Origin of the sequence: Salinarimonas sp. (genome assembly GCF_040111675.1) — a bacterium.
Classification (GTDB): Bacteria; Pseudomonadota; Alphaproteobacteria; order Rhizobiales; family Beijerinckiaceae; genus Salinarimonas.
This window is the reverse complement of record NZ_CP157794.1, coordinates 952588-1010258: the sequence shown is the minus strand read 5'-3', so window position 1 is coordinate 1010258 and position 57671 is coordinate 952588. Positions and strand designations below refer to the sequence as shown.

Sequence of the window (57671 nt, the reverse complement as noted above, 5' to 3'; positions counted from 1 at the left end):
CGTCCGGCTCGATGCCGATCATGCCGATCAGCCGGGTGGGCTGGGCCTTCGGCGCGAGCGCGAGGCGCAGGCTCTCGCCCCGCATGGCGCTGGCGCGGCTCTCGAGCACGAAGGCGTCGGCGAGATCGCGCGGATACGGGTGCGGGATGCGGCCGGTCGTCTCGGCGACCTCGGGGTCGCCGGCTAGAGCAGATCGCTTCCTGATGGAATCGCGCGGGGGATTCCCTTCGAGGCCAGTTCGTGATTCACGGTAGAGGCTGGCGGAGGAGGCCAGCCGCCATGACGAAGCCCCTCTCGATGGATCTGAGGCAGCGCGTCCTCGCTGCGGTCGATGCCGGCATGAGCCGCCGGGCCGCGGCGGACCGCTTCGGGATCGCGCCGTCCGCGGCGGTGAAGTGGTTCAACCTTCGGCGCGAGACGGGCTCGGTCGCGCCGCGGGCGCAAGGCGGCGACACGCGGTCCGGGCGGATCGAGGCGCTCGGCCCGGTCATCCTCGCGATGGTGGAGGAGGCGCCGGATCTCACCCTCGTCGAGATCGCCGAGCGGCTCGAGCGCGAGCACGGCGAGCGCTTCGCGCCCTCGACGGTGCACCGCTTCTTCGGCCGCCACGGCCTGACGTTCAAAAAAAGTCCGGCCACGCCAGCGAGCAGGACCGCGCCGACGTCGCCGCGGCCCGCGAGGCCTGGTTCGAGGAGCAGCCCGAGCTCGACCCGCAGCGGCTGATCTTCATCGACGAGACCTGGCTCAACACCAAGATGGCGCGGTTGCGGGGCCGCGCCCCCGAAGGCGAGCGCCTGCGCGCCGGCATCCCTCACGGCCATTGGCGCACCACGACCTTCGTGGCCGGGCTCAGGATCGGCGGGATCGACGCGCCGATGCTGATCGACGGCGCGATCAACGCGGCGAGCTTCCTCGCCTACGTCCAGCAGGTCCTGGTTCCGACGCTGAGCCCCGGCGACGTGGTGATCATGGACAACCTCGCCAGCCACAAGACCCCCGCCGTGCGCGAGGCCATCGAGGCGGCCGGAGCCGAGCTGCGCTTCCTGCCGCCCTACAGCCCGGACTTCAACCCCATCGAGAACGCCTTCGCCAAGCTGAAGGCCCTGCTCAGGAAGGTCGCCGCCCGGACGCGCGACGCCCTCTGGAGCGCCGTCGCCGACGCCATCGAAGCCTTCCCGCCAGAGGAATGCGCGAACTTCTTCACCGCAGCAGGATATGAACCCGAGTGGTGAGAATCTGCTCTAGGGTGGCGATGGCTGCGGCGTCGGCGTGGCGCGGCCAGCGCAGCCACAGCCGCCGGGTCTCCAGCCGGAAGACGTCGTCGCGGGTCAGGTCGGGGAACATGTCTTGGCTCCGGGTCCTGGCGGCGGCCCCTCGGGGCGCGCCGTGGGAAAACGACGAAGGGGAGGTGGCGCCCCACCTCCCCTCGTCGGTCTCCCCGAGAGCCGATCCGGACGGACCGGGTGTCTCTCTCGAAGCGCTCGCCTGGGTCTGGTGGGACCGGCGGGAGCTTCGGGATCAACGCTCGCTCTCGCCGCTTACTCGGCCGCCTCTTGGGCGGGAATCACGGATACGAAGGATTTGCCGGCTCGCTTGCCGAACGTCACGCGCCCGTCCACGAGGGCGAAGAGCGTATGGTCCTTGCCGCAGCCGACGTTGCGGCCCGGATTCACGCGCGTGCCGCGCTGGCGCACGATGATGTTGCCGGCGACGACAGCCTCGTTGCCGAACTTCTTCACGCCGAGGCGCCTGCCTTCGGAGTCGCGGCCGTTGCGCGACGAACCGCCAGCCTTCTTGTGAGCCATGGGTCTCTCCCGGTCTCGTCTGTCTGTCCTGCGGCCGTGTCAGGGCCGCGAAAATTCCGTTGCGTCGAGGCCTGCGCCGATCAATCGGCGGCGGGCTTCGGGGCGTCCTGGGCCTGCGGGTTCGCCGGCAGCTCCTTGATCGGCTCCTCGGCCTTCGCCTCGGCCTTGGCGGTCTCGACCTTCTTCTTCGTCGAGGCCTTCGCCTTGGCGCCGCCTGCGCCGGCGATCTCGACGATGCGCACCGTCATCAGGTCCTGACGGTGGCCGCGCTTGCGCTTCGAGTTCTGGCGGCGGCGCTTCTTGAAGGCGATGACCTTCGGGCCGCGGGTGAGCTCGACCACCTCGGCGGTCACGCTCGCGCCGTCCACCGTGGGGGCGCCGACCTTCACGTCTTCGCCCTCGCCCACCATCAGCACGTCGAAGCTGACGGTCTGGCCCGGCTCGGCGGCGAGCCTCTCGATCGTAATCACGTCCTGCGCGGCAACGCGGTACTGCTTGCCGCCGGTCTTGATCACTGCGAACATCGTTCTCGTCCTCGTGTTCGATCCGGCTCTCCGCCCGGCCCTCGCTCAGGAGGAACCGACGGGGCCGGCTTCTTGGCAGTTTCCGGCTTGCCCGCAGGGTCACGGAGGACACGCTGCGGGAAGCGAGCGACGTAATCGCAAACGCCCCGCATGTCAACGCGAGAGGCGGCTCGTCCGCCGGCTTCGTTCGCTTTTTCCCCTTGCCGCCCCCCGCCGCGCATGCTATCGCACCGCCCGCCGCTCGAGAGGGCCGTCGCGAAACGGCCCGACCTCGGTTCGGAGAGGTGGCAGAGTGGTTGAATGCACCGCACTCGAAATGCGGCATACGGGCAACCGTATCGGGGGTTCGAATCCCCCCCTCTCCGCCACCCCGCGCGCCTAAGCTCTTGAGAGCTTTTAACATTCGCGCTCGACAGGATCGCTGGCCCCAGCCGCGGCCCCAGCGGAACTTTCCCGGCGAGCCAAAGCCCGGCGTTGGGACGTTGCGGCGGAGGGTTCCCGACCGGGCTCCGCTGGGTGGAGCCCGGCGGCTCCTTGGACCTATAGCTAACGTCACGGTGCGCTGCCTCGCTCGAATGAGCCGGATCATCTGCTGACGGAGGCAAAGCTGTGGAGATCAATGCACATTGGCCGCCGGCCTCCCGCGCGAACCTCGAAGCTTTGAGACGGTCTCGTGCGAAAGTAGAAAATCAAGGATCGAGAACCGAGATGGAATCTGGTTCGACCGTCAGTCGGTACGTTGTGATCTCCGTCCAGGGCGATTCAGTTTCAGCGTGATTGAGCCTTTCGAGCACGCGCACTTCTGCACTGCTTTGGTTATTCTCCGCTCTCACCGACGAAATGACGAGGTGTACCGCATCGCCAAGGCTCGGGCTTTCTACGACGCGCAAGACTTCCGACGCGCCGTGCGCGTCAACGCGGCCCCATCTGAATGCCTGCATGGATAGCATGGCAAGCATGCGCGTGCGAGAGGGCGACCTCAGACCGGTCAAGTAGCGCCGCAGCTGTAAGCCGATCAGTGACAGGGGCGTAGCGTCACGCGCATGAAAGCCGACGAGATCGCGGACGTTGACTGCCAGCTCGCCTTTTCTTGTGAGACGATCGAAAACGGCGCCCGCCGATGCTACGCAGGTCACGACGACGCGGTCGAGTTCGCGTAGGTTGACTTCACGCGGGTCCTGCCCGAGCGAGGCTCCGGTGCTCACCATTGCGGCGTCTGCGAACCCCAGCGCGATGCGCGCACGTGCGCCGAGTATCGAATGCTCTGAACCCATTGAGCTGAAGCCACTGTCGCCGATCTGCCAACCTTGCCGCTCCAGGAGCGTCATCACCGAACCGCGGTGCTGCGGAACGTCGTCTTCCGAGCGCCGGGTCGCATCGACCAGCAGTGCGGCGGTTGCGCGCGTTTCCTCCATGACCTGGTTGACGAGGTCGCCCGAAAGAAAGCGGGCCTTCTGAAACAGTACGTTTGTGAGCCAGTCGGCATCGCCCGACAAGTTCATCGAGCCACGGATGAGTAGCGATTTCCATGGGGCTAGGCCAAATGCCCATGCCCGATCGTACAGCGCGGCCCAAGCGTCTGAGACAGGGTCCGGCGAGAGCCCGCGCAAGCGGAGCAGCAGCGCATTTTGGGGAAGCCAGGTGATATCGGCCGCTTGCCGGTCGAGCTCGGCGGCGATCGCCAGCCGCACGCCTGCCGCCACCCCGCGCTCGGCCTGCGAGCCGCCGCCACGTATTCCCGCGCCAGGAATGTGCGTTGCCCTCCAGTGTTGGCCATCCTCTGGAAGCGAAAGTCGCTTGGCCGCATCAACACCAATTCCATGCATTTCGCGGACAGTCCAGTCGCCGGTGGACTTGCGCATTTGCTCGGGCTCGGCCGAGTCAAACGCTACGAAGAGGGGCGTGCGTGACTCCTCGACGACTCGGGTAAACTCAATTCCGCCGTGGGTGAAGACCTGGATGTCGGGCGGTGAAGGCCACGGGCCAAGCGATCCGCGGTGCAGCATGCGAGGAGACGCAATCAGCAAGGCGGCTTTGCGTTCTTGGACTTTCACGCGCTCACGTCGGTGTCGAAGCTGCACCTTCCAGCCTCTGGCCGGCACTGGGTAGAGAGGTGCGAGGGTGCTCAACGCCGCGGTGACCGCGCTTTCGAGAATTTGGCGTTGGCTCCCGCCGGCCGTGGCGGCGGCGCCCGAGATCTCCACGACCGCCTCCGACACGCGCGCGACCACCGTCCCCGCAAGACTCCTGGCCAGACGCTCCGGGCGGCGCGCAAGCTCACGGCGCAGCTCTGTGGTGAGCACGCTGAGATCCCGCCAATGGTTCGCCGTCTCTGGCGATACATTGCGCATCTCCGCGTGCGCGCGCACGGCGAACTGGCAGCGTCGATCCGAGAGATTGAGGAAGTCAGCCAGTTCCATCGCCAGCAGCGGCCGCTTGGCGAGTGCTGGGTCGTCTAGGCGATGGGCCAGCACCTCCATATCGTCGCCCGTTGCGATCGCGATGTCTCCGATCCCGAACGCGAAGGCGTGGACGGCTTGCTCACCGATGGTCCTCCTGATCGGTGGCGCTGCCAGGAGTGGCGCGTCGGGTGCGCCATAATGCTCGAATTCCGCGATCTTCCCGCTTTGATCGAGGTGTTGCACGAATGGTGCGTTAGAGTGCTCGCTTGCGAACAGCGGCACGAGGAACCCGAGCGACATGCCGCTTGGGTCGACCAGGCCGACAAGCGTGTATGTGCCGGTCCCACTCATGCCATAACTCCTTCCGAGACAAGGAACCTGGCGACGTGATCATATAGAGATCCTACGTAAGCGCTCGGTTGCTGCCGTCCGTAAGTGTTGTAGGTAATGCGCCGGACCTCTGGCATCAGATCGAGTACGCTCGCTACTTCTTCATCGGAGAGCAAAACGGGCGGCGCGACCACCGCCTTGAGCGCCCTGGCGAGCGGGACGGCGCGCGTAATCTGGATCTCGATTGTGGAGCGGCGGTCGTCGTCGTCCGCGAGCGCGGTATCCCGCGCGAGCCGCGCAAAGGCGCGAGCCGCCCGATGACGTAGCGGTATCGATGTCTCTTCCGCTGTAGGCGTCTGATGATAGTAGTTTCGGTTGGTTTCGAAAAACGCTCGGACGAGGCGCATCGGAACCTCACGGCCCGGCCCGAGTTCGAAATCCGGGCGCAAAAGATCTGCTCCGATGTGAGCAGAGTATCGGCTGTAGCCGCCGCTGTCGAAGGGCAGAATACGGATAGCGTCGTTGAGCAGCGAGGGATCGAGGATGAGGCACATCGGAAGGTGCTCATCGATGCCGCTCGGGAGAAGGCCGGGCAAAGGCTTGAAGGCGGGTCGGCCGTAGAAAAGGTAGAGAAGATCTTCGCCGACGTACTCGGTGCATGGGCGTGTTCGCAGCTCACCCGCAACGAGGATGGCGGCCCCCGTAGCGACCGAGGTCGAGTGCATCAGGTGCATCGTCCCTTCCGCTGGAGAAAATCCGTTAAGGTAGTTCGAAAAGCTCATATCACGTAGCTTGATAGCGCGAAGTGGCGTCGGCCGGCAACATAACTGTCTCCTGTAATCGGTCAGCTTCGTGGCTTCACGCTGGTCCGCGGGCGCTCACCCCACCCATGCCGCCGACAACGCTTCGGCCTGCCGCAGAACCGTCTGAACCGCCGCGTCCTGCAGGTCCGGCGGGTAGCCGTGCTTGCGCAAAATGCGCTTGACGAGCACCCGCATCTTGGCCCGGGCGCTGTCGCGGTGGGCCCAGTCGACGCTCACGCCGTTCTTGAGGCCCTCGAGAAGCTCGTGGGCGATCACCTTCAGGTGGTCGTTGCCCATCACGTCCACTGCGCTCTCGTTCTCGGCGAGCGCGTCGTAGAAGGCGATCTCCTCGGCCGAGAAGCCCTCGGCCTCGCCGCGGCGCTTGGCGTCGCTGATGTCCTTCGCGAGGTCGATCAGCGCCTGCAGCACCTCCACCGTGCTCAGCGCGTTGGTGTGGTAGCGCGCGATCGCCGCATCCAGCCTCTCGGAGAAGCGCTTCGTCTCGACGACGTTCGTGCGCGTGCGCGAGCGGATCTCGTCGTCGATCAGTCGGCGCAGTGCCTCGAGTGCGAGGTTCTTCTTCTCCATCGCCTGCACTTCGGCGAGGAATTCGTCGGAGAGGATGGAGATGTCCGGCGTCTTCAGGCCGGCGGCCTTCAAGATGTCGACGATCTCGGTCGAGGCCACCGCCCGGTCGATGATCTGGCGCACCGCGAGTTCGCGCTGCGCGGCCGAGCGACCGCCGCCGTCGCTCGACTTGGCGAGCGCCGCGCGCACCGTCTGAAAGAATCCCACCGCGTCACGGATCTCGCGGGCGGCGTCGCTCGCGGCGGCGAGCGCATAGGCCTTGGTCAGGGCGAGCACCGCGTCCTGAAAACGGCGATGCGCCGCCTTCTTCGCCTCGTCGGTCGTCTCCTTCTCCGCCGCCTCGTGCTGGCGCGCGAGGATGAAGTCGATCGCCGCAGCGACCGTCGCGAGGCGTTCCTGCGGCGTGCCGCACAGGCCGGTCTCGTAGTCGAAGCCGTGGAACATCGCCGCCACGATCTCGAACTTCTCGAGCATGACGGCGACCGCCTCGGCCTCGTCGATGCCCGCCTGGCGGCGATCGGTGTCGGAATACTGGCCGAGCGCCGCCTTCAGGTTCTGTGCGACGCCGATGTAATCGACCACGAGCCCGGCGGGCTTGTTGCGGAAGACGCGGTTCACGCGGGCGATCGCCTGCATCAGCCCGTGCCCGCGCATCGGCTTGTCGATGTACATCGTGTGCATGGAGGGCGCGTCGAAGCCGGTGAGCCACATGTCGCGCACGATCACGAGCTTGAGCGGGTCCTCGGGGTCCTTCGCGCGCTTGGCGAGGAGGTCGCGCCGGGCCTTGCCGCCGATATGCGGCCGGTAGGCCTCGGGGTCGGAGGCCGCGCCGGTCATGACGATCTTGATCGCGCCCGCCGCGTCGTCGTCGTCGTGCCACTCCGGGCGCAGCCGCACGATCTCGTCGTAGAGCGTGACGCAGATGCGCCGGCTCATGCACACCACCATGCCCTTGCCGTCCATGGCGGCGAGGCGATCCTCGAAATGCCGGACCAGGTCCTCGGCGACCATGGAGAGGCGCTTCCGCGAGCCGACCAGCGCCTCGACGGTCGACCATTTCTGCTTGAGCTTCTCCGCCGCGCTCAGCGCCTCGTCCTCGGTCAGCTCGGCGATCTCCTCGTCGATCCGCGGGCGCTCCTCCGCGGGCAGCTCGATGCGCGCGAGCCGGCTTTCGTAGTAGATCGGCACCGTCGCCCCGTCCTCGACGGCGCGGCTGATGTCGTAGATGTCGATGTAGTCGCCGAAGACCGCCGGCGTGTTGACGTCGTCGGTTTCGATCGGCGTGCCTGTGAAGCCGATGAAGGAGGCGTTCGGAAGCGCGTCGCGCAGGTGCTTGGCGAGGCCGTAGGCGATCTCGCCGGTCTCGCGGGAGACGCGGGCCTTGAAGCCGTACTGGGTGCGATGCGCCTCGTCGGCGATGACGACGACATTGCGGCGGTCGGTCAACTCCGGGAGGACGTCCTCGTCCTCGCCGGGTCGGAACTTCTGCATCGTCGTGAAGATCACGCCGCCGGCGTCGCGGGAGAGAAGCTCGCGCAGCCGCCGGCGGCTGTCGGCCTGGACCGGCGTCTGGCGGATCAGGTCGCGGCACATGGCGAAGGTGCCGAACAGCTGGTCGTCCAGGTCGTGGCGGTCGGTGACGACGACGAGAGTCGGGTTCGCGAGCGCCGGCGAGTCGATCAGCCGGCCGGCGTAGAAGGCCATGAGCAGGCTCTTGCCCGAGCCCTGCGTGTGCCAGATCACGCCGACGCGCTTGTCGCCCCGCGGATGCTCCTTCGCATCCGGCAGGCCGTAGGCGGCGGGGTCCTCGCGCAGGCCGGGGCCGTATTCGCGAGGGCCGCCAGCGGGCGGCGCGGGCATCGCCCGCAGGGTCGCCGCGACGGCGCGCTTCACGGCGTGGACCTGATGGTAGCCCGCGATGATCTTGACGAGCCCCGCCCCGGTATCGCCGAAGACGGTGAAGAAGCGGATCAGCTCGAGCAGACGCGCCTTCTCGAACACGCCCTCCAGCAGCACGTCGAGCTCCGGCGCGCCTTTCGGCGCGATCGACGCGCCGTCGGTGGTGCGCCAGGGCATGAAGCGTTCCTCGTCCGCGGTCAGCGAGCCGAGGCGCGCCTGGAGGCCGTCGGAGGTGACGAGGACGGCGTTGGCGCGGAAGAGGGAGGGGATCTCGGCCTTGTAGGTCTGGATCTGGTTGTACGCTCCGCTCAGCGTCGCCGCCTCGGAGCCGGGGTTCTTCAATTCGACCACGCCGAGCGGCAGGCCGTTGACGAAGACGACGACGTCCGGCCGGCGCGACCGCGTGCCCTCGACCACGGTCATTTGCGACAGCGCGAGCCAGTCGTTCCCGCCCGGGTCGTCGAAGTCGATCAGCCTGGCGAAATCGCCCCGGATCGTGCCGTCCACGTCGTAGTACTCGACCCGCACGCCCTCCACCATGGCGCGGTGGAGCCGCCGGTTCTCCTCGACGAGCGCGGGAGAGACCTGCGCGAGAACGGCTTTCAGCGCGTCCGCCCGCGCCTCCTCGGGCATGTGCGGGTTGAGCCGCGCGATCGCCTCGTCCAGCCGGCCGGCGAGGATTACGTCCGAATAGGCCTCGCGCGCGGGCGCCTTCCCGTCCGGCCCGATCTCCGAGTCCCGGGCGCAGTGATAGCCCAAGGCCGCGAAGCGCTCGAGGCAGAGCCGCTCGATGTCGGCCTCGGAGAGGAAGGGCATCAGGCGGGCTCCTTCATGCACCCGGTAAGGTATTGAATTCTCTCCAGCTTTCGCTGAGCATTAGTTCGACTTCCTGCCAAATTCCCTTGACAGGAGACACCCGACGCCTTATATCGCTTGACAGTCTCACCTGCCAATGCAGGAGGAGCATCCGAAGCCCTGCGGCAGCGATGTCGTGGGGCTTCAGCCTTTCTGCGACGCTTTGAAGGCATGACGTTCCCTTTCAAAGTTTGTTCGCTGATGCGGCTTGATCGGCGCGTAGGCGGTTTTCAGAACGAAGTAGTCCCGACGCTTCGCGAGCACGACGGCGAAGTCGTCGTTTTCGGCCCAGATCACGACGCGCAAATCGCCCTTCCGCTCGTTTTCCCACCAGTGGATGCCGGGCTCCCCTCGATCTGCGCCCTCGATCGCCCACGCGATCCAACGGATCCGCTCGCATCGGCGAAAGTCCGGAATGCGTTCGGCTTCGTTCTTGTTGCGCGGGTCGGGCGCCTGGGAAATCACGTGCCAGAAGCTGGCATGCATGCCGAGTTCTTCCGGGCGACGCGGTGCCGTCACGGCGAGCCCGCAGAAAGAAACGCGGCGGCGAACGAGCGTTTCGAGGAAGGCGTCGAAAACGCGGTCTCGATACGCCTCCCAATCCCCCTCGAAAAAGATTAGCGGCGGCGGCGTAGTCATGGTCACCTCTGCGGCCGCCACACGAAAACGTTCACCTTCCGCGCCGAGGGTGGCGTGGAGGAGATCAGCGAAAGTCGGCTGGATCTCTTGATGCGGTCGATCACCTGCAGCTTGGCTTCACTCTCTCGAAGCCCACGGTGAACATGCGAAATCGCTCCGATCATGAGGTCGGCGAGCTGCATCACTGGAACGTCCTGGGAGTGTACGCTCTCGACACTCAGAATGCGCGCTCGATCAAAGTCGTAATGTGTGTGGGTGAGGACCTCGTGCAGACGGCGCAGCTTGGTTGCTCCGCGCGTATCCTTTATGTCGATGAAAACCCTGAAGCGATGCTCATCGTCAATCAATCGCGTCAGCAGTTGCCACCACATCTTGTAGTAAAATTCGTCATGGCTCTGGCCGAAGCGTTGATGGTCGAGTTTTTCCTTGTCGGGTACGACGACGGCACGAAAGCCGAGATCGGTGCGGTCGAAAAAAAGGTCCACGAGGCTCAGATAGAAACCGACCTTCGCAGGTGAGACCTGCGTCCACTTTATCTCGCGCTCGGCGGGTATACCATGCTCGGCGCGCAGGCGCTTGATCTCGCGGCCGACGGCACGCCGCGTCGCCGCGGGACAGGTGATCGCGCCGAGCACCATGGAGCGCTGATGATCTCGCTCGAGGTGGCAACTTTCGTCGCAATAGATGTGCGTCACGTCATCGTCGTTCATGCCAATCTCAGCGGTAGCATCGCCACGGGCCTCGGTCAGCCGTCGTGGCGATTCGAGACCGATAGGATGAGCCAAAGGAATGCATAGGAGAAGCGCCTCACAGCACTGCCTCGACGTCGCGGACGCGAATCTCGCCGGACATCAGCTTGGGGAGGAGGAGGTCGCGGGTTTCGGCGAGGGTGCGGGATGCCACAGAGTTCTGGGCAACCAACGCGAAGATCGGATCGACGAGCTCGGAGAAGCCGCTCCAAATCGCGGCATCGTCGGGAATCGACAACGGAAACTGCGCAATCGCCTGCGCATCCGCGCGCTGACGTCCAGAGGTCCCGGTCATGCTACGGATAGCGTGTTCACGAAACCTTTCATAGCGCGCCAAGAGATATGAGAACGGTCGCGGCACGGGAGGTAGTGCGCGCATCACTATGAACTCGGTCGAGCCCCACCCTACCTCGTTGGCCTGGAGATCCGTCACGAAGGCCGTCTTGCCGTTTTCGAGGCACGGGGTGATCCGGGCGAGCAGAGCGTCCCCGTTCCGGAACTTGCTACCGGAGGCGAACGGCCGCCGAACCGGGACTTGAGCGATGGCGCTCCCCGTCGGCAGCGCAGCCATGTCGAGATACGGGGTCTCCAAGCCCTTGGGTAGCGCCTCTCGTGGATTGAACACTATCAAATCACTGGCGTGACCGCCTCGCCACCCCTCCGGCTTCCCCTCCTCGTCCAGCCGCTCCGGGAACAGCGCCCAGGTGTCCGCATCGAGATAGGGCGCGCGGCCCTCCATCTTGGCGCGGGTCGGGCCGAAATCGACGAACCAGTCCCGAAACAGCGCCCGCGCCATCGCCTCGAGCGTCTCGTTGGTGCGGCGGTTGAGGTCGATCTTGTCGTCGAGCGCGGTCCTATATCGCGCCACCAGCCTCTGTTGCGAAATCGGCGGCAAGGAAATGCTTAGCCGCCCCTGGTCACGAAGGCTCAGGTAGGGTGCCATGTCTGTAGAGTAAGCGAGACCGGGGAGCTGTTCTGAAAAGCCGACCGAAAGCGCCCAGGCCTGGAGATATCCCTGATCTAGCCGGTTGTGATCTCGTGACCGCCAGTAAGACAGGTGGGGTGAGTAAATCGCGCCCACCTGCGGCTCACGTATAATGCCGATGCGCCCTGTAGAATTTCCCTTTGTCGTGATCACTACGTCGCCGAGCTGGGCGACCTTCGGTCCAAAGAATGCAAAGTCTGTGCGCTGGAAGCGCTCGGGCATGTTCCGGACAAACCCGCTATCCTGAAGGTAGGCGGCGCGGAGGAAGACCGGGCCATTTCCTCCCAGTTCCTCGTTCTTGGCGCGGTAGCCGTCACCGATCTCGAGTACGCCGTCTCGGATCAGCTCTGCAAAGGTGAACACCTCGGTCACGACACGACGCTCCGCACTAGGCGTCGGATCTCGGCCGCCAGCCGCTCCCCCTCCTCGAACTCCCCCTCCAGCTTCGCCTTCAGCGCCGCGAACCGTTCCTCGAACGGCGTTTCGTCCTCCTCCGCCGCCTCGGCCCCGACATACCGCCCCGGCGTCAGCACGTGCGCCTGCGCGCGCACCTCCTCCAGGCTCGCCGCCTTGCAGAAGCCGGGCAGGTCCGCATAGTCCCGCCCCTCGCGCCAGCGGTGATAGGTCTCCGCGATCTTCGCCACGTCCTCATCGGAGAAGGCCTTGCGGGTGCGGTCGACCATGTGGCCGAGCTTGCGGGCGTCGATGAAGAGGATCTCGCCGGCGCGGTTGCGGAAGCGGCCGTTGGTCTTGTTCCGGGCGAGGAACCAGAGGCAGGCGGGGATCTGGGTCGAGTAGAACAGCTGGCCCGGCAGCGCCACCATGCAGTCGACGACGTCGCGCTCCACCATCGCCTTGCGGATCTCGCCCTCGCCCGATTGCGTCGAGGACATCGAGCCGTTGGCGAGCACCACGCCGGCGGTGCCGGCGGGCTTGAGGTGGAAGAGGATGTGCTGCAGCCAGGCGAAGTTGGCGTTGCCGACGGGCGGCGCGCCGAAGAGCCAGCGCGCGTCCTCGCGCAGCCGCTCGCCGCCCCAGTCCGAGACGTTGAAGGGCGGGTTCGCCAGGATGAAGTCGAACTTCATGTCATGGAGCTCGTTCTTGTGGAACGAGCCCTCGGCGTTCCAGCGGATATCGGCGTCGATGCCGCGCACCGCGAGGTTCATCTTGGCGAGCCGCCAGGTGGTGTAGTTCGATTCCTGGCCGTAGATCGCGATGTCGTCCAGGCGCCCGCCATGGGCGGCGACGAACTTTTCCGACTGCACGAACATGCCGCCGGAGCCGCAGCAGGGGTCGTAGACGCGGCCCTTGTAGGGCTCGAGCATCTCGACCATCACCCGCACCACCGAGCGCGGCGTGTAGAATTCGCCGCCGCGCTTGCCCTCCGAGCCGGCGAACTGGCCGAGGAAATATTCGTAGACCCGCCCGAGGAGGTCGTGGGCCTCGTCCTCGCCGTGGCCGAAGGTCATGTTGGAGATGAGGTCGATCAGCTCGCCGAGCATGACGGCCGAGAGCGCCGGGCGGGCGTAGTCCTTCGGCAGCACGCCCTTGAGGCTCGGGTTCTGCTTCTCGATGGCGAGCATCGCCTCGTCGATGAGCCGGCCGATCTGCGGCTGCTTGGCGTTGGCCTTCAGGTGCGACCAGCGGGCGCTCTCGGGCACCCAGAAGACGTTCTCGGCGCGGTACTCGTCGGGGTCCTCCGCGCCGTCGGGATACTCCGCGAAGAGGGTCTCGCGCAGGCGCTCGAACGCGTCCGAGATGTGCTTGAGGAAGATCAGCCCGAGCGCGACGTGCTTGTAGTCCGACGGCTCCATGTTGCCGCGCAGCTTGTCGGCGGCCTTGAACAGCTCGGCCTCCACGCCGAGCTCGCCGCCGTTGCCGTTGGGCTTCGTAGCCGCTTCCGCCTTGACGCGAAGCTTGCCGCCCGTTTCGACCGCGGGCTCGGGCTCGGGCTCGTCGACGACCGGGCCGGGCGCCGCGCCCTCCAGCGCGACGGAGCCGCCCCGCCCACGCCCGTTGCGCACCGCGCCTTCGTCCAGAAGGGCCTGCTTCACTGTGGAATAGGTGTCGTCATCCCAGCCGAGCGCCTCTCGCAGCCTGCCGTTCCCGGCCGAGCCGCCCATCGCCTCGAGCGCATTCACGAACGCCTTGCGCCGAGCGTCGTCGCTCATGATCGAAAGCCCCCCATCTACCGTTCTTGCTTGGCTGGTGAGTCGCCCAGCGGGATTGTTCATAGCTCAACCGCAACCGCAATCCCCGGTCAAGCCCGGACGTGTGGCGCAGCGGGAGGGCCTTCGGCTGGCGCTGAATCGCCCCAATCGCGCGCTCGGTCTCAGGGCCTTCAACAGCCTCCAAACCGCCTACGCTTGACGAAGCGCGGCGAGATCGTGGGCGCTGGCTGCGGGGTGGAGGCATCTTCCGGCTCTGGCCCTTGTTCGTAGAAGCGCGCATAGCCGGCCGTTGCTGGCCCAGGCCGAAATCTCCTGGTCGGGATCGGAACGAAATGGAACTTGGTGGCACCCACAGCTTCACTCTCGGTCGCCACCCGATCCCCATTGCCGGTGCCCGCGTGACGTCGTTTCTCGAGAACCCGATCCTCAACTCCCCTCAGGAGGAGCCCGCCCGGCACCACGCCCTCGACGAGAGCGGCCAGTCGAGCCCCCCCCCCCGCAGCCGGGCCGGCGCCCCTCGAAGTTCCTCACCCCGGTCCCGCCCTCGCGCGAGCAGACGACCCGCGGCAAGCAGGCGGAGGTCTCGCTCGGCGAGGCGGAGGGGGTCTCCGAGGAGGGGCAGAGCTCCTTGTCGACGGTCGCCGAGGCTGTTGCCGGCCCCTGCATGTCAGGGCACCGGAGGGCGCGACTTCGGCACCGGCGGGGAGGCAACGGGATTGCCACCGGACGGTTCGCGGCGACGACACCCGTCCCTCAGCCGAACAGCAGGTTCGGCAGGAACAGCACCAGACCCGGCAGGAACACGAGCGCGAGCGCGACGGCTGCGACGGCCGCGAGGAGGCCGATCGACTCGCGCGTGTAGGCGCCGATCGAGCACTTCAAGATCGTGCAGACCGCGTACATCGCCGCCCCGACGGGTGGCGTGAAGTTGCCGATGGTCGCCGCGACGATGAAGACGATGCCGAAATGCACCGGGTCGCCTCCGAGCGCACGGATCGTCGGCAACAGGATCGGCGTGAGTATGATGATCAGCACCGTCGCGTCCACGAAGAAGCCGATGGCGATGACGCACAGGACGATGAGGATCATCGCCGTCTCGAGATTCGCGGCGAGGCTCGCGACGGCGGACGAAACGGCGGCGGGGATCTGCTCGAGCACGATGCCGTAGGAGAAGATCGCCGAGAGCGCGATCAGCAGCATGACCGCGCCGACGTCGGACAGGCTCGTCTCCAGCGCGTCGACGAAGCCGCGCACGCGCAACTCGCGATAGATCGCAACGCCCACGACGATGGCGTAGAGCACGGCGAAGGCGCCGATCTCGGAGGGCGTGAACACGCCCATCCTCAGGCCGAGCAGCAGGAAGACCGGGAAGAGCAGCGCCCAGATCCCCGCCCTGAGCGCGATCCCCGCCTCCCGCAGCGTCGGGCGCGTCGCGCGCTGGGGCGGATAGCCGCGCGCCGTCGCGGTCGCCCAGACGGCGAGGCTGAGCGCGACCCAGAGCAGGATCGCCGGCACGATCCCCGCCGCGAACAGCCGTCCGATCGAGACGTTGCCGATCGTGCCGTAGAGGATCATGCCGATGCCCGGCGGCACGATCGGGGTGAGGATCGCGCTGAAGGAGAGCACGCCCGCCGCGAAGCCCCGGCTCATGCCGCGGCTCGTCATCTCGGGGCCGAGCATGCGCGCCTGCATCGCCGCGTCCGCGATCGCCGATCCGGAGACGCCGCCCATCAGGGCCGACAGCGTCACCGAGATCTGCGCGAGACCGCCGCGCATGCGCCCCGTCAGCACGGAGGCGAGGTCCACGAGCCGGCTCGTCAGCCCCGAGCGATTGAGAAAATTGCCGGCCAGGATGAAGAGCGGCACGGCGAGCAGCGCGAAGTTCTGCGTCTGCGATACCGTCACCTGGACGGGAATGGTGAAGGGCAGCTCGGGGTGCTGGACGAAGAACAAGGCGCCCGAGATGCCGATCGCGAAGGCGACGGGCATGCCCATGACGAGCAGGACGAGAAAGGCGATGACGACGAGGAGCATCGCCTCAAGCCTCCCGGGCCGGCGCGGCCGCGTGCGGCCCCGCGCGCAGGTGGCGCCGGAGCTTCACGAGCGTCGTCGCCAGAAGCAGCACCCCCCCGACGACGAGGCTCATCGTCACCCAGGAATAGCTCACCCAGGGGATGCCCTGGAACGAGCGCGCCCGGCTCAGCCAGGAGAGCCAGGCGCCGGCATAGACGACGTAGGCGAGGAAGACGCCGATGATCGCGTAGTTGACCGTCGTGAGCAGGTGACGCCCGCGCGGCGGAAGACGCTGCCCGAGGAGATCGACCGACATCAGCTTGTCGTTGCGCCAGGCGATGTCCGCGCACAGGAACGCCGCCCAGGCGAAGAAGCAGGTGGCGAGGTCGATCGTCCAGTTCAGGGGGTTGCGCATCATCCGCGCCACCCCGCCCGTGAAGATCAGCCCAACCATGCCCATCAGGAGGAGGCCGGCGACGATCGCCTCGGCCTTCGCGAGTGCCGGCACTATCCGTTTCATGACGCCTCCGCCGGCCTCCTCCGCACCCGAGCGGGCTTCGTCACCCGCCGATCTCGGCCTGGAGCGCGGCCTTCTCCTCCGAGAGCCCCAGCGCTTCGTACGCCGCATCGCCCGCCGCGCGGAAGGCCTCCATGTCGACGTCCTCGACGATCGTCATGCCCGCCTCGACGAGGCTCTGCTTGGCGGCCTCGGCGGCGTCGGCGATCTCGGCGGAAGTCGCCTGGCCAGCGGCGCGACACTCCTCCTTGAGCGCCGCCTGGTACTCGGCGGGGAGCCCGTCGAACCATTGCGAGGAAACGATCTGGAAGTTGACGAGGAGGATGTGCTGCGTCTCGTTGGCGACCTCTAGAACCTCGTTCAGGTTGCCCGCCGTGATGTTCGGGTAGGTCAGCTCGGCGCCGTCGATGGCGCGCTGCTGGAGGCCGGGGTAGACGTCGCCGAAGGCCATGGCGGTCGGCTCGGCGCCGAGCGCGCGGATCGATTCCTGCCAGATCGGCGCGGGTGGCGTGCGGATGCGCAGGCCCTCGAGGTCGGCGGGCGTGCGGATCTCCTCGCTGGTGAAGAAGTTGCGGAAACCCTGCACCCAGTCGAAGCAGACGACCTCGATGCCGTGCTGGTCGGAGAGCTCCTCGAGCCAGCCCTGCATGGTCGGCGCGTCGGCCAGCGAGAAGGCCTCCTCGGCGGAGGAGACGAAGTAGGGGCCGTTCACGACGGCGATGCCGGGCACGTAGTTGCCGAGGCGCGCCGCGTCGGTGTTCTGGCCAATGTTCGCGCCCTGCCGGATCTGCTCGATGATGTCCTCCTCGACGCCGAGCTGCGCGGAGTGGAAGACCTGGATCTCGAGCCCGCCGTCGGTTCGCTCGGCGACGCGCTCGGCCCAGGCGGTGAAGCCGCGGTGAAAGGGCTCGTTGGGCCCGAGCACGTGGTTGAAGCGCAGCGTGTGCTCCTGCGCCTGCGCCGCGCCGGCGCCGAGCGAGAGCGCGATCGCGGCGCCGCAGGCGGCGGCGAGCGGCCGGATGGTCGTCTTCGTGATCATGGTCGTTCCTCCCTCTGGTGCGAGACGGCTCATGCGTTGGAGCCGGTGTCGCCCCCCTCCGGCGCGAGCGCAGAGAGGGGCACGTCGTAGGCCGCCGCCAGCCGGCGGAAGGCCTCGAGCGAATGCGGGTCGACGGGGATGCCGGTGCGGGCGCGCAGCTCGGCCTGCGCCCATTCCCGGTCGCCGGGCGCGAGCACGCGGGCGCCCTCGGCGGGCAGCGATCCGCGCAAGCCGGCGAGGTAGCGGCGCATGCCCGCCTCGAACTCGGCGCGACCGACGAAGGCGTCCGGGTCGAGCGCGAGCACGAAGGCGCCGAGCCCCCGCGGCGTCGCGAAGTCCGGGCCCGTCATCGGCAGGAGTTCCGCGCTCGTCGCCATGCCGGTGAGGAGCGCGGAGAGGATCTCGACGAGCCCGGCGAGCCCCGCGCCCTTGTAGCCGAAGGCGCCGCCCAGCGGCGCGAGCATGGCGGCGAGGTTCGGGTCGTGCGTGTCGGCCCCCTCCTCGGTGGAGGCGACACCGTCGGGCAGCGGCTTCTCCAGGCTGCGGTGGAGCACGATACGGTTGAAGGGGATGGCGCTCGTCGCCATGTCGAGGAGCCAGGGCCGCCCCTCGCCGCAGGGCGCGGCCGCGGCGATCGGGTTCGTGCCGTGGAAGCGCTCGGCGCCGCCGTGCAGGCGCACGAAGCTGTCGGAATTGCACACGGCGATGCCCACGAGCCCCTCCTCCGCCGCCGCGAGCGCGTAGGCGCCGGCGGCGCCGAAATGCGAGGAGTTGCGGATGCCCACCGCCCCGATCCCGAAGCGCCTCGCGGCGGCGCAGGCGCGCGCCATCGCCGCGTAGGTCGCGCGCGCGCCATGGGCGTGGTCCGCGTCGAGCATCGACACCGGCCGGTCGGAGCGATCGAAGGCGAGCTGCGGCGCGCCGTTCACCCGACCGCCGGCGAGCGCGCGGACGTAGTGGTCGAGCAGGCGCACGCCGTGGCTGTCGACGCCGTGGCGGGAGGCGTGCAGCATCGCGCGCGTCGCCGCGTCGGCGCTCTCGAGATCGGCGCCCGCGCCGGCGAGGACCGCACGGCAGAAGGAGGCGAGCTCAGCCTCGGGGATGCGCGCCGCGTACGCGGCCTCGGGGGCGTCGCCGGCGTCGCTCACAGGGTCTGCCCTCCGTCGACGACCATCACCGTACCGCTGACGAAGGCCGCCTCGTCGCTCGCGAGGTACACCGCGGCCGCGGCCATTTCCTCGACGGTGCCGAGCCGGCCCATAGGCTGGCGGGCGACGAACCGGCGGCGCGCCTCTTCCGGGTCTCCGTTTGCTGCGATCCGCGCCTCGAGGGAAGGGGAGCTCGTGGTGCCCGGACAGATCGCGTTGCAGCGCACGCCCTGGCCGATATGGTCGCGGGCCACCGCCTTGGTGAGCCCGATCATCGCGGCCTTGCTCGCTCCGTACGCGGCGCGCTCCGCGACTCCGGTCACGGTGGAGGCGACAGAGGCGACGTTGACGATCGCCCCGCCGCCTTGCGCGATCATGGCGGGCAGCGTCGCCCTCACGACGAGGAAGGCGGACGTCGCGTTCTGCTCCAGGCTCGCGCGCCAGTCGGCGAGGGAGCAGTCGAGCACTGTGCCTTGATGCACCCAGCCGGCCGCGTTGACCACGATGTCGAAGGCCGGCCGGCCGCCGAGGACGTCCTCGACGGCAAGCGCGTCCGTGACGTCGAGCTGGACGGGCCTGATGGCGGCGTGCACCTGCGCGAGATCCTGCATCTTGGCGAGAGTGCGGCTCGCAGCGAGCACATCCGCCCCCTCCCCCGCAAAGGCCAGCGCGACGGCGCGCCCGATTCCCTGTCCCGCGCCCGTGACCAGCGCGCGCTTGCCCGAGAGCCGCCCGCTCATGCTCTCTCCTCCCCCGACGCCGCGGCCTTGGCCGGCGTCCCTTGTAACGTCTACTGTGTGCATTGTACGTTTTATGGAGCGCGGCGCAAGAGCGAAGGTCGGACGAGGCGCAGCGCAAGCGCGGGAGAACAGCATGGACATGTTTTCGTTGGAGAACCGCCTGGCCGTGATCATCGGCGGGACCGGCGGCATCGGCGGAGAGATCGCCGGCGCCTATCGGCAGGCGGGGGCGCGGGTCGTCATCGCCGGGCGGCGCGCCACCCCCGATACCGCAGGCCCGGCCGTGACCGCCGCCTACGCCCTGGACGCCCGGCGGCCGGAGGAGCTGCAAGATCTCGCCGGGCGGGTGCGCGCCGAGCACGGGCCGGTCGACGTGCTGGTGAACTGCCAGGGCACGACCGAGATCAAGCCGGCGCTCGACGTCACGGAGGAGGAGTACGATCGCGTTTTGGACACCAACCTGAAATCCGTCTTCTTCGCATGTGCGGCATTCGCGCCCGGGATGATCGAGGCCGAGGGCGGGGCGATGATCAACATCGCCTCGCTCGCCGCGCATACGGGCTGGGCGCGCGCGGCGGCCTACAGCGCCAGCAAGTGGGGCGTGGTCGGCCTCACCCAGACGTTCGCGGCGGAATGGGGCGCGTCCGGCGTGCGGGTGAACGCGATCGCGCCCGGCTTCTTTCTCACTGACCTGAACCGCGAACGGATGCCGCAGGAGCGAAAGGAGGAAGCGGCGCGCCGTTGCGCGATGGGCCGCATGGGTCGATTGCAGGAGCTGGTCGGGGCCGCTATCTTCCTGGCGAGCGACGCCGCCGCCTTCGTGAACGGGGCGACACTGCGCGTGGATGGCGGATATCTGGCGTCGGGGATCTGAGCCTGCCGATGCGTCCTGCGCGCGGCAGGGGGGTGGGTGTCGTGCCGGTCTCGAACCCGACTGAGGAGACGACCGCCGTCGGCCCGGTGCCGCGGCTCAACGAGCGGGTCTACGCTATCCTGGCGGAAGAGATCGCACGGGGGCGCCTGCCGGCGGGCGAGCGCCTCACCGAGACCGGGGTCGCCAGCCGCTTCGGAGTCAGTCGCCCGCCAGCGCGGCATGCGCTGGCGCGGCTTGTCGAGGCCGGGCTCGTGCGCAAGGCCGAAGGACGTGGCTACCGTGTCGCGGCGGTCGTCGGCGCGGACGGACGGCACGATGCGACGGGCGAGGCGGCGGTGGAGCAGCGCCTGCGCGCTGTGGCCAGCTGGGAGCGGATCTACGACGAGGTCGAGACCGAGATCGTGTCGCGGACGCTCGTCGCCGGCTGGCGTGTCGTCGAGAGCGAGCTCGCCCGACACTACGGCGTCAGCCGCACGGTCGCGCGCGACGTGGTCGGACGTCTTCAGCAGGCGGGCATCGTGAGGAAGGGCGACGGCGCGCGTTGGATCGCGCCCGCCCTGACCTCAACCTATGTGGGTGAGCTCTACGAGGTACGCTGGATCCTGGAGCCGGAGGCGCTGGAGAAGGCGGCGGCGCAGGCGCCCGCCGCGCTGGTCGCACGAATGGAGGCGAACCTCATGGCCGGCCTCGCCGCGCCCGAGCGCCTCGTCGGCGCCGATCTCGACGCGCTGGAGGACGAGATGCACGTGCAGCTCCTCGCGCACTGCGGAAACGAGGCGCTTCTGCAGGCCATCCGGCTGCACCAATCCCTGCTGATCGCCCACCGCTTCCTGTACCGACGCACCCTGGCCATGTTCGAGGTGGAACCGTTTCTTCCGGAGCATTTGGAGGTCGTCAGACGGCTGCGCGCCGGACACGCCCACCAGGCGCGGGAGAGGCTGCGCGCACATCTGATGGTCTCGCGAGAGCGCGCCATGGCCCGCATCGAGCGTATCCGCCACGCATTCGACCCCGTCGACCTGCCGTACCTGGAGCGCCTTCCCCCGGCAGCAGCGACGGCAGGTTCCTGAGGCGTCCGTCACCCCGAAAGGGTCCCGCCGTGACGCCGAGCGAGAACCAGACGCGGGGATCGTCACTGCCGTTGGGGCTCGAACACGACGCGACAGGGGGAATTCCGCGGCCGAGCCCGAGGCATTTTGTCCCGACCTCGCAAATCCAGCACTCTCTGCGGCGCGGGGCCGGGACGACGGTACCGGGCGGGCGCGGAGGCGTCGGATGCCGCTCTCGCGGCGCCCGCGCGGACGTCGGCGAAGATCATCGCCGCGAGGCGAGGCCCGCAGACCGGGGCCTTGATCGCGCTCGAGAATCGACTCGACAAATCTAGGAAAGTGGTTATTTTATCCCGCATGAACGTAACGGACGCCGCTTCCGCGCTCTCGGCCCTCGGACACGAGGCGCGTCTCGAGATCTTCCGGCTCCTCGTCCGCGCGGAGCCGGACGGCCTGAACATCGGCGAGATCGGCCGCCTGCTCGGCGCGCCGCCCTCGACGCTCGCGCACCATCTCGGCGCCCTGGTCCGCGCCGGTCTGGTGTCCCAGGAGAAGGTGGGGCGCGAGGTGATCAACCATGCGCGGACCGAGGCGATGCGCCGGGTCTTCGCCTACGTGGAAGAGGAATGCTGCCGCGGCGTGTCCAAGGCGCGCGGCGATGCCGCCTGAGTTTGCTTGGCCTGAAGCACCTACGATTCTAGGAGAATCGACATGTCTCAAATCGCTGTCGGCCTGCGCCGGATGGGGGGCGTGGCGGCCTCCGTGGACCGGGTCCTGGTCGCCATTCTCGTCATCCTGGCCGCGCTCGCCCTTCTCGCCCCCGAGCAGGCCGGCCGGAGCGTCGTCTTCACGGCGCAGGCGCTGCTCGGCGTGGCGCCGTGGCTGGCGCTGTCGGTCGCGATCGCCGCCTACGCCGCGGCGAGCGGGGCCGACCACCTGATCGCCAAGGCGTTCCAGGGCCGGCTCGCGGGCATGGTCGTGCTGGCGGCGATCCTCGGCGCCTTCTCGCCGTTCTGCTCGTGCGGCGTCATCCCGCTGATCGCGGCGCTCCTCGCCATGGGCGTGCCGCTCGCGCCCGTCATGGCCTTCTGGCTCGCCTCGCCGCTGATGGACCCGGCGATGTTCGCGCTCACCACGGGCGCGCTCGGCTTCGAGTTCGCGGTCGCGAAGACGATGGCCGCGGTCGGCATCGGCCTCTTCGGCGGCTTCGCGACCGCCGCCCTGGCGCGCACCGGCATCCTCGACGGCGCGCTGCGCGAAGGCGTCGGGAACGGCGGCTGCGGCGGGGCGCGCGTGCGCAATCCCAAGCCGCCGGTCTGGGCGGTCTGGCGCGAGGAGGCCCGGCGCGAGAAGCTCGGTCGCGAAGCGATGAAGGCCGCGCTCTTCCTCGGCAAGTGGCTGACCCTCGCCTTCGTGCTGGAGAGCCTGATGCTCGCCTGGGTTCCGGCCGAGAGCATCGCCGGGCTGCTCGGGGGCGAGGGTCTCGCGCCGATAATCGTCGCGACGCTCGTCGGCGTGCCGGCTTATCTCAACGGCTATGCGGCGCTCCCGCTCGTGTCCGGTCTCGTCGAGCAGGGCATGGCGCCGGGCGCGGGGCTCGCGTTCCTGATCGCCGGCGGCGTCTCCTCCATCCCGGCGGCGATCGCGGTGTTCGCGTTGGTGAAGAAGCCCGTCTTCGCGCTCTACCTCGCCTACGCCCTCGTCGGCTCGCTGACGACCGGCCTGCTGTTCCAGGCCTGGGCCTGATCGGCGACCATGCGAGCCGTGCACGCGCGCGGCTCGCCCCGTCGCGGGCCGAGGTGCGACCCCGTGGAGTGGGGCCGCCTGCTTCTCACGAATGGGGGAAGCGCGCGGGCCGGGCGAGCCGGCCCGCGCGAGGGCGTCAGGCCCGGTATTCCTTCGACTTGAAGGAGAGATGCGCCACGGCGCGGGGCGCGTCGGCGATCTTGCGGATGTCGCCCCAGGTCTGCTTGTAGTTCGGGATCACGAGCTCGTTCACGCCCGCGTTGACGACGTTGCCCTGCACGCCGGTGGGATAGGCGAAGAGCATGAAGGTCTCGCCGGGCCGGGCGGTGGGCGTCGGGTAGACCATGGCCTGCGTCGAGCCCGTGTCGTTGAACACCTCGACGAGGTCCCCCTCGCCCACCCCGATCCCCGCCATGTCGTCGGGGTGCATCTCGATGTAGGGATAGGGCCAGCGGTCCATGACGAACTCGTCCTGCCGGTCGAGATAGGCCGATTGCCAGACGACGTTCGCACGCCCGTTGTTGATCAGGAACGGGTAGGCCGCCCTCTGCTCCTCCTTGCCGGGCGCGCGCAGCCCGCCCCATTCGGCGACGAGGAAGCGCGCCTTGCCGTCGCTCGTGCCGAACACGCCGTCGGCATAGAGCCGCGTCGTTCCCACGATCTTACCGTCCTCGAAGCCCTGCGCCGGCTCCTGGAAGCCGTTCGTGCCCGTGGCCCGCAGCCGGTCGTAGGTGACGTGCTCGCCCCCGCCGGCGTTGCGGTGGTAGCCGTCCATGAAGACGTCCTCGTTGGTCTGCCAGTCGTAGCCGGTGAACTTCTCCGCCGTCTCGGCGTCGCCCTTCTCGCGGAAGACCCGCTCGAGGTGGTTGGCGAGCCGCGCGGCGATGAGGCCGTCGGCCATGGCCTGGCCGGGCGGGTCCATGTAGCGCTCGGTGAGGCGCATGCGCCGCTCGCCGTTCATCGACGTGAGGTCCACCTCGCCGGAGGTCGCGGCAGGGAGCACGACGTGACAGGCCTCGCCGATCTCGGTGGGCACGATGTCGACGTCGACCGCAAACAGCCCGCCGTCGCGCACCGCCTCCATGATCGCCGCGACCATGGCGTCGCGATCGCCCCAGGGCACACGGCTCATGGCGGCCTTCACCTTGTCGGTGCGCTCCTTGTAGACGCGCTTGAACTCGTGGGCGTTGAGGGTCGTCTTGTAATGGTCGCAGGCCCAGACGTGATGGACGCCGCCGTTCCCCTCGATCAGAAGCCGGTCGACGTAGGGCGCGGGGCGACCGATGAAGCCGTCCGGCGGACGCACGTAGCCCTCCTGGTGGCCGCCGAGGCGCACGCAGCCGCCGCCGGGCCGGCCGACGTTTCCGGTCGCGAGCGCCAGGTTCACGAGCGCGCCGTTGGTGCGGTAATTGTCGTTGCCCCAGATCAGGCCCTTCTCGTAGGCGAACATCGTACGCCGGCGCGCCCCGCCCTCCTTGGGCTGGGCGATCCACTCGGCCGCCTTCATCATGTCCTCGACCGAGAGCCCGGTGATCTCCGCCGCGTCCTCGAGGCTGGTGCGGTTCGCCGCGAGCGCGGTCTCGAAGTCGGTGAGGAGCTGCGCGTTGACGCCGCCGCTCTCGGGCTTGCGCGGCAGGAGCTGGGCGCGGGTCCCCTCCCCTTCCGCCGGCGCCCCGGTCGAGGCGGCGATGAAGTCGCGGTCGATCCAGCCCTGGTCGGCGATGTAGGTGAGGAGCGCGTTCATCAGCACCATGTCGGTGCCCGAGTTCACCGCGAGATGCAGCACGTTGTCCGCGCCCGCCTCGACCTCGCAGGCGTTGACCGACACCGTCCGGCGCGGGTCGACAAAAACGATGCGCGCGGGCGCGTGCGGCTCGTCGGGAAGCTCGGCTTGCTTTTTCCCGAGCGAGGTCCCGCGCAGGTTGGGGATCCAGTGGTTGAGGAAGTAGTTCGTCTGGGCTTCCAGCGGATTGGCGCCGACGACGAAGATCGTGTCCGCGAGCTGGGCGTCCTCGTAGGCGTTGTTGAGCTCGCCCACGCCCATGTCGCGGCTGGCGTGGACCTCGGAATTGTAGGCCGGGCGATTGTGGATGCGGATGTTCCGGATCTTCATCGACTCGAGGTAGAGCTTGCCCGTACCCCAGGTGAACTCGTAGCCGCCGCCGGCGCCGCCGTGGTCGGCGGCCGAGACGAACAGCCCGTCCTCGCCGTATTCCTCGATCACCGCAGCGGTGACGCGGGCGACGAGGTCGAGGCTGTCCTCCCAGGAGGTCGGCTGCATCTGCCCGTAGCGCCACACCAGCGGGTCGGTGAGGCGCTGCTGCTGGGTGCCGTTCGCCTCGGAATAGCTCATCTCGGCGATGCGCCCGCCGCGGGGCGAGGCGAGGCCGGAATTCACCACGCAGCCGTAGTCGGGCTTCACCACGAGATGCACGTCGCGCCCGTCCTGCTTGACGACGTTGTACATCGACGGCGAGATCCAGGCCTCGCTCTCGGCCCCCTGCTGTCGGGCGAGGTCGACGCCGAACTTGTTCTGCGAGGGGTCCGTGCCGCCCTGCTTGTTGATCGGCCAGGTATAGGCTTTGTAGCCGCAGCCGACGATGCAGTAATGGCACACGACGTTGTGCTCCGTGGCGTCCGCCGGGACGATGGGGAGACGGTCGATCTGACGCTTGAAGGCCATTGGTCCATCCTCCCTCAGAGCACGTTCGAGACGCGGCCGTAGAGCAGCTCGTCGAGCCCCTGGGCATAGACGTCGCCGGCATCGTCGACCCGCAGCGCGTATTGCGCCAGGTTCTGGCTCGCCTGGCCCCAGGTCTGCTGGCCGCCGCGCTCGCAGTCGAAGCGCGAATAATGGCCGGGACAGTTCAGCGTCTTGTCGTCCGCGTTGTAGGACAGCGGGTAGCCCTTGTGCGGGCACACGGTCGAGAAGCCGACCACGTCGCCGTCCGGCCCGGCGCCGCCCGGCACCGCCTGGCCGAGCTTGATCAGAACGCCCGGCGCGTCGGCGTCGGGATAGGCGACCGAGAGCGGCTCGTTCACGGCGAGCTCGGAGAGGTTGGCGAGGCGGCTCTCGGGATAGGAGACGCGCGCGAGCGGCGCCTGCGCTTTCGCCGGCGTCGCGGCGACGGTCGCGACCGCGGCCCCCGCCGCGGCGCCGCCGGCGCCCTGCAGGAAGCGACGCCGTCCGGCATCGACGAGGAGATCGCAGCGTTTCATCGGGGCTTCCTCCGTCTTGTTCTAGGGTGGAGGACGGGGAGCATGCCGCGTGCCAGCCGAGAAACAGCATTCGCTGCGGCGCACCATCAACGACGTCAATGACTTGGCCCGCCCGGCCCATTCGGATCTCCGCACACCCGCCCGACGTGTTCGGATTTCCGGACATGGCGCGACGCACGCCTGGGCCCTCAGCTTGCGCCCGGGGCCGCGATCTGCAGGCGACGCATCTTTTCCCACATCGTCGTCCGCGAGATGCCGAGCGCGCTCGCCGCCGGCCCGACGCCGCCGGCGACCTCGAGGGCGCGGATGATCTGCCGGCGCTCGGCGTCCTCGCGGACGATGTCGAGGGGCGCGATCAGCGCCTCGCCGGTCTCGCCGCGCGCCCACTTGCGTTCCGGGAACAGGTCCCCGGGGGTGATCCAGGGTCCGGAGGCCAGCGCCACGGCGCGCTCGACCCGGTTTCTGAGCTCGCGCACGTTGCCGGGCCAGTCGTGCGCGGCGAGCGCCTCCAGCGCGAGCGGATGCAGGCCTTCGAGACGCGTCGCGCGCGCGTCGTCATGCGTGGCGCTATCGGCGACGAAGCGGTCGAAGAAGGCTCGAGCCAGCCACGGCACATCCTCGCGTCGGCGGCGCAGCGGCGGGATCTCGAGGGTGACGACGTTGATGCGATAGTAGAGATCCTCGCGAAAGCGACCATCGCGCACGCGCGCACCCAGATCGACGTTCGTGGCGCAGACGAGCCGCGCCGCGAAGGGAAGCGTCGCCTCCCCGCCGACCCGCTGGAACGTCTTTTCCTCGACGAGCCGCAGCAGCTTCGCCTGCAGCCGCAGATCGAGATCCCCGATCTCGTCCAGGAAGAGCACGCCGTCCTTCGCGCGCTCGGCATAGCCGTGGTGTCGTGCGGCCGCGCCGGTGAAGGCCCCCTTCTCGTGGCCGAAGAGTTCGCTCTCCATCAGGTCGGCCGGGATCGCCGCGCAGTTCACCGCCATGAAGGGCCGCTTCGCGGCGCGGCCGCGCTCGTGCAAGGTGCGCGCGCAGACCTCCTTTCCGACGCCCGTCTCGCCGACGAGCAGCGCCGGCATCGGCAGGCCGGCGACGCGCCGGAGCAGCGTCTCGAGCCGGCGCATCTCGGGCGAGACCCCGAGCGTCGCTTCGCCGGGCTCGAGCAGCGGCGGCAGGGCCTGGCCGAGGCGTGCCAGGAGATCGGGCAGCGCGAAGGGCTTCGTCACGTAGTCGAGCGCGCCCCGACGCATCAGGCGGACCGCCTGGTCGATGTCGGCATGAGCGGTGATGAAGAGGAACGGCGGCGCGGCGCCCGTCTCCGCGACGGTCTCGAAGACATCCTCGCCGAGCCCGTCGGGGAGGCGGATGTCGCACAGGACGACGTCGGCTCCGCAACCCGGCAGGCGCGCGAACGCCTCCGCGACCGAGCGCATCCAGACCACCCGCGCCCCTTCGAGGACCAGGCGTTCGACGAGGCTCTCTCCCATGATCGCGTCGTCCTCGACGAGCGCGACGGTGCGGTGCTCAAGCGACATGGCGCAGCTCCTGCCCGCGGGTCGACGGCATCGGCAGGCGCACACGCACGCGGGCGCCCGAGGCCGTGTTCTCGACGGCGAAGCGCCCGCCGGCCTCGCCGGCGAGGCGACGCACGATCCCCAGCCCGATCCCAATTCGCACTCCGCCGTCGGCTTCGTCGGGCCGTCCGTCGAGGAGCGCGTCGACCGCCGCCTGCGGCATGCCGGCGCCGCCGTCCGCGACGACGAGCTCCAGCATGCCCTCGTCCATGACGGCTTCGAAGGTCAGGCGGCCCCCGGGCGGGGTGGCGGCGCAGGCGTTGAGCAGGAGGTTCAGCGCGATCTGCCGGATCGGTCCGGCGAGGCCGGGGATGTCGCGGTCGAGGCGATTGTGCCAGACGAGCCCGAGCGTCTTGCGGCGAACCTCCGGATCGACGAGCAGCCGGAGATCGTCGAGGTCGGTGGGGCGCAGGTCGCGCGCCTCGCGGTCGGGGCGATAGGTCGCGAGTGTCGATCGCACGACGTCGCGGATGCCGTGCAGCCCGCGGCGGATCAGCCCGAGCGAACGGTCGCGGACGTCCGCGGCGTCGCCGTGGGCCTCCAGGGTGTCGACCGCATTGAGGAGGCCGCCGAGCGGGTTGTTGATCTCGTGCGCCATGGAGGAGGCGAGCCGTCCGAGGCTCGCGAGCCGCTCCTCCTCGGCGAGCTTGCGCGCGAGCGCCTCGCGCTCTCGGACCGCCGCCGCGAGCGCGTTGAAGCGTCGGAACACGCCGGCGACCTCCCCGCGCGCGGACGCCAACGCGGCGGCCGGGATCGGCGCCACCTCGCCCTCCGCGCCCGCCTGCAGGGTCTCCGCGAGAATCTGCATGGGACGCATCATCCGGCGCACGACGGCCCAGGCCAGAAGCGAGAGCGACAGGGTCACGGCCCCATTCGTCACCACCAGCGTCCAGAGCACGCTGCGCCGCTCCTCGAGAAAGGGGGTGACATCGAACCGGGTGTGGATCGATCCCAGCCGCACGCCCCCCGACGTCACCTCGCGCTGCGCCAGTGCCTGCGCCTCGTCGCCCTCGGTGGTCAGGCTCCAGCCGGCGGAGCCGGCGGCCCCGGCGAGGTCCTCCGGTATCGGCTCGAAGGCGGGCACGGCGCGTGGATCCGAGGCGGCGAGCACGCTGCCGTCGGCACGCGCCACCACGGTGAGGGTGGGCTTCAGGCCCGCATGGCTCTCGTGGGCGCGCGCGATCAGCGCGAAGGCCTCCCAGACGTCGTCCCGTACCAGCGGCTCGACGAGCGCGGACGAGAGCGTGTCGAGATGGACGAGGGCGAGATCCTCCAGGTGGCGCGTCTGCGCCTCCGCGAGCCGGGTGAGCACGCGCTCCGAGGCGATCGCGGCGACGGCGCCCATGAAGATCATCACGACGAGCGGCAGCTTCACCGAGACGGGAAGGCGATCGAGCCTTACGTCCAGGCGGAGCCGGCGCATCGTCCTACTCCTCGCCCCGCCGCACGACGGCGACCTTCTCGGCGATCGGCTCGTAGAGCGACGCCGGCGCGGTTCGGAAACCGTCGAGACGCAACGTCTCGAGGACGGCGCGTCCCACCTCGTCCTCGGCCATTGCAAGCAGCGCTGAGCGCAGCGCCCCGACCCGCGCGCCGCCGGACGCGGCTCCGTTGCAGGCGACCGGCGGAAACCCGAGCGGTTCGGAGGCCGTGAGGACGCGGGTTCGCGCGAGGAGTTCCGGGTCCGTCTCGCGCATCACCTCGTAGACGTAGCCGTCGACGCTGCCGCTCTGGGCGAGGCCCGCGCCGACAGCGCGGATCACGTTGCGGTGCCCCCAGGTGAAGATGCGCTGCGCGAAGTGACGCTCGGGCGTCGTTCCCGACGTCGCCAGGGCGGCCGCCGTGACCAGCCAGCCGGAATTGCTGTCGGGATCGGAGAAGGCATGGACGTCGCCGGCGAGATCCGCCAGCGCCTCGGCCTCGCGCCGCGCGTCGACGATGAGGTAGGAGCGGTAGAGCGGCGCGCCCCGCCAGATCGGGGTGGCGACCAGCTCCAGCTGGTCGCGATAGGCCACGAACGGATAGCCGCAGATCCAGGCCGCATCGAGCTGGCCGGAGACGAGAAGCGCCGTGACCTCCTGGTAGGTCCGTCGCGTCACGAGGCGCACCGATCGGCCCGTCGCGCGTTCCAGATAGGCTCGCAGCCTATCGAGGAGGACGAGGTCCGACGACAGGAAGACCGGGGTCAGCCCGAACGCGAGCGGCACCTCCGCCTCGGCGCGTGCGACGCTCCGCCCGGCTCCCGCCCACGCCGCCGTCGCAAGTCCCGCCAGGGCGGTCCGACGGGTGATCTCGCCCACGCGCGCCTCCTCACCCCCCTTCGCCACCGTCGGCTTCGAGCCGATCTGCGAGCAGCCTAATGCCGAAGGTCGCGCCGTAACAAGCATCCCGTAGCGTCGCAGCGCCAAACGAGCGCCGGTCCTTCTGCAGGCGTGCTCGCCCTCCGTCGACCATCGAGCGACGTGCGCCGCGAACGGGGCCCGGCTTCGAACAGGGCATCTGGATGGTGCGCCTCAGCCCCCGAGGCCGGGAGCGTGAAGAACGGCCATGATCGCGATGCGCCGCTTCATCCGCGCCTCGTCCGGCCGTCGCCAGCCACCGCCCGTAAGCTCCTCGCCGCCCTCGACGCCGTCATCCGGGACAGAACCCCATGGCGACTGCGAAACGCTCGACGCGAAAGACAGTCGCTCAGATTTCCGGCTTGCCCGCGATCACCGTGAGCATCCGCCCGTCGCCGAGCATGCGGGCCCCGGCGCGGCGGACGTCGTCGGGGGTGACGGCCGAGACCAGCGCGTTGCGGCGGGCGACGTAGTCGACGCCGAGATCGTTGAAGGCGATCTGGACGAGCTGGTTGGCGATCTTGGTCGAGGTATCGAAGCCGAGCGCATAGGAGCCCGTGAGATAGGCCTTGGCCTTCTCCAGCTCCTCCGCCGAGGGCCCCTCCTCGCGCAGCCGGTCGATCTCCCCGGTGATGACGGAGAGCGCCTCGGCGACGCGCTCGTTCTTGGTGGCGGTGAAGCCCCACGTCATCGCCGTGCGGCGGAAGGTGGCGAGCGACGTGCCGACCGAATAGGCGAGCCCGCGCGTCTCGCGAACCTCCTGGAACAGGCGCGAGGTGAAGGCGCCGCCGCCGAGCACGTGGTTGAGAACGTAGGCCGGCACGAAATCCGGGTCCGTCCAGGAGAGCCCGTTCATGGCGAAGCGGATGACCGATTGCGGCACGTCGACCTCGACGACGTGGCGATCCCCGAGCCCCGAGAGGCTCACGGCCGGGACCTCGGCGAGATCCGGCGTCGCGGGCAGGCCGGCGAAGGCCCCGTCCACCCGGCGCGCCACCTCGTCGGCGCCGATGGCGCCGACGACGACGACCTTCAGCCGCTCCCGCGCGGCCTGGCGGCGATGCGCGGCGACGAGGTCCTCGCGCCCGATCCCGGGCAGGCTCTCGAGCGTGCCCGAGGTCGGCGTGCCGTAGGGGTGGCCCGGGAAGGCCTCGGCGAAGAAGCGCTTCGTCGCCCGCGAGCCCGGATCCTTCATCTGGTAGCGCAGGCTCGCCATGGTCTGAGCGCGCACGCGCTCGACGTCCGCCTCGTCGAAGCGCGGCTCGGCCAGCGCCAGGCGCAGCAGCTCGAAGGCCTCGTCGGCGTTGCGGGTCAGCGTCTTCAGCGAGCCGCCGAGCGTGTCCGGCCCCGCGGAGAACGACAGCTCGATGGCGCGGTCGGCCAGCCGCTCGTGGAAGGCCGCGGACGGATACGGCCCCGCGCCCTCGTCGAGGAGGCGGGCCATCAGCTGCGCGACGCCGGCCTTGCCCGCCGGGTCCTGCGCGGCGCCGCCCTCGAACAGGAAGGCGAGCGCGACGAGGGGCACGACGTGCGATTCGACGTGCCAGACCTCGATCCCGGCGGGGGTGATGACGCGCCCGACCTGGGCCGGCGGGGCGGTGACGGGCGTGACGGCGACGGTCATGAGAGATCCTTCCTCGGCGCGCCGGACGTCAGCTCGCCTTGCGCAGCTGGCCGGTGACGGAGCGGTGCGGGGCGAGGACGCGCTTCGCCGCCTCGGCGAGGTCCTCGCGGGTGACGGCCTCGACGTCGGCGGGCCAGCGCTTCACGTCGGCGATCGTCTCGCCGATGGCGAGCGCCGAGCCGAAGATGCGCGCGAGCGAGGTCTGGCTGTCGGCGGCATAGACCGTCTCGGCGACGAGCCGGGTCTTGGCGCGGGTGAGCGCGGCCTCCTCCAGCGCCGTGTCCGGAATCGCGGCGATGGCGGCGTCGAGCGCCTCCTCGGCGGCCTCCAGGCTCACGCCGTGGGCGGGGACGAGGTAGACGGCGAAGCGCGTCTCGTCGATGGCCGAGGCCATGTACCAGGCGCCGGCATTCACCGCGACGGCCTTGTCGAGGACGAGCGTGCGGTAGAAGTACGAGGTCGGGCCGCCGCCGAGGAGCTCGGCGAGGACCTCGAGCGCCACGCTCTCGCGGGTCGTGCCCGTGATGACGGAGGGCGCGAGATAGAGCCGCTGCAGGGTCGGCTGCTCCACCCGCGGATCGGCCACAGCGACGCGGCGCATGGCGCGGGGCTCCGGCTCGCGCGGGCGCACCCGCACCGGCCGCGCGCCGCGAGGCGCGACCCGGCCGTAGGTGGCGTCCGCCTGCCGCAGGACCTCGTCCGGCGTCACGTCGCCGGCGACGACCAGGATCGCGTTCTCCGGCGTGTAGAAACGGCCGTAATAGTCGAGCGCGTGGGTGCGATCGAGCTGCTCGATCTCGTGCATCCAGCCGATGATCGGGATGCCGTAGGGGTGATGCACGAAGAGCGAGGCGGCCATGGCCTCGGAGAGCTGGGCCGCCGGATCGGTCTCGACCCGCATGCGGCGCTCCTCGAGCACCACGTCGCGCTCGGGCGCCACGACCTCGTCGGAGAGGCGCAGGTTCGCCATGCGGTCGGCCTCGAAGCCCATCATGGTGGGCAGGTGCTCCTTGGCGACGCGCTGGAAATAGGCCGTGTAGTCGAACGAGGTGAAGGCGTTCTCCTGCCCGCCGAGCCGGGAGACGACCTTGGAGAACTCGCCCGCCGGATGCTTCTCGGTGCCCTTGAACATCAGGTGCTCGAGGAAATGCGCGATGCCCGAGACGCCGATCGGGTCGTCGGCGGAGCCGTTGCGATACCAGACCATGTGGGTCGCGACCGGAACCCGGGTATCCGGGACGACGACGACGTCCATCCCGTTGTCGAGCGTATGGGAATGAATCTGCGGACCGTCCGCGGAGAAGTCCGGACGGGCGCCCGCGCCGGGAGCCGTGATCAGGTGCGGAGCGGCGGGCGGCGTGCGGGACATGCTTCAGACCTCGTGACGCTTGCGGGAGGAGGCCGCGCGAGGGAGGCGGCCTGAACGAGACGAACCCGAATATAGAGACGCCGCGCGCCCGGAGAAAGGACGCGCGGCGTTCGGAAGCAGCGGATCGACGGCGCGCGCGATCAGCGGCGCGCACCCTGCTCGCGGATGAACTCGGTGGGCGACTGCGGCTCGGGGCGCGGTCCCGTGAAGGTCTGGACACGCTCGGGCATGGGCGCGCTCGGATCCGGCACGAGATAGGCCTGCGGCGGATCGGTGAGGAAGCGGCGCTCGAGACGCGTCTCCGCCGCCTGCTCGCGCGCCCGCTGGTCGAGCTCGCGCAGCGTCTGCGGCGGGATCCAGGCCGGGTTCGCGTTGGCGCCGCCCAGGCCCCGCTCGACCGGCGCCCATTCCGTCCGCGACGGGTCTCCGCCGAGCCCCGCGCCGGCGACGCGGCCGCGGCGCAGCTCTTCGGGGGTCATGGTCCGGCCGATCTGCTCGAAGGAGTCGGCGCGCTCCGGCGCGGGCGTGCGCGCCTCGATGGCGCGGGCGCGCGCGGCGGCGACATCCGGATCGTTCGGCCATTGCGGGTTCGCGTCGGCGACGTCGCCCGGCGCGGGCGGCGGGAGGTTCTGCAGGTTCGGCGGCACGACGAGCGGCGGGCGCTCGCGGTAGTCGATGTCGGGACGCTCGGGATCGACGAGGCCGATGGCGCCGAGCACGCCGCGGAAGAAGTCGCCCTCCTGCGCCGACGCGGGCGCGGCGGCGAGGAGCGCGAGGACGACGCCGGCGCAGGCGGCGCGTGCGATCCCGGAACGGTTCATAGCGTCTCGACCCTCTCGTTCGTCGATCTCGGGCGCGGCCTCGGCGCCCGCCCTCGTCGCGCCCCTGTCACCCCTCATCGCGGCTTTCCTGTGACGGCGCGCGTCTGCGGGCCCGGCGCGGCTCGAGGACGAGCGAGTCATAGAGGAGACCGACGACGCCCGCAACGATGGCCGCGTCGGCCACGTTGAAGACGTACCAGGAGAAGCGCCCCCAGTAGAGGTGCACGAAGTCGAAGACCGCGCCGTAGACGGTGCGGTCGACGGCGTTGCCGAGCGCGCCGCCGACGATCAGCGCCAGCGACAGCGCCAGGAAGCGCACGTTGGTGCGCAGCATCCACACGCCCAGTGCGAGGCTCGCGACGACGGAGCCGACGACGAGGATCCAGCGCCCGAGCTCGGTCTCCTGCTGGAACAGGCCGTAGGAGATGCCCCGGTTCCAGACGACGACGAGCTCGGCGAAGGGTGCGAGCGTGAGCGGCTGATGGATGCGCAGGTCGTAGCCGTGGAGGAACCAGAGCTTCGTCGCCTGGTCGAGGACGAAGATCGCCAGCACGAGCGCGATCGCGAGGCCGCGGGGGGAGCGGGTTTCGGGCGACGCGTGGGCGGCTTGCATGCGGGGCGGCTCGGGGCTGGCTCGGGTTCAGGCGGGGTTCAGGCGCGGCCTGCGAAGAGAGGCGCGAGGCCCCTCCTAGCACCCCGCGCCGCCCGGCGGAACCGGCGCGCGCGAAACCTCCCCGGGGAAGCGCGGCCGGGAACCATACCGCCGCCCCGGGGCTTCGCAGCCTCGACAGAACGCCGCAACACACGGAACACGCCATGACACGCATCGCTGCGCTTCTCGCCTCGACCGCGCTGCCGCTCGCCCTGATGACGGGCGCCGGCGCCGCCGAGCGCGCCCCCGCGCCGACTCTTCTCGCCCAGTCGGAGACGACCGCCGAGGGCGATCCGCTGAAGCTCACCCTCCCCGGTGAGGAAGCCGAGGGCGAGACCGCGCCGGCCGAGGGCGAGGCGCCGCCCGCGGAGGAGCCCGCTCCGGCCGAGGAGCCTGCGCCGGCCGAGGAGCCCGCCCCCGCCGAGGAGCCCGCGCCGGCAGAGGAGCCCGCCCCCGCCGAGGAGCCCGCGCCGGCAGAGGAGCCCGCCCCCGCCGAGGAGCCCGCCCCCGCCGAGGAGCCCGCTCCGGCCGAAGAGCCCGCTCCGGCCGAAGAGCCCGCTCCGGCCGAAGAGCCCGCGCCGGCCGAGGAGCCTGCGCCGGCCGAGGAGCCCGCGCCGGCCGAGGAGCCCGCCCCCGCCGAGGAGCCCGCGCCGGCCGAGGAGCCCGCCCCCGCCGAGGAGCCCGCGCCCGCCGAGGAGCCCGCGCCCGCCGAGGAGCCCGCCCCCGCCGAGGAGCCCGCGCCGGCCGAGGAGCCCGCGCCGGTCGAGGAACCTGTTTCCGAGCCGCTGCCGGAGGCGACGGTCACGGAGGAGACCGCGCCGACTGAGGCGACTGAAGAACCCGCTGCGGCCGAGGAGCCCGCTACGCCGGAAGAACCCGCTGCCGAGGCGGAGCCCGCCGAGGAGACGTCCATCGGGGAGCCGGTCTCCGAGCCGCTCCCGGAGGCCACGGCCACCGAGGAGCCGGCCGCGGAGGAGCCCGTCGCGGAGGAGCCCGTCGCGGAAGAGCCCGTCGCGGAAGAGCCCGCCCCCGAGCAGCCCGTGGCGGAAGAGCCCGCCGTGATGCAGGACCCCACGGCCACGCAGGAGGCCGCGCCCACCCTCGCTCCCGCGCCGGACACGGCGCCCGCCGCCGCGGCTGCGCCGCAGGGCGCCGTCGCGCCCCAGCCGCCGGCCTTCCTCGCCGAGCCGCCCGCCCCGCCGCGCGGTGGGCTCGAGGCGCTCTTCGGCGTGCTCGAGCAGGGCGCGCGCACCCTCCAGGAGGTCCAGCGCCAGCGCACAGAGCGCGTGATCGACGGTCGCACCGTCATCCTCGAGCCGGGCGACCGCACCATCGTCCGCGAGGGCGACCGCTACGTCATCATCAACGACGAGCAGGAGCGTCTGCGCCGCTACTACGACGACGTCCGCGTCATCGAGCGCGACGGAGAGACCGTACTGATCGCCGACCGCCCCGGCGGCTACCAGGTGATCACCGTCGTCGACGAGTACGGGGACCTGATCAGCCGCGTGCGCGTCGCCCCCGACGGCACCCGCACGGTGCTGATCGACAACCGGCCCGAGACGTACGTCTCCGACCGCTTCACCCGCGACCGTCGGCCCCTGCGCGGCGAGCGCCGGATCTTCGAGGACTGGTCGCTCGCCCTGCCGCCGCCGCGCATCGAGATCCCCTACGACGAGTACGTGGTCTCGCTCGAGGAGGTGGACGCCGGGCTCGCCACGCCGCCGCCTCGGGTGATCGAGGCCTTCACCGCGCCCCCGGTGGCCCCGCCGCCCCGGGCCTTCAGCCTCGACGAGGTGCGCTACAACGAGAACCTGCGCGACTACATGCGCCGGGTCGACCTCGACGTGGTGACCTTCGACACCGGCGAGTGGCGCCTGTCCGAGCGCCAGGTCGCGGCGCTCGCGCCGGTGGCGAGCGCGATGCGCGACGTGCTGCGCAACGACCAGACCGAGATCTTCCTGGTCGAGGGCCACACCGACGCGGTCGGCCGCGAGATTGACAACCTGTCCCTCTCCGACCGCCGCGCCGAGACCGTCGCCTACGTCCTCTCCGAGCGCTACGGCCTCCCGCCGGAGAACCTCGTCACCCAGGGCTACGGCGAGGAGCACCTCAAGGTCCCCACCGAATCCGCCGAGCGCCGCAACCGCCGGGTGACGCTCCGCCGCATCACGCCGCTGATCGAGCAGGCGCAGAGGTGAGGTGACGAGGGGGGCGGGGGCCGAGGCTCCCGCCCTTCAGGTCTTGACAACACAAGGGGTTGCATCCTGGTCTCGGACACGCTAGGAACTCAACATCTGTTAAGTGTTCCTACGTTCGTTCGACATGCCGATCTCCCACCCGGTCGCCAGGCCGCCGAATCAATCGCGAGAGGTTCCTCTCGCCTGGTTCGGGAAGACCCTCTGGCGCTATGCGCCGCTCTACGCCGAGCTGATCGCGATCGCGATCTGCCTTCGCTTGCTCGGCCTCGTCGAGCCCTTCGTCTTCCAGGTCATCATCGATCGGGTGCTGCCCTTCCAACGCGAAGCGACGCTCGTCGTCGTCGTCGCGATCTTCGCCGCCGTCAGCCTCTACCAGGTCGCGTTCCAGGCGCTCTCGGGGTACCTCGGCCTCTCCACCGCGAACAGCGTCACGCGAGAGCTGGCGAAGCGCATCTTCGGCCACCTCTTTCGCCTGCCGCTCGATCATTTCCGCCGCTGGAACGTCGGCGAAACCCTCGCGCGCGTTTCCGAGACCGATACGATCCGCGCCTTCCTTGTCGGCGCGACGACCGGCGTCCTGCTCGATCTCCTTTTCGTGGCCGTCACCCTCGTCGTCCTCTTCACCATCTCGTCGACGCTGGCGTGGCTCGTCGTCGCCGCGCTCCCGGCGCAGGCCCTGATCTACCTGGTTTTCGGCCCTTTCCTGCGCCGGCGGTTGCGCGTTCAGTTCGATCGCGGCGCTCGTCATCAGGCGCAGGTCGTCGAGAGCCTCACGGGCGCGGTCTCGGTCAAGGCGCTCGCCGCGGAGCGCGTCGTGCTCGCCCGGCTGGAGGCGACGCTCGCCAGCTCGCTCGACGCGGCGTTCCGGGTCGGCGTGCTCAACGTGGCGAACGGACAGGCGATCTTCCTGATCGATCGGGCGCTCACGATCGCCGTCGTCTTCGTCGGCGCGACGCTCGTTTTCGCGAACGAGATCACGCTGGGCCAGCTGGTCGCATTCCACCTCCTCGTCGGTCGCGTGGTCGGGCCCATCGGCAACTTCGCGAGCCTCTGGGAGAGCTGGCAGAACGTGAAGATCGCACGCCAGCGGCTCGGGGACATCCTGTGCGAGGAGCCGGAGGGCTTCGGCGCGAAGCCGCGTCTCCCGGCGGGACTCGCGCCGCGCTTGCAGTTCGAGAAGGTCACGTTCGGCTACGGCGAGGGAAGGCACGTGCTTCACGGCTTCTGCTGCGATCTTCAGCGGGGCACGCTGACGCTCGTCGTGGGTCCCTCCGGGATCGGCAAGTCGACGTTCGGACGCCTCGCGGCCGGAATCGAGCGGCCGCAGGCCGGGCGCGTGCTCCTCGGCGGCGAGGATCTCGCCGCATACGATCCAGCCGACGTCCGCGTCACGGTCGCCTACGTGCCGCAGGAGCCCTTTCTCTTCACCGGCACCATCCGCGACAATCTCGCCATGCATGACGGCGGCGCGCTGGACGAAGGCCACATGCGCGAGGCGTTGCGCCGTGCCTCGGCCGACGATCTCGTCGCGCGCCTGCCGCAGGGCCTCGACACCTTCGTCGGCGAGCGCGGGACCGCGCTCTCCGGCGGGCAGCGGCAGCGCATCGCCATCGCGCGCTCGCTGGCGCTGCGGCCGAAGGTGCTGATTTTCGACGAGCCGACGAGCGCCCTCGACGCCGCGGCCCAGGCGACCATGGCCCGCGAGATCCGGGCGCTGACCCCGGAGACGACGGTCGTCGTCATCACCCATCGCCCCGATGTCTTCCCCGAGCCCGACCACGTCATCGACTTCGAGGCCCTGCGATGAGCCCGCGCCCCGATGGCCGCGTCGTCTCGCCGACGCTTCACCTGACCGTCCTCGCACTGATCGCGATCTTCGTCACCACGCTGGTGCTCTCGATCGTCCTGGAGATCGAGATCGTGGCGCGCGGAGAGGGCCGCGTCGTCCCGCTCTCGCGCGTCCAGGTGATCCAGCCCGAGTTCGACGGGCGCATCGCCGCGATCCGCGCGGAGAACGGCCGGAGCGTCGCGGCGGGGGAGGTCCTCGTCGCGCTCGACCCGACCGATGCGCGCGCCGAGCTGGCCCGGCGCGAGGCGGAGGACCTGCGCCTGCGCATCGAGCGCGCGCGCATCGACGTTTTCCTCGAAGCACTCGGCGGCGATCCTGCCGACCCGCGCTTCGTCCTCGATGCGCTCTCCCGCTTCGCGCCTCCGGGGGGCGACCCCGGATACGCGGAGGAGCAGCGGCGGCTGCTCGCCGCGGAGCTGGAGGAGCTCGCGAGCGCGGTCGCGCGCACGGATGCGCGGCTCGGCGCGAACGCCCGCGCCAGGGCCGTGCTGGAGGCGAACGTGGCCCGGGTCGAGGCCGCCCTCGAGACGCAGGACGAGCGGCTCGCCGCGTCCCAGGAGCTGCTGGAGCGCGGCACGACCAGCCGCCTCGCCCATCTCGACGTGCTCGACGAGAGCACGCGGCTCGCCGCGGAGCGGCGCGTGCTGGAGCGGGAGGGTGAACGCATCGCCGCCACGGCGGCGGAGCTCGCCGCCGAGCGCGTCTCCCTCGTCGCCGCGGCGCGCTCGCGCCTCAGCGCCCGGCGCGCCGAGATCGAGGCGCGGCTCGCCGCGCTGGCGGAGGAGCTCGTCCAGTCCCGCCGCAGGCTCGCGGCGATGACGCTGACCGCGCCCCTCGACGGCGTGGTCGACCAGCTGCGGGTCTTCACGGTCGGCGGCGTGGCGAAGGCCGGCGAGGAGCTGATGCGCGTCGTCCCCTCGGCGGACGCGCCCGAGCTGGAAGCCGCGTTCCCGAACATCGACGCCGGCTTCCTGGAGCCGGGGCAGCGCGCGATCATCCGCCTCGACGCCTACCCGGCGGAGCGTTTCGGCTACGTGCCCGGCGAGGTGCGCACCGTCTCCGCGGACGCCGTCGAGATCGACGGCGATTTCGTCTTCGTCACCCGCATCGCGCCGGACACGCCCTACCTCGAAGCCCCGCTCGGCGACTACCCGCTGCGCCCCGGCATGACGGCGACGGTGGACGTCGTCACGGGCGAGAGGAGGTTGATCAGCTATTTCTTCGCGCCGATCGTGGAGACGGTGCAGATGAGCCTGGGGGAGCGGTGACGGGCGAGGCGCCGTTCTATGAAGCGCCCAGGCGCCGGAGCGCCCCGTCCTCCAGGCGGAGGACCCAGGCCGGCGCCGGCATCAGATGCTCCTTCGTGAGAATGCGTCCATCATGTCCGCTCCTCGCCGAGGGCGACGGCGGCGCCCTCAGGTCGCCTCCCCTCGCCCAGCGGAAGGCGCGGACGGCGTTCCCGGCTCCTCGCGATCGCGAACGAGCCAGGCCAGGGCCGCGAAAGCCGCGATGTTCGCGAACAGCGCGGTGAGAAAGAGGATGGGGTCGGCCACGACCGCGAAGACGAACGCCGTATTCAGTGCGGCCATGCCGATGCAGGCGACGACGCGATCGAAGCGGATTCGCGGCAGTCGCGCGTCCTCGCGCCGACGGTCCTCGTCCCTTTCCGGCGCGGCGACCCGCTCGACGACGTAGCCGACGAGTGCGAACCCGCAGAGGATGGCGGCGACGACGAGCAAGCGTTCCCGTTCGTCCGTCGCCAAGCCCGTCGATACCCACGAGGCGAAGCCCGCTGCTGCGCCGTAGTAGAGCGCTCGAATAACGACTCTGTTCATTTATAACTCCAAGAGGCCGGCCGGAGGTCGCATCGAGCGATGCTCCGCTCAGGCGCTTGTTCGAGGGAGGCGGGGCGGCAATGTCCCGCCCGCCCGATGCCTCGCGGCGGCGCCGGCGACGAGCGCGCCACGGAGGGCGTCGGCCCAGTCGGCTCGGTTCATCGCGTTCTCACCGTCGCCTAGGCACACGCGGCCTCCGCAAGAGGCTGCCGTCGACTCACCGCCCGCCTCGCCCACCCATGCAGCAGAAGCGCGATTCCAGCGGCGGCCACACCCGACGCGACGACGCCGATGATCGCGGTCGTGAGGATCGCCACCGCGTTCGCCACCATGTGCAGAAGGAGCACGAGCGGGAGGACCGCCCAACGCCTGTCTATCAGCGCGAGGACGACGAGCGTCGAGAACGCCGCGTGCCAAGCGACCACCGCCACCCAGCCGAGCGCGAGCGACAGGCTCTGCAGCGGGTCCCCAGCCGTATGGGCGACGGCCGCGTCGGCGGCGCCGACGGAGAGGCCCGGGTGGACCAGCGCCGCAACCCTGACCAGAAGCTCGGCGAGCCCCCAGCCGATCCCGAAGCCGGCCCCGAGCCTGACCCCGGCGCCGAGCGCGAGCCGCGGGCCGATGCCTACGGCGATCGCGAGGGCCGCGAAGCGGCACGCCTCCTCGACCAGCGGCCCGAGGACCACCATCGCGAGGAGCGTGCCGCCGACGGAATCCGGTGAGAGCTCCAGGCCGCGGAGCAGCGGGACGAGCGCCGTCCCCGCAACGAAGCCGCCCACCGCCATCGCGAGCACGCTGCTGGCCAGCCCGACCCCGACGGCGCGGATCGGCGCTCCGAACGCGCGGCGGATCGCCAAGGCGACGCCAAAGGCCGTAACGAGCGTCGCGAGCCCGAGCAGCGGCGTCGCCTGCGGCGCGAGGCTCACGACGCCTAGAGAAAGGGCGAGCCCGCCCGCGAACAGGCCCTCTGGAAGCCAAGGCTCGCCGTCGAGCGCCGCGGAGAAGGCGCGCCAAGCGACATACGATGCGGCGCCCAGGAGGGCGATCGCGCCGACCGTCGCCTCCATTCCGCGATCGGCGTCGAGAGTGACGACGAAGACCGCGATGATCGCATAGGCGCTGGCGACCAGCGCCGCGATGCTCCTTCGTGAGAATGCGTCCATCATGTCCGCTCCTCGCCGAGGGCGACAGCGGCGCGAGGCCGCCGTCGCTCGAGCCACGAGGTTACTTGCCTCTCTCTCCCGGCGCATTGTACGCGTCGTGGACGCTATTCATCTGGTCGCGTGCATGGGCCTGGGCGAGCGTCCCGACGATTCCGCCCGTTGCGCCCCCCACCGCCGCTCCGATCGGTCCGCCGAAGAGACCGCCAACGACACCCCATCCAAGGGTCCCCATGATCGTCCCGTAATTGTCCACGATCTGTCTCGACGCCTGATCGAGATGGCTGCTTCCGCCGCTGTCGCCCCCACCGCCGTAGCTCACCGGCGAGGCGATCTCGGCCAGAATCGTATCGATGTCCTTCATCGTTTTACGCTCTTCTCATTCGGAGCCATGCGAGGCATGATCTCCGTGCTGCGTGTTGCCCGGCATCCGCCGGGCGGCTCGTTCGGCCGGGGGGCGTGCCAGCGCCTCCCGGCCTCCATACGCCTCGGATCGCGAGGCGTATTCCGTCGACGGCCTCAGGCCGGCGAATTCCGTCGTCGCACCATCCGCCTTGAACCAGCGCTTGATCGCGCGCACGCGTCCGTCCGGCGCGCGGGCGAGGCTGGTCGCGGTGCGGTGCCGGAAGACGTTCTCCTTGAGATCGCGGATGAAGGCCCGCGCGCCGCCATAGGGCGCGACGAAGTCGTTGAAGAAGAGCCGCTCCCCGCAGGCCCACTCGTCCGGCCGCAGGGCGCGGCCAGAGGCGTGCAGCTCGGCCTCGACCGCGGGCGTGATACAGGCGAAGGTGAGGAACGCCGTCGGCGCGCCGCTCTCGTCGAACCAGATCCGCGCCTGTCCCAGCCGGAGCGGCGGCAGGATCTCGACGGCGAGGTACCGCCGCAGCGGCTGGCCGCGATGATAGGGGGAGCGCGCCATCAGCGCGATCATGGCGCCGAGGCTGGCGTAGAGGTCGAGGCGACTCACGGGGCGCTCCCCGCTGCGGGCGCGGCCTCGAGCCGGCGCGCGGCGAGCGCTTCCATGGCCGCCGGGTCGCCGAAGGGCGCCGCCAGCCTCGCGGCCTGTGGACGACCCTCGCCGTCGCGGCCTGCGACCGCCCAGCCGAAGGGCCTCGCCTCCTCGTCGAGGCCGATCGCCAGCCGGGATTCGCGCAGGCCGTCGAGGAGGGCCTCGTAGAAGGCCTCGACCGTCTCCGGCTCGCTCTCCTCCCCACGGGCGGTCTCGAGCGCGGCGGCGACACCGATTTGCCGGTAAGCGACGAGCGGTCCGGGCTCGTCGCGCGCGAGAACGGGCGGGAGCGGGTTCTGCGCCGCGAGCGCAGCATGGATCAGCGGGCGCAGGCGCGCCGGGGCGTCAGGGCCGCTGGAGAGCAGCGCCGCGGCCTCGCCGGGATCGGAGAGCTCCCGCGCGCGCCGGGCGAGCCAGCGGGCGACCGGATAGTTCCAGCGGTAATCGTAGCCGGCTTGCGGATCTGCGAAGGCGGCGCCCAGCGTGGCGGCGTCCTCGCCGAGATAGACGCCGTCCTCCGCCACGTGCGCGGTGCGCAGCGCACAACCCTCGGAGCGATCCCGCAGGTGCGCGAGGAGCGCCCGCTCGCCGAGGAAGGCGCAGACCTCGCGCGCAACGGGCGGCATCGCCGCGCCGGGCGTTCGCGCATGCGAGGCGATGATCTGAACGGCGTGGGCGAGCTCGTGCGCGAGTGCGAGCGCGTCGCGCGCATCGCCGCGCCGCCACGGAACTTTGATCGTCGGCGCCGCGTCCGGACCGTGATCGTGGATCTGCGGGCGTGCGCCGGGGCCGTCGTCGAGCACCACCGCGACGTCGGCGCAGGTTCGCCGCACCGTCTCGGAAAGCGCCGGCCACGCCGCACCGAACGCCTCGGCGCACCATCGCCGCACGAGGGCGGGCGAGAGCGGCGCAGGTTCGGGCTCATCGGCGGCACGGCCAGGCTGCGCGAGAGGCACGGCGGTCGCGAGAACGGCGCGCACGAGGTCGGCGTCGAGCCCGTTGGCGGCGAGCCAAAGCGCGAGAGCGCTGTCCGGCGGAACGGGAAGCGAGGTCGGCATGGCGGCGGGCAAATGACGATACGGAGAGGTTAATTCCTGTTAAGTATGATCTCCCATTGCGCTGGAGGTTGTCAACCCCGGATCGCGCAGCTCCCGCCACACGCCTCGAGCCCCCCGCGCCACCACCCCGTCGTACGCCCCCAGCGCCAGCACCCCGCCCTCGCGGATCTCCCCGCCGAACCCGGGCCCGTCCACCACCGCCCACCCCTCGCGGTCGTCCTCCGGCAGGCGCCAGGTGAAGGGCGCGTCGGAGAGGTTGAAGGCGCAGAGCAGGCGGGCGCCGTTCGCCTCGCGGACATAGGCGAGGAGGGGCGCGGGGGCGTCCTCGATCAGGCGCTGCGTGCCGCCGCGCAGGGCCGGCTCGCCGCGGCGCCAGGCGAGGATGCGGCGGTAGGCGTTCAGCACGCTGTCGGGGTCGGCCTCCTGGCGGTCGACGGCGAGCGGGCGGTGGGCCTCGGCGAGGGGGAGCCAGGGCTGCGCGTCGCCGAAGCCGCCATGGGGCGCGTCGGCCTCCCAGGGCATGGGCGTGCGGCAGCCGTCGCGGCCCTTGAAGTCCGGGTAGAGGTGCAGGCCCCAGGGGTCGCGCAGGTCGTCGTACCCGATGTCGGCCTCGGTCAGGCCGAGCTCCTCGCCCTGGAAGACGAGCGCCCCGCCCTTCTGCGTCGCCATGATCGCGCACATCAGCGCGGCGAAGGCGCGGCCGTAGCCCTGCTCGGTCGGGCGCAGGCCCCAATTGCTCATGAGCCTCGTCGAATCCTGGTTGCCGGCCACCGTCATGATCGCGGCGTTCGGGCGCTCCGCGGTGGCGCGGATCTGCCGGCGCAGGACGCCGACGTCGAGATCGGAATTGATCAGGTCGAAATGATAGGCCGCGTGCAGCCGCCCGGGCGCCGTCGCCTCGGCGCAGAAGGGGATCGAATCGACGTCGGAGGCCTCGCCGAGCAGGAAGCGGTCGGCGCCGTAGCGGTCCGTCAGCGCGCGCATGCGCTCGAACAGAGCCATCGAGCCCGGCAGGCCGCGGTCGAAATAGTGCTCCTGCTGGCGGAAGGGGTTGTTCGGCCCGCCACCGACGAGGATGGAGGGGCCGGTCGAGGCGATGGGCGGGTTGTCGCGCAGGTCCGGGTCGCTGAGCAGGCACTGCACCGCGTCGAGGCGGATACCGTCGACGCCGCGGTCGAGCCAGAACGCCATCTCGCCGAGCACGGCGTCGACGACCTCGGGGTCGTGGAGGTTGAGGTTCGGCTGGCATTCGAGGAAGGCGTGGTAGCGGTACTGGCTGCGCCGCGGCTCCCATTCCCAGGCGCTGCCGCCGAAGGAGGAGAGCCAGTTCGTCGGCGGCGCCCCGTCGCGCCGGGCGTCGGCCCAGACGTACCAGTCCGCCTTCGGGTTGTCGCGGGAGGAGCGGCTCTCGCGGAACCAGGGGTGCTGCTTCGAGGTGTGGCAGGGGGTGAAGTCGACGATGGTGCGCAGGCCGCGCTCGCGGGCGCCGAGCACGAGCCGGTCGAAATCCTCGATCGTGCCGAACGTGGGGTCGACCGCACGGAAGTCGCAGATGTCGTAGCCGAAATCCTGCATCGGCGACTTGTAGAACGGCGACAGCCAGAGTGCGTCGACGCCGAGCGCGGCGATGTAGTCGAGCTTCTCGGTCACGCCGTTCAGGTCGCCGACCCCGTCGCCGTTCGTGTCGCGGAAGCTGCGCAGGTAGATCTGGTAGATCACGGCGCTCGCCCACCAGGGGGCGCCGTCGGGGTTTCGCGTCTGCGTATCGGTCATCGCTCGCTTTCGTCCGGGCGGGTGCTCCGGACGAGAACGGGGCGGGAGGCGCTGCGGTTTCGCGAGGGGCCGCCGTGGCCGCCCGCCGCCTCAGGCGAGCCGGGTCAGCGCGTATCCCGCGGCGGCGATGTGCGCGAGGGTGACGGCTACCGAGAGCCCGTGCAGCCGGGCGAACCGGGCCTTCGCGCCGCTGTCGGTCGCGGCGTTGATGGCGGGCATCAGCACCTGCCGGGTCGGGACCGTCGTGGCCGCGACGACGGCCATCAAGGCCGCCGCGAGGGGATCGAGCGGCCACAGCAGCAGCGCCGCGACGGCGGCGGTGGCGATCACGAAGAGATAGAAAAGCGGGAAGGCCTTTCGGATCGTGGGGCCGGCCGTCTCCGGCGGCAGGGCCGTGAACAGGAAGGCGGCGAAGCCGAAGGAATACAGAACCATGCCTCCGAACAGGAGCGCGAGGGTGAGGAGAGCGAGGGTCGCGAGCATGATCGGTCCGGGCGCGGGCGGCGTCGCGGACGAGATGGCGCGCGCGCCCCGCGCGTCAACGCGGTGCGCCGTCCCGTCGCGCACCGATGCGCTCGAGCGGATGGTTCTGCGGCTGCCGGACAATGCTGGGCGCGACAGGGATCGAACCCGCGCCCCGACGACGCTGACGATCTCGGGGTGAGGAGTGCCGAATCGCGGATCCGGACGCGAGCATGAGCCAGGAACAGATCGATGCTCTCGCGAGAGCTCGCGCGAGAGGATGGGTCGGGTCACCTCACCGGTAACGAAACGTCACACCGAGATCCCTGCCCGAGCGCCTCGCCACGACGCAGTAGCGCCGCATCGCTTCGCTGCCGCGAATGAGGAGGATGAACTCGTCTGGAATTTCGGTCACGTCATCACATCGGATCAGCGCACCCCGGTGCGACAGGTCGCAGAGCTGGACCGGTATCTTGAGCCGGGACCGTGGATCGTAGGCGATGCACAGGATGCGGATCTTGCGCCGGATCTCACGGCGCTGGTCCAGGTTCGGGGTGCGATCATCGTCTAGCCAGGACATTGCGGCTCCGGTCGAGGGTTCCTCTCCGTCGCGGATGCCGGTTTTACGAACACGACGGCGTAGAATATTGTCCTACCCAAGCCCGTCGTGCTTGGACAAGAGGTCCAACGAGCGGCACCGACGGCGATCTGTGGTCGAAGGCCGGTTTGGAAGCCCCTGGAGAAGCGTTCGACGGCCCGGCCGGAACGAAGCCTCTTTGCCTCCCGAACGCTCGTTGCAACGGGAGGGAGTGCACGCCGGCCCGCGGGTCGGGCTGTGGCCGTCGCGTCATTCGAGCGGAGCCGTTCATGGCCTCGCATGACGTTTTCGGGCGAGAAGCGGGGAACCGCGCGGCCGAGCTACGGCTTCGCACCTGGCACCGCGGACCGGACTCGTCCGATCGCAGGCACGCGCAAATAGCCCTCGAAGAGGACGGATACGCTCGTCAGAGGCGAAGCGTAGCCGTTCCAGAGCGGAGCGGATCGTCGAAATTTTCTTCGAATTGGAGGCGATTTCGCGGCGTTTGCAGATCCCGGAGCCGGAACGTCGTCTCGCGAGGACGGCGAAGAGCGCCCGCGCATGCGCGAACCGCGCGGCCGCTGTCGGCGTCCCCGCGGCGGGGCGCACGAGCGCGACGGCGGCGCCGAGCGCCAGCCGCCGACCTCAAGCCACGAGCCCCCCCTGTGCGCCAAGTCGTGCAAGAACTCTGTCGGCGGGCTCGGGCCGTCCGATCAAGAACCCTTGGACCTGCGAGCAGCCAGCAGCGCGTACCGCCTCGAGCTGCGCCGGTGTCTCGACGCCCTCGGCCGTGATCTCGCAACGCCAACGGCGTCCGAGATCCACGACGGCACGGACGATGGCTGCGGTGTTCTCGTCGCCGATCCGGTCGATGAAGCTGCGATCGATCTTGATCTTGTCGAAGGTGAAGCGATGCAGGTGGCTGAGCGACGAGTAGCCGGTTCCGAAATCGTCCAGAGCGATCCTGAGGCCGAGTGCACGCAGCTGCTCGAGCACCTGAGACGTCGCGTCGGTGTCGCCGATCAGAGCCGTCTCGGTGATCTCGAGCTCCAATCGGCTCGGCTCGAGGCCGCTGCTCGACAGCGCAGCGACGACCGCGGTCACGAAATTCCGGCTACCGAGCTGGACCGGCGACACGTTGACGGCCAGGTGAATGGCTTGCGGCCACCCCGCAGCCTGCGAACAGGCCTCGCGCAGCAGCCATGCGCCGATGGTGTTGATCCCCCCGGTCTGCTCTGCAATCGGGATGAACAGGGCGGGAGAGACGAGGCCCTGCGTCGGATGACGCCAGCGTATCAATGCCTCGTACCCGCGTGTTTCGCCGGTGCGCGAACAGGCGATCGGCTGGTAGTGGAGCTCGAGCTCGTTTCGATCGAGCGCCCGTCGCAGGTCCACCTCCAGACGATTGCGTTCCTCGACGCACTTGTCCATGGCCGGCTCGTAGAAGCGAAACGCGTTTCGCTCCTGCGTCTTCGCTCGGTAGAGAGCGAGATCGGCCTTGGACAACAGAGTTCTGGCGTCGTCCGCATCCGTCGGAGCGAGAGCGATCCCGATGCTGGTGCCGACCGTCACGTCGTGATCCCCGACGAGCAAAGGGGCGCTCAGCACCGCGATCACCCGTTCGGCAAGCGCCTGCGCCCCGTCGGGCTGCGGCGCCCCGACCTGGACGATCGCGAACTCGTCGCCGCCGATGCGCGCGACCGTATCTCCAGAGCGAACTGCGCTTCGCAGCCGGTTCGCGATTTGCTCGAGCAGCAGGTCTCCCGTGTGGTGGCCGAGCGTGTCGTTGACGAGCTTGAAGCGGTCGAGATCGAGCGACAGAACAGCCACCGGATCGGCTGCTCGCAGCGCCGCGCCGAGGCGCTCCTCGAGAAGGCGCCGATTGCCGAGCTCGGTCAGCGGATCGTGCCGCGCCATGTGCTCGGCTCGCTGCTCAGCCTCCTTCCGGGCCGAGATGTCGGCCTGGACCCCGATGATGCGCCGCGCCGCTCCAGTCTCGGAATCGTGTTCGACGCAGCGCGCGCGGGTGCTCACCCAAACCCAGCGGCCATCTCCGTGCCTCGCGCGATACTCGATCTCGAGCAGATCCGTTTCGCCGCGCACATGAGAGTCGTAGCGCTGACGCACGAGCGCCAGATCATCGGGGTGGACGAGGGAAACCCAGGATGCGAGGTCCGGGCCGAAAGCGTCTCGATCGAGACCGAGCATTCGATACCAGCTCTCGCTCTTCCACAGCGCCCCGGAGCCCACGTCGTGGTCGAGCAGGCCGATGCCTGCCGCATCCAGCGCGAGCTGAAGCCGATCGCCGACCAGCCGAAGCTCCTCCTCGGCTTCCTTGCGGGCGGAAATGTCCGTGTGTGTGCCTATGGCGCGAAGAGCACGCCCGCTCTCGTCCCTGGCGACGACCCTGCCTCGATCCAGGATCCAAAGCCAACGGTCTCGAGCCTTGATGCGATACTCGCAGACGTAGCCTGCAGAGGCACCTTCGAGGTGGGCGTTCAGCGCACGCAGCACCTGCTCGCGATCGTCGGGATGAACCATCGCGATCCAACCCGCCAGTCCGCCGGAGGCGTCGCCTCGCGCGAGGTCGAGCATCCTGAGCCATTCGTCGCTCACCCAACCTTCGCCCGTTCGCAGGTCGAGATCCCAGACTCCGTCTCCGGTCGCTTCCAGAGCCGCGGCGAGCCGTTGCTCGGTCTGGCGCAACCTCTTCTCGCTTTCTTTCAGAGCCCGTTCCGAGCTGCGACGATCCGTGATGTCGGTGATCGTTCGGACAGCGCCGCCGCCCGGCAGCGGCCTGCTCCTCACCTCGATGACGGCCCCGTTGACCCGTCTGCGCTCGTATCTCCGCTCCTCCCCGTCCAGGCCGCCGGTGACGACCGTCTCGAGGATCGGCTGCGTGTCGCCGACGAATTCTCCCGATGCGACCTGCCAGTCCCGGAGATCTGCCACGGACGGACGCTGGGCGAGGAATTCACCGGGAACTCCGAGGAGCGCGGCGGCTCTCGCGTTGCTCACCTGGATCACGCCCTCTGCGTCGATCATGAGCAGTCCCTGGTCCATGTGCTCGAGCGTCGTCCGCAGACGAGCCTTGCGGGCGCGAAGCTCATCCGCCATCGCGGCCATGGCGCGTTCCTGGCGTCGGCTCCGGGTTTCGCGAAGCTGCCGATCCGAAAGCTCGGCCTCCAGCTGGCGCCGAGAGATGTGGAGGCGTACGAGCCCGACCGTGACGGCAGCCAGTCCCGCGAGAAGCTCCTGCTCGGGGATGGCGATCGTACGCGGCTCGAAGTCCAGGATGGAGAGCGTGCCGATCCGGACGCCCGGCTCCAGCTCCAGCGGTGCACCTGCATAGAAGCGGTACGGGCCGGAGCTCAGCTCGGTCCTCGCGAATCGCGGATCGCACCTCGCGTCCTCGACCACCAGGATATCGCCACCGAGGATCGCCCGGCTGCGAAACGCCGCGGAGCGTGACATTTCGACCGGCTCGATGCCACACCGCGCCTTGAACCAGACGCGCGTCTCGTCGACGAGCGATACGAGGGCGACCGGGGCTGAGAACGCCGTCTGAGCCGTACGGCAGATCGCGTCGAATTCGCCTTCGGGCGCCGTGTCGAGCAGGGCGCAGGCCCGCAGTGCTTCGAGACGGCTCGCCTCGTCCTGCGTGATGAACTTGGACATGGGTAGAACTCGGCGCGATCTAGAGGTCGTCATTCGGGACCGTCGCTGCGGCAGTCGGCGTCGCGGATCGCCTCCGACTGATGCTCGACGAGGAACGAGGCCTCCCGCCGAGCATCAGCACGCTTCTACGAAGGCTCGCAAGCGCCTCGGCGAGCATCGATTACGTAAGGTGAACAGAGTGACAATCCGCAACCGAGGTGTCGCCCATCGCGGCCTCGGTCGGAGCCCGCAGCCCGACCCCTCGCAGCACGCGCCCGCTTCGGTCGAGCGCGCGAGCAGAGCATCGGCGTGCGCCCGCCACGGGCCGCGAACGTGCACGGTCTCGTCGGTGCGGAGGGCGGCCTCCTGCGCCTTCAGCGCGATCCTGGACAATTGCGCCGCCTCTGCCGCGATGTCCCGATCTCGGGGAAAATGGTGGGCGCGACAGGGATTGAACCTGTGACCCCTACGATGTCAACGTAGAACGCGACCAGAACACTTGCACGTCGACACAATATGTTGTGTCTTCCGACCTGTCTGGACACATTATATTGTGCAAAAATCTGCAAATGGTACCCTGCATATACTCTGCAAATGAGCATGCCTTCGACAACTCTACGACGCCTTCCGTTTCAGCTTCGGTGCATTTGCAGCTGCTTCGATGGCTGCATCCATCTCACCCGTCTCAACGGCAGCGACGATCGCTTGCAGAGTGGGAACCACGTCTGCCTCGCCCGTCAACATGATCGCGTGTTTGCCCTTCGCAAGTTCCATCGGCTTGCTGCCGTAGCGGATCGTTAGGACCGTGTTGCCGCGCGCGTCCTTCCCCCACCAACGCTTCACCCGCTTGGGCACCTGAACGCGCTGGCGCACCCCACCTTCGCCTTCCACCCACTTGTCGGCGGTGGGTTGATAACCCGCATCTTCCGCCAGACGCATCTGCTCAGCCAACTGATCGAGCAGCTTGCGCCGGCGCTTGTGGATGGGATCACCATTATTGGGGCGCTCATACGCAACAAGTTTGAGGTCCTTAAATCCAGCCATCGTTTCCTCCTATCCATCTGTGTGCATTATGCTTTCAGATGTTTAAAAGGTCGGCCGAAAAGATGCCTCACTACTCGAATTTCACCGCATCAATCGCGCGCTCAACAGCTTCAATTTTTGTCTCGCGTATGGACTTCAACATACTGCGCAAGCCGCCACCCGCATTATTCAAACTGCGGGATGTTACAACGCGAGGCACCCCAACCGGCGACGCGCTCAGCGAGCCATCTGGCGAGAAATCTGGTTCTCTGTCGAGCCACAGACGCAAAGACGGGTCCGCGTTAACGCTCTCTTCCAAGTGCTCTAACGCAGCTTCGAAAATTCCTTCTGCGCTGTACCGGAACTTCCGCGCCGTTTCTGCTTTCCCCTTTGCAGCATATCCATCCGCACGATTGTGTGCGAACATCGCGTCCTTCAGCAGCGATTCGTAGCGAATCAGATCTTCAGGCTTCTGCTCGAACTCCTTGCGGAGCTCCCTTTGGTGTTCCAAATCAGCGATGTACTCGGCATATTCCGCCTCTGTAAGCCACGTCGCCAGAGAACGGTTTTGCACGCTTTTTCCACGCTTAAGCACATCGAGCAAACCTTCCAACCTGGTAAGGCGCTTGACCTCAGCGCCAGTGAGCTGACGCGGCTGCCTTGCGCGCCTTGCTGCCAAAAGCGTAGCCCAAAGTCGCTCATCGCCTGTCATCAGACAACCTGTCACCGTTCAGCTTGCTTCCGCGTACAGATGTTTTCGATAATTGATAAACGTCGGTGGAATGTTCCGCACTTCACCTAGCACCTGCTATGCTGCTTGAAGTCTGCCGTATTTCTCCGTCAGTATCATGCTGGCGTCGATTGTTACAGAATCTCACGCACTCTCATACCGGTAATCCTTCGTATTCAGCTGAATCAATTTCCTCAGCAATTGACATCAATGGAACGGATCACTAAGCGGTCACCGACCAGTTCGACATTTATGAGCGCGCGAGCATCGCATAGGGTACCATCTAATTGAATATAGCTGTAATTTGCTTCGAACGTTTCGATTCCATAAATCGAACCCACCGACTCATACTCGAAATTTGACTTGATCCCACGCACGTAATCCACAACGCTACGACCGCCGAACACAGGCCCATCAGCCTCACCTGGTAGAAAGTAGCTATTGAGCGCAGCAACATCCCCCGCTTCCAAATCGTTCATGAACCATAGGAATGTAGCTGCTGGCGGCTCCTCCACAAAAAGCGGTGCAAGAGTATCCTGCCACGTCTCACACGGTTGAGGATCTATCGTTCGGGCAGAACCACGAAGAGAAAAGTTCGCGGATCGTCCGTCCTCAAACACCGCACGCAGCGAACTTCCTCGCCTTAGCGCGTCCCACGTAAGCCGAAAAGTTGCCTCATCCTCAGCTGTATCAACTCGAAAATAACCAGACAGGTCTGTTTGTAGATAAAGCTGCCGGCTGTCGATAAGCAAACGAACTTCACTGCCAGGTGGCGGTCGTTCATCCTTAATATTGACTTCTATGCCAGTGTAATAAGCATACGTCGTTAGTCCGTAATCGCAGCGTAGATAGAATCTGTTTTCCCCGTCAGCGACTGTAACGTACGTAAAGTACCCTCCCCGCGTATAAGTTTCCCAATCAGAAGAGAGCACCTCTGAAGGATTCAACATCAGTGAAGAGATTGCTAAGCCAAAATACAGGGATGGGAGCACCCTCATATACATTCTCCTTCAATGGGTTAGACCCTGCGCGCTTCACTTGGGAAATGAGCCGCTGCGCGTTCCGCTAAATCAATCGAGTTGCATTGCGCGCGCGCATTCTGGCACCGCGGCACAATCTTCGCGAAAATTGCGGAACAGAGACTCACTTTCCACCATTCGTGTACGTTGGATGTCATTGCGATCTTGCAGCTCTAGTATTGTTGAATTTAGAGCTGAGATCTGCCGTTCAAGATTCTGATATTCCAGCAGCGGTATATATTCTGTCTCTAAGCTGCGCCGAAGATCAGCTATGCTCTCGTTAGCCGCCGTCATCATGCGCTGTGCTTCTACGAGATCTGATCGCGGAACATAGTCAGAACGCATGGATTCGCGGATCTCCATGTTTGTGGCAGACGCAGCAGCGAGCTGTCTCTGAACTTCTTCATAATCGGCTAATGACACATACGAGCTGCTGATCCGTTCGCGCAGTTCCGCCACAGTCTGGTTTGCCGCTTGCAACTGCCGACGAAGAGTGTCTTGTGCATCGCGCGACGACGACTCCAAAGCGGCATATTCCGTACGAGACACAAACTCAGCTTCGATCCGCTCGCGTAACTCCGAATTAGTCGCTGTAAGCGCTGAAATTTGACGCTGAAGATTAGCGTAGTCAGATACAGGAACGTGAGCGGTCGCCATCTCTTCCTGTAGGTTTGCAGCAGTCTCATTTGCCGCATCGAGCAGCCTTTGCAGCTCGGTAACGCGCTCATCAGATGCAATATCCTCGCGCAGATCCGCAGTGGTTTCGTTTGCTGCTGACAGCTGACGCTGTAAGCTATTCTTTTCACTAGTTAAAGCAGCCACCTGCTCGGTAAGCGGCCTTAAAGCCTCCAACTCGTCACGCAAATCAGCTATCGTCGCATTGGCCGAATCGGCAATGCGCGATTCAGCCTGCGCCTGTTCGAGTGCGATTTCCAGCTGAGCAATTTCGGCCTCAAGCGAAGCGACAGGCTCAGTCGCAGCACTTTCAACGTTCCGAACGACAGCCACCTCCGTCTCCGCTCGTGCTGCTGCCAAAGCATTTTCCGCTTCGGCTAGCTCCGTTCGTACCGACGTGAGTTCGAGCCTCAGCGCTTCCATCTGAGAGGTCAGGTCTGTGTGCTGTACGCGAAGGTCGGCATTATCAGGCGAGTTACCCGGTGAGGCGCTGGACTGATCACTCGTTTGGATGCCGCCAAGCGCAGCTGCAAGAAAGTTCTCAACTGTTGGAGGGGCCGTACTGTTCATCTGCCGCATTGCCGCCATCAACGCGCGGTTAGTACCCGCTCCGGCAACACCGTCAATGCCTGCTGTATAAAGGCCCATATCAGTAAGGATGAACTGAGCTAAGCGGACTCGGTCGGTCGAATTGGGCAGCGCAGTTGCGAGTGCCAACGGCGCTACAGCAGCACTTGCTTGCGCAGACGGCGTCGCTTGCGCTGGCGCATCGAATCGAACTAGACGACGCATCTCCCGCATGCAAAGACTGGCGAGAGCCACCATACGGTCCACTTGTCTGCTGTTCTGCCAAAACTCTACGTATGCTCGATCACCCGCTCGGGCACGAACCATGCTTTGATAAATTTGGCGAACAGTTTGCGAATCTGACATGATGTGGCAGATGGAATAAATTACTTCTTGATCTCGTCGATCTAACGACCTCACAACGCGTGGGAGACCATGTGGAATCGTCGATAACTTTATGAAAAATCGATTCCCATGTTCCTCAGTATTCACTTGCTCAGAAACTTGCGGCGATAATGACGGCACCGTTTTGCGGGACGAAACATGTATGCTCATGTAATTGTCAACATATGATCCAGCGAATGAGAACTGGAAGTTCGCTCGCTCAATCCGCCTGCCATTGATATTTACGTTTCTTATCGCTACCCATGCACCAGAATGTTGGCGCCCCACATTTCGGTCGTCCCAGCCATTCAATACAGAAGCACGAAACGAGACATCCTCCTGCGCACCAGCGGTGCCTACCTGTAGGACTATAATAGCAATAAAAAATGTGAGCAGCTGAGCTGGGAAAAGGAACCGACTTTTACTGCGCATCTGAAGATCCCCTTATCCGTCGTATCTCACTGTAGGACAACGAGTTATGTTCGGCAGTTCATTGCTCTCCATTGCGTCCGGCTCTCGCCGCCTACGCGTGCTGCCTTTTCAGCCATTGGATTTTCTCAACTGCCAGCATCGGAAGCCCACGCCTCCACCCGACATCACGAAACTCCGCAAGCTTAACAGCTGCGAAACCCTACAACAGGAAGAGGTGCCTTTACAAGCTTTTCCGGCGCCTATGTGATAGCATTGTAGCTAAGCCTGCCTGCCGAGCGATCAGCGCGCTAGCCCTGTACGGACTGGACCAAAAAACCTTTGATTTCGCGCCATTTTTGCGCCCCGTCGATCGTGCGTGTTGATGATACAACACGCAGGTGGAGCGGCTCGCCCACCTTTCGCATGCCTACAGGGTTGATGGCGCCGAATCACCGGGCGTGCGGAGTCCAATCGGCCGCCAGCACAGCCGCCCCGCATCTCGGCACGCATTCTCGACACCGTTGTGGTCGGCCAAATGCCGTTGGGGGGTAGAAAATCACCTGGTCGGAACTTAAAGTACTCCGTGCTTTGAAAGTACACCTTCGGATTTTCAATCTGTAGCTTGACCCGGTTTCATCATAAGCCAGCTTGCAGTGCTCTCCGCATTGATGTAGCGGTGGCATGCTTCGCTTAGTTGGATAAAGCGTTTGGATAGCTCTTCATGCATGCCCGTCTGCGCCAAACGCTCACCATAGTGCTGTAGCTTGCTGGCACAAACAGCGATGCTGCTGACGCTTGGCTGCTTGTTGTGAAAACGCAAGCCGCGCATGTAGCTCTCACTTCTACCAAGCCAGTCCCTGCTGAACTCACGTTCGCTGCTTACGAGGTTGTGAGCGACGAGTGTCTCCATCACGTCATCTATAACGGTTTTTTGCACTGATTTTCTCCACGTTGATAAATAACTGTAGATGCGCGTTGCTTAGCCAACAGCACGTATTTATCTGTGCATAGCGCACCAACAGAGGGCATTGAGCTTGCCAACGAGAGTTGTCGCCAGCGGATCTTGCCAGCGCCGATCGCTCCAACAGAGGCGGATCAACAAGCAAAGCTGCAATAGGGCTTGTCAAAACTATGCGGCAGGAATGAGATAGGAGGCTGGCAACTGCCAGTACCTCATATGTGCCATCGAGCAGGTGATTGTGTTCGGTGGCGCTGCGTTGTGAATAACTCCACGCACATAAAGGCGACAGCACAACCCCGTCTACCAGCTGCAAGCTGGTTGTGCGCAATCACTGACTGATGCACTCACAGAGAGGCCATTCATAAGGGAGGCGAGAAGCCTCTCTATGACATCAACATCTACAGAGATCGCCCACGCCAAATATATTAGATGGACTGAATGCATGCGCCGTTGATGCGATAGCCGATGAAGCGGAAGCGAAGCGGCTTGAGCGCAACGTGCGCTGTTTCGCTGCGCAGCGGCGAGACGCAAACTGCCCAACTGCCAAATGTAAGATTACAAGTGTTTCATCACATATCGGGCTATATGACTGTTATCATTGAGGTATCTTCTGTCGCGATTTCCATTGCTCTGTTCATACATCTGAAAATATTGTCACTGCACGATTTTGTTACATCTGCGAGGTGGAGAAATGAAGCAGGCGAAGACACTCACCAAAGCCGAACTGAGGCGCGTCGTAGACGTCACAAAAGCGTGCAGTCGCTATCCGCAACGAGATACAACTATGCTGCTGCTGACGCACTGGTGCGGCATGCGCGTTGGGGAAGTGGCGGCGCTTCGTGTGTCGGACGTGGTTGACGTCAACGGCGACGTGAGGGCTGAAATCACGCTTGCGGTGCAGCAGACGAAGGGCAACGCTGCTCGCGTCGTGTTCGTACCGGATCGAATGCGCCGGCAGCTGCAATGCTACCTGCAAAGCGCAGAGAAGCCCGTACACAGCCCTTTCCTGTTCCAAACGCAAAAAACTCAGCGCTTCTCCGCCAACACGGCTACACAGCATCTGCAGCGCTTGTATCAGCGGGCAGGTATCGTTGGCGCTACCTCGCACAGCGGCAGGCGGACGTTTATCACCGAGCTTGCTGCAAAGGGCGTTGGAGTGCGCGTGCTGGCAGCGCTGGCAGGGCATCGCAACATTCAAACGACTCAGCGCTATATCGACGTGAACGATGAGATGATGCGCAACGCGGTTGAGCTGCTGTAACAAGACGCCAATCAAGCGATTGCGCGAATAGACTTACGACAGCAGGTCTCTGAAATCCTCCACTTCGTCATGCCCATAGAATTGCTCGATCATCCTTTCTGACGTTCCCATCTGCTTTGACAGACCACTTTTAGGCACGCGCTTCTCTTTATTTGTCAGCGCGAATGTCGCATAGGTATGCCGCAAAGATGTCATTGCATGCTTTGGCTCACCAGCAGGTGGTGAGATATTTGCAGCTTTCAACAGACTGCTGAATGCCCGCTTCATGCTGTCTACTGGTGTACCATCAGGCATTGAGATCACACGTTCATTTGCGATACGCGAGGCATCAGCACCCTGCACGAGCGCCAATCGACGCCTTTGAATTCGTGCCAACGCGTTCATACCAGCGCGCTTTACGATCAGCTTTCTGGTGCTGTTCATCTTCCCAGCACGGTTTAGCTTGATGATGCTATCCTCCCAAATGATGTCGCGCCAAGTTATATCGTGTAACTCATCGACACGCATACCCGAGTTGGTCAGCAGGATGATGGCATCATAGAGAAGGCGACGCTTATCGACGAGGTGCCGAATTTGCGGGTC

At 67.7% G+C, this 57671-nt stretch carries 48 protein-coding genes, 1 tRNA gene and 1 pseudogene (2 of these 50 only partly in view); 10 read left to right on the top strand and 40 right to left on the bottom strand.

The genetic code is table 11. The features are described 5' to 3' along the window. Positions 1–205: the 5' portion of a GNAT family N-acetyltransferase gene (locus tag ABL310_RS04680; protein ID WP_349371995.1), read on the bottom strand. Its footprint begins 425 nt before the window's first position; 205 of the gene's 630 nt are visible here — the first part of the coding sequence; the start codon lies at positions 203–205; its stop codon lies beyond the left edge, outside the window. Positions 206–279: 74 nt separating this feature from the next. Here ABL310_RS04680 and ABL310_RS04675 point away from each other — a divergent pair. Further along, positions 280–1232 (top strand): IS630 family transposase gene (locus ABL310_RS04675; protein ID WP_349368028.1). Its coding sequence is split into 2 segments (ribosomal slippage): positions 280–622 and positions 622–1232, totalling 954 coding nucleotides; the frame shifts between segments, so codons are not numbered across the junction. 10 nt (positions 1233–1242) lie between these two features. Here the strand turns inward: ABL310_RS04675 and ABL310_RS04670 are convergent. The 3 genes and pseudogenes from ABL310_RS04670 to rplU all read right to left on the bottom strand — a co-directional run. Continuing rightward, a pseudogene (locus ABL310_RS04670) lies at positions 1243–1344 on the bottom strand (N-acetyltransferase); the annotation flags it as partial. 194 nt (positions 1345–1538) lie between these two features. Beyond that, a complete protein-coding gene (rpmA, locus tag ABL310_RS04665; protein WP_349370540.1) occupies positions 1539–1805 on the bottom strand; it encodes a 50S ribosomal protein L27 in 267 nt (88 codons plus the stop codon). Positions 1806–1885: 80 nt separating this feature from the next. Then, positions 1886–2329 carry a 50S ribosomal protein L21 gene (rplU, locus tag ABL310_RS04660; RefSeq protein ID WP_349370539.1) on the bottom strand — a complete coding sequence of 148 codons (444 nt, stop codon included), beginning with the start codon at positions 2327–2329 and terminating at the stop codon, positions 1886–1888. Between the two features lie 278 nt (positions 2330–2607). Between rplU and ABL310_RS04655 the strand changes: the two genes are divergently transcribed. Continuing rightward, a tRNA-Ser gene (locus ABL310_RS04655) sits at positions 2608–2697 on the top strand. Positions 2698–3018: 321 nt separating this feature from the next. On the opposite strand, the gene ABL310_RS04650 is transcribed toward ABL310_RS04655, so the two are convergent. From ABL310_RS04650 to ABL310_RS04595, 12 genes are all read right to left on the bottom strand, one after another. Continuing rightward, complete coding sequence (locus tag ABL310_RS04650; RefSeq protein ID WP_349370538.1) at positions 3019–5082, bottom strand: hypothetical protein; 2064 nt, start codon at positions 5080–5082, stop codon at positions 3019–3021. Continuing rightward, positions 5079–5843, bottom strand: coding sequence for a hypothetical protein (locus ABL310_RS04645; RefSeq protein WP_349370537.1), 765 nt, complete (start codon positions 5841–5843; stop codon positions 5079–5081). Before ABL310_RS04645 ends, ABL310_RS04650 begins: the two co-directional genes overlap by 4 nt. 96 nt (positions 5844–5939) lie before the next feature. Next, complete coding sequence (locus tag ABL310_RS04640) at positions 5940–9167, bottom strand: type I restriction endonuclease subunit R (RefSeq protein WP_349370536.1); 3228 nt, start codon at positions 9165–9167, stop codon at positions 5940–5942. Between the two features lie 183 nt (positions 9168–9350). Next, entirely contained in the window at positions 9351–9845 is a 495-nt protein-coding gene (locus tag ABL310_RS04635) for a hypothetical protein (protein ID WP_349370535.1), read from the bottom strand. A gap of 2 nt (positions 9846–9847) precedes the next feature. Next, positions 9848–10555, bottom strand: a complete 708-nt coding sequence (locus tag ABL310_RS04630) for a DUF3800 domain-containing protein (protein WP_349370534.1) — start codon at positions 10553–10555, stop codon at positions 9848–9850. A 97-nt stretch (positions 10556–10652) separates the two neighbouring features. Beyond that, entirely contained in the window at positions 10653–11951 is a 1299-nt protein-coding gene (locus tag ABL310_RS04625) for a hypothetical protein (RefSeq protein ID WP_349370533.1), read from the bottom strand. After that, entirely contained in the window at positions 11948–13750 is a 1803-nt protein-coding gene (locus tag ABL310_RS04620) for a class I SAM-dependent DNA methyltransferase (RefSeq protein WP_349370532.1), read from the bottom strand. Before ABL310_RS04620 ends, ABL310_RS04625 begins: the two co-directional genes overlap by 4 nt. Positions 13751–14503: 753 nt before the next feature. Next, on the bottom strand, positions 14504–15784 hold the full coding sequence (locus ABL310_RS04615; RefSeq protein ID WP_349370531.1) for a TRAP transporter large permease subunit: 1281 nt from the start codon (positions 15782–15784) through the stop codon (positions 14504–14506). Between the two features lie 4 nt (positions 15785–15788). Next, a complete protein-coding gene (locus tag ABL310_RS04610) occupies positions 15789–16283 on the bottom strand; it encodes a TRAP transporter small permease (RefSeq protein WP_349370530.1) in 495 nt (164 codons plus the stop codon). Between the two features lie 40 nt (positions 16284–16323). Next, positions 16324–17319 (bottom strand): C4-dicarboxylate TRAP transporter substrate-binding protein, encoded by a 996-nt coding sequence (locus tag ABL310_RS04605; protein WP_349370529.1) that lies wholly within the window; start codon positions 17317–17319, stop codon positions 16324–16326. 29 nt (positions 17320–17348) lie between these two features. Next, the gene (locus tag ABL310_RS04600; protein WP_349370528.1) at positions 17349–18467 is read right to left on the bottom strand and encodes an Ldh family oxidoreductase; all 1119 of its coding nucleotides are present in this window, start codon (positions 18465–18467) and stop codon (positions 17349–17351) included. Further along, positions 18464–19207, bottom strand: a complete 744-nt coding sequence (locus ABL310_RS04595) for an SDR family oxidoreductase (RefSeq protein WP_349370527.1) — start codon at positions 19205–19207, stop codon at positions 18464–18466. The genes ABL310_RS04600 and ABL310_RS04595 overlap by 4 nt, the downstream gene beginning before the upstream one ends. Before the next feature lie 148 nt (positions 19208–19355). On the opposite strand from ABL310_RS04595, the gene ABL310_RS04590 reads away from it, so the two are divergent. The 4 genes from ABL310_RS04590 to ABL310_RS04575 all read left to right on the top strand — a co-directional run bounded on the left by ABL310_RS04590 (position 19356) and on the right by ABL310_RS04575 (position 22876). Then, a complete protein-coding gene (locus ABL310_RS04590; protein WP_349370526.1) occupies positions 19356–20081 on the top strand; it encodes an SDR family oxidoreductase in 726 nt (241 codons plus the stop codon). Between the two features lie 41 nt (positions 20082–20122). Beyond that, positions 20123–21151 (top strand): GntR family transcriptional regulator, encoded by a 1029-nt coding sequence (locus tag ABL310_RS04585; RefSeq protein ID WP_349370525.1) that lies wholly within the window; start codon positions 20123–20125, stop codon positions 21149–21151. 279 nt (positions 21152–21430) lie between these two features. After that, positions 21431–21799 (top strand): metalloregulator ArsR/SmtB family transcription factor, encoded by a 369-nt coding sequence (locus tag ABL310_RS04580; RefSeq protein WP_349370524.1) that lies wholly within the window; start codon positions 21431–21433, stop codon positions 21797–21799. A gap of 42 nt (positions 21800–21841) precedes the next feature. Then, positions 21842–22876, top strand: a complete 1035-nt coding sequence (locus tag ABL310_RS04575) for a permease (protein WP_349370523.1) — start codon at positions 21842–21844, stop codon at positions 22874–22876. Positions 22877–23012: 136 nt separating this feature from the next. On the opposite strand, the gene ABL310_RS04570 is transcribed toward ABL310_RS04575, so the two are convergent. The 9 genes from ABL310_RS04570 to lspA all read right to left on the bottom strand — a co-directional run bounded on the left by ABL310_RS04570 (position 23013) and on the right by lspA (position 34438). Continuing rightward, positions 23013–25559 carry an arsenate reductase (azurin) large subunit gene (locus ABL310_RS04570; RefSeq protein WP_349370522.1) on the bottom strand — a complete coding sequence of 849 codons (2547 nt, stop codon included), beginning with the start codon at positions 25557–25559 and terminating at the stop codon, positions 23013–23015. A gap of 14 nt (positions 25560–25573) precedes the next feature. Then, positions 25574–26095: an arsenate reductase (azurin) small subunit gene (locus tag ABL310_RS04565; RefSeq protein ID WP_349370521.1), complete on the bottom strand. Its 522-nt coding sequence runs from the start codon at positions 26093–26095 to the stop codon at positions 25574–25576. A gap of 188 nt (positions 26096–26283) precedes the next feature. After that, positions 26284–27633 carry a sigma-54 dependent transcriptional regulator gene (locus ABL310_RS04560; RefSeq protein ID WP_349370520.1) on the bottom strand — a complete coding sequence of 450 codons (1350 nt, stop codon included), beginning with the start codon at positions 27631–27633 and terminating at the stop codon, positions 26284–26286. After that, complete coding sequence (locus tag ABL310_RS04555; protein ID WP_349370519.1) at positions 27623–29095, bottom strand: HAMP domain-containing sensor histidine kinase; 1473 nt, start codon at positions 29093–29095, stop codon at positions 27623–27625. The genes ABL310_RS04560 and ABL310_RS04555 overlap by 11 nt, the downstream gene beginning before the upstream one ends. Positions 29096–29099: 4 nt before the next feature. Continuing rightward, the gene (locus ABL310_RS04550; RefSeq protein ID WP_374730367.1) at positions 29100–29972 is read right to left on the bottom strand and encodes a PhnD/SsuA/transferrin family substrate-binding protein; all 873 of its coding nucleotides are present in this window, start codon (positions 29970–29972) and stop codon (positions 29100–29102) included. Between the two features lie 388 nt (positions 29973–30360). Continuing rightward, entirely contained in the window at positions 30361–31635 is a 1275-nt protein-coding gene (locus ABL310_RS04545; protein WP_349370518.1) for a pitrilysin family protein, read from the bottom strand. 28 nt (positions 31636–31663) lie between these two features. After that, positions 31664–33004 (bottom strand): pitrilysin family protein, encoded by a 1341-nt coding sequence (locus ABL310_RS04540; protein ID WP_349370517.1) that lies wholly within the window; start codon positions 33002–33004, stop codon positions 31664–31666. A gap of 140 nt (positions 33005–33144) precedes the next feature. Beyond that, complete coding sequence (locus ABL310_RS04535) at positions 33145–33825, bottom strand: hypothetical protein (protein ID WP_349370516.1); 681 nt, start codon at positions 33823–33825, stop codon at positions 33145–33147. Between the two features lie 67 nt (positions 33826–33892). Further along, a complete protein-coding gene (lspA, locus tag ABL310_RS04530) occupies positions 33893–34438 on the bottom strand; it encodes a signal peptidase II (RefSeq protein WP_349370515.1) in 546 nt (181 codons plus the stop codon). A 203-nt stretch (positions 34439–34641) separates the two neighbouring features. Between lspA and ABL310_RS04525 the strand changes: the two genes are divergently transcribed. The 3 genes from ABL310_RS04525 to ABL310_RS04515 all read left to right on the top strand — a co-directional run bounded on the left by ABL310_RS04525 (position 34642) and on the right by ABL310_RS04515 (position 39795). Continuing rightward, on the top strand, positions 34642–36678 hold the full coding sequence (locus ABL310_RS04525; protein WP_349370514.1) for an OmpA family protein: 2037 nt from the start codon (positions 34642–34644) through the stop codon (positions 36676–36678). A gap of 124 nt (positions 36679–36802) precedes the next feature. Then, a complete protein-coding gene (locus ABL310_RS04520; protein WP_349370513.1) occupies positions 36803–38485 on the top strand; it encodes a peptidase domain-containing ABC transporter in 1683 nt (560 codons plus the stop codon). Next, complete coding sequence (locus ABL310_RS04515) at positions 38482–39795, top strand: HlyD family type I secretion periplasmic adaptor subunit (RefSeq protein WP_349370512.1); 1314 nt, start codon at positions 38482–38484, stop codon at positions 39793–39795. Before ABL310_RS04520 ends, ABL310_RS04515 begins: the two co-directional genes overlap by 4 nt. 147 nt (positions 39796–39942) lie before the next feature. Here ABL310_RS04515 and ABL310_RS04510 read toward each other — a convergent pair whose 3' ends face one another. The 14 genes from ABL310_RS04510 to ABL310_RS04445 all read right to left on the bottom strand — a co-directional run bounded on the left by ABL310_RS04510 (position 39943) and on the right by ABL310_RS04445 (position 55777). Beyond that, complete coding sequence (locus ABL310_RS04510) at positions 39943–40266, bottom strand: hypothetical protein (RefSeq protein WP_349370511.1); 324 nt, start codon at positions 40264–40266, stop codon at positions 39943–39945. Positions 40267–40541: 275 nt separating this feature from the next. Continuing rightward, on the bottom strand, positions 40542–41429 hold the full coding sequence (locus ABL310_RS04505) for a hypothetical protein (RefSeq protein ID WP_349370510.1): 888 nt from the start codon (positions 41427–41429) through the stop codon (positions 40542–40544). 157 nt (positions 41430–41586) lie between these two features. Then, the gene (locus ABL310_RS04500) at positions 41587–41886 is read right to left on the bottom strand and encodes a hypothetical protein (protein WP_349370509.1); all 300 of its coding nucleotides are present in this window, start codon (positions 41884–41886) and stop codon (positions 41587–41589) included. 15 nt (positions 41887–41901) lie between these two features. Beyond that, complete coding sequence (locus ABL310_RS04495) at positions 41902–42489, bottom strand: toxin-activating lysine-acyltransferase (RefSeq protein WP_349370508.1); 588 nt, start codon at positions 42487–42489, stop codon at positions 41902–41904. After that, positions 42486–43589 carry a hypothetical protein gene (locus tag ABL310_RS04490; protein ID WP_349370507.1) on the bottom strand — a complete coding sequence of 368 codons (1104 nt, stop codon included), beginning with the start codon at positions 43587–43589 and terminating at the stop codon, positions 42486–42488. Before ABL310_RS04490 ends, ABL310_RS04495 begins: the two co-directional genes overlap by 4 nt. Before the next feature lie 39 nt (positions 43590–43628). After that, positions 43629–45362 (bottom strand): alpha-amylase family glycosyl hydrolase, encoded by a 1734-nt coding sequence (locus tag ABL310_RS04485; RefSeq protein WP_349370506.1) that lies wholly within the window; start codon positions 45360–45362, stop codon positions 43629–43631. Between the two features lie 90 nt (positions 45363–45452). Continuing rightward, a complete protein-coding gene (locus tag ABL310_RS04480; RefSeq protein WP_349370505.1) occupies positions 45453–45845 on the bottom strand; it encodes a DUF4149 domain-containing protein in 393 nt (130 codons plus the stop codon). Between the two features lie 274 nt (positions 45846–46119). Then, entirely contained in the window at positions 46120–46404 is a 285-nt protein-coding gene (locus ABL310_RS04475) for a PilZ domain-containing protein (protein WP_349370504.1), read from the bottom strand. Between the two features lie 642 nt (positions 46405–47046). After that, complete coding sequence (locus tag ABL310_RS04470; protein ID WP_349370503.1) at positions 47047–50079, bottom strand: EAL domain-containing protein; 3033 nt, start codon at positions 50077–50079, stop codon at positions 47047–47049. A gap of 594 nt (positions 50080–50673) precedes the next feature. Continuing rightward, positions 50674–51102 carry a DUF6641 family protein gene (locus ABL310_RS04465; RefSeq protein WP_349370502.1) on the bottom strand — a complete coding sequence of 143 codons (429 nt, stop codon included), beginning with the start codon at positions 51100–51102 and terminating at the stop codon, positions 50674–50676. Positions 51103–51172: 70 nt separating this feature from the next. After that, complete coding sequence (locus ABL310_RS04460) at positions 51173–51793, bottom strand: hypothetical protein (RefSeq protein ID WP_349370501.1); 621 nt, start codon at positions 51791–51793, stop codon at positions 51173–51175. A gap of 212 nt (positions 51794–52005) precedes the next feature. Further along, complete coding sequence (locus ABL310_RS04455; RefSeq protein WP_349370500.1) at positions 52006–52809, bottom strand: hypothetical protein; 804 nt, start codon at positions 52807–52809, stop codon at positions 52006–52008. A gap of 72 nt (positions 52810–52881) precedes the next feature. Further along, positions 52882–54627, bottom strand: coding sequence for a hypothetical protein (locus tag ABL310_RS04450; protein ID WP_349370499.1), 1746 nt, complete (start codon positions 54625–54627; stop codon positions 52882–52884). Between the two features lie 850 nt (positions 54628–55477). After that, positions 55478–55777, bottom strand: coding sequence for a DUF6626 family protein (locus ABL310_RS04445; RefSeq protein ID WP_349370498.1), 300 nt, complete (start codon positions 55775–55777; stop codon positions 55478–55480). 742 nt (positions 55778–56519) lie between these two features. Here ABL310_RS04445 and ABL310_RS04440 point away from each other — a divergent pair. After that, complete coding sequence (locus ABL310_RS04440; RefSeq protein ID WP_349370497.1) at positions 56520–57089, top strand: site-specific integrase; 570 nt, start codon at positions 56520–56522, stop codon at positions 57087–57089. A gap of 33 nt (positions 57090–57122) precedes the next feature. On the opposite strand, the gene ABL310_RS04435 is transcribed toward ABL310_RS04440, so the two are convergent. After that, on the bottom strand, positions 57123–57671 hold the 3' end of the coding sequence (locus ABL310_RS04435) for a tyrosine-type recombinase/integrase (protein ID WP_349370496.1). 603 nt of this gene lie beyond the right edge of the window; 549 of the gene's 1152 nt are visible here — the last part of the coding sequence; its start codon lies beyond the right edge, outside the window — the gene reads right to left on this strand; the stop codon is at positions 57123–57125.

Bases quoted from the DNA above. Each gene is read 5' to 3' on its own strand.
- ABL310_RS04640 (WP_349370536.1), bottom strand. From the start codon at position 9,167: ATGCCCTTCCTCTCCGAGGCCGACATCGAGCGGCTCTGCCTCGAGCGC.
- ABL310_RS04465 (WP_349370502.1), bottom strand. From the start codon at position 51,102: ATGGCTGGATTTAAGGACCTCAAACTTGTTGCGTATGAGCGCCCCAAT.
- ABL310_RS04490 (WP_349370507.1), bottom strand. From the start codon at position 43,589: ATGCCGACCTCGCTTCCCGTTCCGCCGGACAGCGCTCTCGCGCTTTGG.
- ABL310_RS04520 (WP_349370513.1), top strand. From the start codon at position 36,803: ATGCCGATCTCCCACCCGGTCGCCAGGCCGCCGAATCAATCGCGAGAG.
- rpmA (WP_349370540.1), bottom strand. From the start codon at position 1,805: ATGGCTCACAAGAAGGCTGGCGGTTCGTCGCGCAACGGCCGCGACTCC.
- ABL310_RS04535 (WP_349370516.1), bottom strand. From the start codon at position 33,825: ATGAACCGTTCCGGGATCGCACGCGCCGCCTGCGCCGGCGTCGTCCTC.
- ABL310_RS04570 (WP_349370522.1), bottom strand. From the start codon at position 25,559: ATGGCCTTCAAGCGTCAGATCGACCGTCTCCCCATCGTCCCGGCGGAC.
- ABL310_RS04605 (WP_349370529.1), bottom strand. From the start codon at position 17,319: ATGATCACGAAGACGACCATCCGGCCGCTCGCCGCCGCCTGCGGCGCC.
- ABL310_RS04500 (WP_349370509.1), bottom strand. From the start codon at position 41,886: ATGAAGGACATCGATACGATTCTGGCCGAGATCGCCTCGCCGGTGAGC.
- ABL310_RS04505 (WP_349370510.1), bottom strand. From the start codon at position 41,429: ATGGAGGCGACGGTCGGCGCGATCGCCCTCCTGGGCGCCGCATCGTAT.
- lspA (WP_349370515.1), bottom strand. From the start codon at position 34,438: ATGCAAGCCGCCCACGCGTCGCCCGAAACCCGCTCCCCCCGCGGCCTC.
- ABL310_RS04575 (WP_349370523.1), top strand. From the start codon at position 21,842: ATGTCTCAAATCGCTGTCGGCCTGCGCCGGATGGGGGGCGTGGCGGCC.
- ABL310_RS04545 (WP_349370518.1), bottom strand. From the start codon at position 31,635: ATGACCGTCGCCGTCACGCCCGTCACCGCCCCGCCGGCCCAGGTCGGG.
- ABL310_RS04485 (WP_349370506.1), bottom strand. From the start codon at position 45,362: ATGACCGATACGCAGACGCGAAACCCCGACGGCGCCCCCTGGTGGGCG.
- ABL310_RS04635 (WP_349370535.1), bottom strand. From the start codon at position 9,845: ATGACTACGCCGCCGCCGCTAATCTTTTTCGAGGGGGATTGGGAGGCG.
- ABL310_RS04595 (WP_349370527.1), bottom strand. From the start codon at position 19,207: ATGAGCGGGCGGCTCTCGGGCAAGCGCGCGCTGGTCACGGGCGCGGGA.
- ABL310_RS04560 (WP_349370520.1), bottom strand. From the start codon at position 27,633: ATGTCGCTTGAGCACCGCACCGTCGCGCTCGTCGAGGACGACGCGATC.
- ABL310_RS04650 (WP_349370538.1), bottom strand. From the start codon at position 5,082: ATGAGTGGGACCGGCACATACACGCTTGTCGGCCTGGTCGACCCAAGC.
- ABL310_RS04445 (WP_349370498.1), bottom strand. From the start codon at position 55,777: ATGGAGACACTCGTCGCTCACAACCTCGTAAGCAGCGAACGTGAGTTC.
- ABL310_RS04455 (WP_349370500.1), bottom strand. From the start codon at position 52,809: ATGAGGGTGCTCCCATCCCTGTATTTTGGCTTAGCAATCTCTTCACTG.
- ABL310_RS04525 (WP_349370514.1), top strand. From the start codon at position 34,642: ATGACACGCATCGCTGCGCTTCTCGCCTCGACCGCGCTGCCGCTCGCC.
- ABL310_RS04555 (WP_349370519.1), bottom strand. From the start codon at position 29,095: ATGCGCCGGCTCCGCCTGGACGTAAGGCTCGATCGCCTTCCCGTCTCG.
- ABL310_RS04460 (WP_349370501.1), bottom strand. From the start codon at position 51,793: ATGACAGGCGATGAGCGACTTTGGGCTACGCTTTTGGCAGCAAGGCGC.
- ABL310_RS04480 (WP_349370505.1), bottom strand. From the start codon at position 45,845: ATGCTCGCGACCCTCGCTCTCCTCACCCTCGCGCTCCTGTTCGGAGGC.
- ABL310_RS04615 (WP_349370531.1), bottom strand. From the start codon at position 15,784: ATGCTCCTCGTCGTCATCGCCTTTCTCGTCCTGCTCGTCATGGGCATG.
- ABL310_RS04450 (WP_349370499.1), bottom strand. From the start codon at position 54,627: ATGAGCATACATGTTTCGTCCCGCAAAACGGTGCCGTCATTATCGCCG.
- ABL310_RS04630 (WP_349370534.1), bottom strand. From the start codon at position 10,555: ATGAACGACGATGACGTGACGCACATCTATTGCGACGAAAGTTGCCAC.
- ABL310_RS04620 (WP_349370532.1), bottom strand. From the start codon at position 13,750: ATGAGCGACGACGCTCGGCGCAAGGCGTTCGTGAATGCGCTCGAGGCG.
- ABL310_RS04515 (WP_349370512.1), top strand. From the start codon at position 38,482: ATGAGCCCGCGCCCCGATGGCCGCGTCGTCTCGCCGACGCTTCACCTG.
- ABL310_RS04475 (WP_349370504.1), bottom strand. From the start codon at position 46,404: ATGTCCTGGCTAGACGATGATCGCACCCCGAACCTGGACCAGCGCCGT.
- ABL310_RS04470 (WP_349370503.1), bottom strand. From the start codon at position 50,079: ATGTCCAAGTTCATCACGCAGGACGAGGCGAGCCGTCTCGAAGCACTG.
- ABL310_RS04440 (WP_349370497.1), top strand. From the start codon at position 56,520: ATGAAGCAGGCGAAGACACTCACCAAAGCCGAACTGAGGCGCGTCGTA.
- rplU (WP_349370539.1), bottom strand. From the start codon at position 2,329: ATGTTCGCAGTGATCAAGACCGGCGGCAAGCAGTACCGCGTTGCCGCG.
- ABL310_RS04645 (WP_349370537.1), bottom strand. From the start codon at position 5,843: ATGAGCTTTTCGAACTACCTTAACGGATTTTCTCCAGCGGAAGGGACG.
- ABL310_RS04540 (WP_349370517.1), bottom strand. From the start codon at position 33,004: ATGTCCCGCACGCCGCCCGCCGCTCCGCACCTGATCACGGCTCCCGGC.
- ABL310_RS04565 (WP_349370521.1), bottom strand. From the start codon at position 26,095: ATGAAACGCTGCGATCTCCTCGTCGATGCCGGACGGCGTCGCTTCCTG.
- ABL310_RS04610 (WP_349370530.1), bottom strand. From the start codon at position 16,283: ATGAAACGGATAGTGCCGGCACTCGCGAAGGCCGAGGCGATCGTCGCC.